50 protein-coding genes (1 of these 50 running past the window's edge) are annotated in these 57,671 nt (G+C 50.4%); 25 read left to right on the top strand and 25 right to left on the bottom strand.

The window, feature by feature from the left end:
* Window positions 1–438, bottom strand: partial view of a formyltetrahydrofolate deformylase gene (gene purU / locus CDA54_RS08355; protein ID WP_099034547.1) — the 5' portion only. It extends 417 nt beyond the left edge of the window; the window shows 438 of its 855 coding nt (coding positions 1–438); its start codon is at window positions 436–438; its stop codon lies beyond the left edge, outside the window.
* Between the two features lie 157 nt (window positions 439–595).
* Complete coding sequence (gene thpR / locus CDA54_RS08350) at window positions 596–1,156, bottom strand: RNA 2',3'-cyclic phosphodiesterase (protein ID WP_099034546.1); 561 nt, start codon at window positions 1,154–1,156, stop codon at window positions 596–598.
* 357 nt (window positions 1,157–1,513) lie between these two features.
* Here thpR and CDA54_RS08345 point away from each other — a divergent pair, with 357 nt between their 5' ends.
* The 4 genes from CDA54_RS08345 to mrcB all read left to right on the top strand — a co-directional run bounded on the left by CDA54_RS08345 (window position 1,514) and on the right by mrcB (window position 10,520).
* Entirely contained in the window at window positions 1,514–4,258 is a 2,745-nt protein-coding gene (locus CDA54_RS08345; RefSeq protein WP_180237163.1) for a protein kinase domain-containing protein, read from the top strand.
* Between the two features lie 55 nt (window positions 4,259–4,313).
* Complete coding sequence (locus CDA54_RS08340; RefSeq protein WP_099034544.1) at window positions 4,314–5,567, top strand: DUF418 domain-containing protein; 1,254 nt, start codon at window positions 4,314–4,316, stop codon at window positions 5,565–5,567.
* An 82-nt stretch (window positions 5,568–5,649) separates the two neighbouring features.
* Window positions 5,650–8,118: an ATP-dependent helicase HrpB gene (gene hrpB, locus CDA54_RS08335; RefSeq protein WP_099034543.1), complete on the top strand. Its 2,469-nt coding sequence runs from the start codon at window positions 5,650–5,652 to the stop codon at window positions 8,116–8,118.
* Window positions 8,118–10,520: a penicillin-binding protein 1B gene (gene mrcB, locus CDA54_RS08330; protein WP_099034542.1), complete on the top strand. Its 2,403-nt coding sequence runs from the start codon at window positions 8,118–8,120 to the stop codon at window positions 10,518–10,520. Before hrpB ends, mrcB begins: the two co-directional genes overlap by 1 nt.
* Window positions 10,521–10,551: 31 nt before the next feature.
* On the opposite strand, the gene CDA54_RS08325 is transcribed toward mrcB, so the two are convergent.
* The 3 genes from CDA54_RS08325 to CDA54_RS08315 are packed head-to-tail and all read right to left on the bottom strand — an operon-like array spanning window position 10,552 to window position 14,031.
* The gene (locus CDA54_RS08325; protein ID WP_099034541.1) at window positions 10,552–11,640 is read right to left on the bottom strand and encodes an adenylate/guanylate cyclase domain-containing protein; all 1,089 of its coding nucleotides are present in this window, start codon (window positions 11,638–11,640) and stop codon (window positions 10,552–10,554) included.
* A 56-nt stretch (window positions 11,641–11,696) separates the two neighbouring features.
* Window positions 11,697–12,977, bottom strand: coding sequence for a glutamate-1-semialdehyde 2,1-aminomutase (gene hemL / locus CDA54_RS08320; RefSeq protein WP_099034664.1), 1,281 nt, complete (start codon window positions 12,975–12,977; stop codon window positions 11,697–11,699).
* 37 nt (window positions 12,978–13,014) lie between these two features.
* Window positions 13,015–14,031 carry an aspartate carbamoyltransferase gene (locus CDA54_RS08315; RefSeq protein WP_099034540.1) on the bottom strand — a complete coding sequence of 339 codons (1,017 nt, stop codon included), beginning with the start codon at window positions 14,029–14,031 and terminating at the stop codon, window positions 13,015–13,017.
* 231 nt (window positions 14,032–14,262) lie between these two features.
* Here CDA54_RS08315 and CDA54_RS08310 point away from each other — a divergent pair, with 231 nt between their 5' ends.
* The 6 genes from CDA54_RS08310 to CDA54_RS08280 all read left to right on the top strand — a co-directional run bounded on the left by CDA54_RS08310 (window position 14,263) and on the right by CDA54_RS08280 (window position 21,124).
* Window positions 14,263–14,967, top strand: coding sequence for an AAA family ATPase (locus CDA54_RS08310; protein WP_099034539.1), 705 nt, complete (start codon window positions 14,263–14,265; stop codon window positions 14,965–14,967).
* Entirely contained in the window at window positions 14,921–15,244 is a 324-nt protein-coding gene (locus CDA54_RS08305) for a hypothetical protein (protein WP_099034538.1), read from the top strand. The genes CDA54_RS08310 and CDA54_RS08305 overlap by 47 nt, the downstream gene beginning before the upstream one ends.
* A 118-nt stretch (window positions 15,245–15,362) precedes the next feature.
* Window positions 15,363–15,980 carry a sulfotransferase family protein gene (locus CDA54_RS08300; protein ID WP_099034537.1) on the top strand — a complete coding sequence of 206 codons (618 nt, stop codon included), beginning with the start codon at window positions 15,363–15,365 and terminating at the stop codon, window positions 15,978–15,980.
* Between the two features lie 336 nt (window positions 15,981–16,316).
* Window positions 16,317–18,701 carry a TonB-dependent receptor gene (locus CDA54_RS08295; protein ID WP_099034536.1) on the top strand — a complete coding sequence of 795 codons (2,385 nt, stop codon included), beginning with the start codon at window positions 16,317–16,319 and terminating at the stop codon, window positions 18,699–18,701.
* 24 nt (window positions 18,702–18,725) lie between these two features.
* Window positions 18,726–19,427 carry a response regulator transcription factor gene (locus tag CDA54_RS08290; protein ID WP_099034535.1) on the top strand — a complete coding sequence of 234 codons (702 nt, stop codon included), beginning with the start codon at window positions 18,726–18,728 and terminating at the stop codon, window positions 19,425–19,427.
* Between the two features lie 404 nt (window positions 19,428–19,831).
* Complete coding sequence (locus CDA54_RS08280) at window positions 19,832–21,124, top strand: sensor histidine kinase (RefSeq protein ID WP_099034533.1); 1,293 nt, start codon at window positions 19,832–19,834, stop codon at window positions 21,122–21,124.
* A gap of 38 nt (window positions 21,125–21,162) precedes the next feature.
* On the opposite strand, the gene hemJ is transcribed toward CDA54_RS08280, so the two are convergent.
* A complete protein-coding gene (hemJ, locus tag CDA54_RS08275; RefSeq protein ID WP_099034532.1) occupies window positions 21,163–21,594 on the bottom strand; it encodes a protoporphyrinogen oxidase HemJ in 432 nt (143 codons plus the stop codon).
* A complete protein-coding gene (locus tag CDA54_RS08270; RefSeq protein WP_099034531.1) occupies window positions 21,591–23,273 on the bottom strand; it encodes a chloride channel protein in 1,683 nt (560 codons plus the stop codon). Before CDA54_RS08270 ends, hemJ begins: the two co-directional genes overlap by 4 nt.
* Window positions 23,274–23,359: 86 nt before the next feature.
* Between CDA54_RS08270 and CDA54_RS08265 the strand changes: the two genes are divergently transcribed.
* From CDA54_RS08265 to CDA54_RS08240, 6 genes are all read left to right on the top strand, one after another.
* On the top strand, window positions 23,360–24,085 hold the full coding sequence (locus CDA54_RS08265) for a DUF6776 family protein (RefSeq protein WP_099034530.1): 726 nt from the start codon (window positions 23,360–23,362) through the stop codon (window positions 24,083–24,085).
* 69 nt (window positions 24,086–24,154) lie between these two features.
* Window positions 24,155–24,499 carry an iron-sulfur cluster insertion protein ErpA gene (gene erpA / locus CDA54_RS08260; RefSeq protein WP_099034529.1) on the top strand — a complete coding sequence of 115 codons (345 nt, stop codon included), beginning with the start codon at window positions 24,155–24,157 and terminating at the stop codon, window positions 24,497–24,499.
* Window positions 24,500–24,532: 33 nt separating this feature from the next.
* Window positions 24,533–25,114, top strand: a complete 582-nt coding sequence (locus CDA54_RS08255) for a glutathione S-transferase family protein (protein WP_099034528.1) — start codon at window positions 24,533–24,535, stop codon at window positions 25,112–25,114.
* An 11-nt stretch (window positions 25,115–25,125) separates the two neighbouring features.
* Window positions 25,126–26,298: an aspartyl/asparaginyl beta-hydroxylase domain-containing protein gene (locus tag CDA54_RS08250; protein WP_099034527.1), complete on the top strand. Its 1,173-nt coding sequence runs from the start codon at window positions 25,126–25,128 to the stop codon at window positions 26,296–26,298.
* A 252-nt stretch (window positions 26,299–26,550) separates the two neighbouring features.
* Window positions 26,551–28,344, top strand: a complete 1,794-nt coding sequence (locus CDA54_RS08245; protein ID WP_099034526.1) for a trans-sulfuration enzyme family protein — start codon at window positions 26,551–26,553, stop codon at window positions 28,342–28,344.
* A gap of 65 nt (window positions 28,345–28,409) precedes the next feature.
* Window positions 28,410–28,829 carry an SRPBCC family protein gene (locus CDA54_RS08240; protein ID WP_099034525.1) on the top strand — a complete coding sequence of 140 codons (420 nt, stop codon included), beginning with the start codon at window positions 28,410–28,412 and terminating at the stop codon, window positions 28,827–28,829.
* A gap of 8 nt (window positions 28,830–28,837) precedes the next feature.
* Here the strand turns inward: CDA54_RS08240 and CDA54_RS08235 are convergent, their stop codons facing one another.
* Both CDA54_RS08235 and CDA54_RS08230 read right to left on the bottom strand, forming a co-directional pair.
* Entirely contained in the window at window positions 28,838–29,323 is a 486-nt protein-coding gene (locus tag CDA54_RS08235) for an Lrp/AsnC family transcriptional regulator (RefSeq protein WP_099034524.1), read from the bottom strand.
* A gap of 18 nt (window positions 29,324–29,341) precedes the next feature.
* The gene (locus CDA54_RS08230) at window positions 29,342–30,625 is read right to left on the bottom strand and encodes a peptidoglycan DD-metalloendopeptidase family protein (protein WP_099034523.1); all 1,284 of its coding nucleotides are present in this window, start codon (window positions 30,623–30,625) and stop codon (window positions 29,342–29,344) included.
* Between the two features lie 260 nt (window positions 30,626–30,885).
* Here CDA54_RS08230 and tyrS point away from each other — a divergent pair, with 260 nt between their 5' ends.
* The 3 genes from tyrS to CDA54_RS08215 all read left to right on the top strand — a co-directional run bounded on the left by tyrS (window position 30,886) and on the right by CDA54_RS08215 (window position 33,576).
* Window positions 30,886–32,085, top strand: coding sequence for a tyrosine--tRNA ligase (tyrS, locus tag CDA54_RS08225; RefSeq protein WP_099034522.1), 1,200 nt, complete (start codon window positions 30,886–30,888; stop codon window positions 32,083–32,085).
* Between the two features lie 365 nt (window positions 32,086–32,450).
* Window positions 32,451–32,786, top strand: coding sequence for a hypothetical protein (locus CDA54_RS08220; protein WP_229748028.1), 336 nt, complete (start codon window positions 32,451–32,453; stop codon window positions 32,784–32,786).
* 43 nt (window positions 32,787–32,829) lie between these two features.
* Window positions 32,830–33,576 carry a complement resistance protein TraT gene (locus CDA54_RS08215; RefSeq protein WP_099034521.1) on the top strand — a complete coding sequence of 249 codons (747 nt, stop codon included), beginning with the start codon at window positions 32,830–32,832 and terminating at the stop codon, window positions 33,574–33,576.
* 137 nt (window positions 33,577–33,713) lie between these two features.
* Here the strand turns inward: CDA54_RS08215 and CDA54_RS08210 are convergent, their stop codons facing one another.
* From CDA54_RS08210 to CDA54_RS08165, 10 genes are all read right to left on the bottom strand, one after another.
* Window positions 33,714–35,054, bottom strand: coding sequence for an NAD(P)/FAD-dependent oxidoreductase (locus CDA54_RS08210; protein ID WP_099034520.1), 1,341 nt, complete (start codon window positions 35,052–35,054; stop codon window positions 33,714–33,716).
* 8 nt (window positions 35,055–35,062) lie between these two features.
* Complete coding sequence (locus CDA54_RS08205; RefSeq protein ID WP_099034519.1) at window positions 35,063–35,629, bottom strand: GNAT family N-acetyltransferase; 567 nt, start codon at window positions 35,627–35,629, stop codon at window positions 35,063–35,065.
* A gap of 10 nt (window positions 35,630–35,639) precedes the next feature.
* Window positions 35,640–36,032 (bottom strand): DUF2721 domain-containing protein, encoded by a 393-nt coding sequence (locus CDA54_RS08200; RefSeq protein WP_099034518.1) that lies wholly within the window; start codon window positions 36,030–36,032, stop codon window positions 35,640–35,642.
* Between the two features lie 4 nt (window positions 36,033–36,036).
* Window positions 36,037–36,480, bottom strand: a complete 444-nt coding sequence (locus tag CDA54_RS08195) for a hypothetical protein (protein WP_099034517.1) — start codon at window positions 36,478–36,480, stop codon at window positions 36,037–36,039.
* Window positions 36,473–36,844 (bottom strand): rhodanese-like domain-containing protein, encoded by a 372-nt coding sequence (locus CDA54_RS08190; RefSeq protein ID WP_180237161.1) that lies wholly within the window; start codon window positions 36,842–36,844, stop codon window positions 36,473–36,475. The genes CDA54_RS08195 and CDA54_RS08190 overlap by 8 nt, the downstream gene beginning before the upstream one ends.
* A 124-nt stretch (window positions 36,845–36,968) precedes the next feature.
* Window positions 36,969–38,360 (bottom strand): adenosylhomocysteinase, encoded by a 1,392-nt coding sequence (gene ahcY / locus CDA54_RS08185; protein ID WP_244903104.1) that lies wholly within the window; start codon window positions 38,358–38,360, stop codon window positions 36,969–36,971.
* A gap of 9 nt (window positions 38,361–38,369) precedes the next feature.
* On the bottom strand, window positions 38,370–39,374 hold the full coding sequence (locus CDA54_RS08180; protein ID WP_099034661.1) for an adenosine kinase: 1,005 nt from the start codon (window positions 39,372–39,374) through the stop codon (window positions 38,370–38,372).
* A 116-nt stretch (window positions 39,375–39,490) separates the two neighbouring features.
* Complete coding sequence (locus CDA54_RS08175) at window positions 39,491–40,306, bottom strand: cobalamin-binding protein (protein WP_180237159.1); 816 nt, start codon at window positions 40,304–40,306, stop codon at window positions 39,491–39,493.
* Window positions 40,303–41,265, bottom strand: coding sequence for a cobalamin biosynthesis protein CobD/CbiB (locus tag CDA54_RS08170; protein ID WP_099034514.1), 963 nt, complete (start codon window positions 41,263–41,265; stop codon window positions 40,303–40,305). The genes CDA54_RS08175 and CDA54_RS08170 overlap by 4 nt, the downstream gene beginning before the upstream one ends.
* Entirely contained in the window at window positions 41,262–41,960 is a 699-nt protein-coding gene (locus CDA54_RS08165; protein ID WP_099034513.1) for a 5'-methylthioadenosine/adenosylhomocysteine nucleosidase, read from the bottom strand. Before CDA54_RS08165 ends, CDA54_RS08170 begins: the two co-directional genes overlap by 4 nt.
* 293 nt (window positions 41,961–42,253) lie before the next feature.
* Between CDA54_RS08165 and CDA54_RS08160 the strand changes: the two genes are divergently transcribed.
* Window positions 42,254–42,856 carry a PEP-CTERM sorting domain-containing protein gene (locus CDA54_RS08160; protein WP_099034512.1) on the top strand — a complete coding sequence of 201 codons (603 nt, stop codon included), beginning with the start codon at window positions 42,254–42,256 and terminating at the stop codon, window positions 42,854–42,856.
* A gap of 90 nt (window positions 42,857–42,946) precedes the next feature.
* Here CDA54_RS08160 and CDA54_RS08155 read toward each other — a convergent pair whose 3' ends face one another.
* The gene (locus tag CDA54_RS08155) at window positions 42,947–43,519 is read right to left on the bottom strand and encodes a DUF2726 domain-containing protein (protein WP_099034511.1); all 573 of its coding nucleotides are present in this window, start codon (window positions 43,517–43,519) and stop codon (window positions 42,947–42,949) included.
* Window positions 43,520–43,626: 107 nt separating this feature from the next.
* Entirely contained in the window at window positions 43,627–43,998 is a 372-nt protein-coding gene (locus tag CDA54_RS08150) for a hypothetical protein (RefSeq protein ID WP_099034510.1), read from the bottom strand.
* A gap of 167 nt (window positions 43,999–44,165) precedes the next feature.
* Here CDA54_RS08150 and CDA54_RS08145 point away from each other — a divergent pair, with 167 nt between their 5' ends.
* Both CDA54_RS08145 and CDA54_RS08140 read left to right on the top strand, forming a co-directional pair.
* A complete protein-coding gene (locus CDA54_RS08145) occupies window positions 44,166–44,591 on the top strand; it encodes a CBS domain-containing protein (protein WP_062476296.1) in 426 nt (141 codons plus the stop codon).
* 24 nt (window positions 44,592–44,615) lie between these two features.
* Window positions 44,616–45,941, top strand: coding sequence for an MFS transporter (locus tag CDA54_RS08140; RefSeq protein WP_099034509.1), 1,326 nt, complete (start codon window positions 44,616–44,618; stop codon window positions 45,939–45,941).
* A gap of 128 nt (window positions 45,942–46,069) precedes the next feature.
* Here CDA54_RS08140 and CDA54_RS08135 read toward each other — a convergent pair whose 3' ends face one another.
* The gene (locus CDA54_RS08135; protein ID WP_099034508.1) at window positions 46,070–46,867 is read right to left on the bottom strand and encodes a glycerophosphodiester phosphodiesterase; all 798 of its coding nucleotides are present in this window, start codon (window positions 46,865–46,867) and stop codon (window positions 46,070–46,072) included.
* A gap of 127 nt (window positions 46,868–46,994) precedes the next feature.
* Here CDA54_RS08135 and CDA54_RS08130 point away from each other — a divergent pair, with 127 nt between their 5' ends.
* Complete coding sequence (locus tag CDA54_RS08130; protein WP_099034507.1) at window positions 46,995–47,240, top strand: type II toxin-antitoxin system CcdA family antitoxin; 246 nt, start codon at window positions 46,995–46,997, stop codon at window positions 47,238–47,240.
* Window positions 47,240–47,539, top strand: coding sequence for a CcdB family protein (locus CDA54_RS08125; protein ID WP_099034506.1), 300 nt, complete (start codon window positions 47,240–47,242; stop codon window positions 47,537–47,539). The genes CDA54_RS08130 and CDA54_RS08125 overlap by 1 nt, the downstream gene beginning before the upstream one ends.
* A gap of 354 nt (window positions 47,540–47,893) precedes the next feature.
* On the opposite strand, the gene CDA54_RS08120 is transcribed toward CDA54_RS08125, so the two are convergent.
* The 3 genes from CDA54_RS08120 to gltB all read right to left on the bottom strand — a co-directional run bounded on the left by CDA54_RS08120 (window position 47,894) and on the right by gltB (window position 55,148).
* On the bottom strand, window positions 47,894–48,535 hold the full coding sequence (locus CDA54_RS08120; RefSeq protein ID WP_099034505.1) for a hypothetical protein: 642 nt from the start codon (window positions 48,533–48,535) through the stop codon (window positions 47,894–47,896).
* A gap of 715 nt (window positions 48,536–49,250) precedes the next feature.
* Entirely contained in the window at window positions 49,251–50,666 is a 1,416-nt protein-coding gene (locus CDA54_RS08110; RefSeq protein WP_099034503.1) for an FAD-dependent oxidoreductase, read from the bottom strand.
* Between the two features lie 15 nt (window positions 50,667–50,681).
* Window positions 50,682–55,148 (bottom strand): glutamate synthase large subunit, encoded by a 4,467-nt coding sequence (gltB, locus tag CDA54_RS08105; RefSeq protein ID WP_099034502.1) that lies wholly within the window; start codon window positions 55,146–55,148, stop codon window positions 50,682–50,684.
* 705 nt (window positions 55,149–55,853) lie between these two features.
* Here gltB and arcB point away from each other — a divergent pair.
* Window positions 55,854–57,671 (top strand): aerobic respiration two-component sensor histidine kinase ArcB (gene arcB / locus CDA54_RS08100; RefSeq protein WP_099034501.1); only part of this gene is annotated, 1,818 nt, incomplete at its 3' end.

Raw genomic sequence — 57,671 nt, 5'->3', positions numbered from 1 at the left:
CAGCGTTTCAAAATCCACCCAATGGAAAGGAATATCATACCAGTCAGCAAATTGCTGCAGATGTGGATGATTGGCGATAATACAGGGAATATCACAATGCAGCTCATGGGTATGCCAGCGATGAAGCAAATCATTAAGACAGTGAGATTCTTTGCTGGCCAGCAGTGCAACTTTCTGCTTGTGGTGAGAATCACTCAGCCGCCAGTGCATATCATACTGGCTGGCGATGGGCTCAAACAATCCCCTGAACGCTTCCAGACTAAGGGGAAGAGAGTCTGCCCTGATTTCATGGCGCATAAAAAAGCGGCCGGTTTGCTGGTCTGTGTGATGGCTGGCTTCAATAATCGTAGCGTTATGGTTGGCCAGAAACTGACTCACTGCGGCCACCAGACCGACCTGATCAGGGCAGTCAATGACCAGACGAAAGGTTTGTTGCATGCTGTACCTGTCTCATACTGGTGAATAGAGTTTTTCGGACACAGAATATATGACCGGCCAGGGGATCGCCAGTGACTTTGCCGTCAGGCCGGTATATGAACATTCTGTAAATAGCTGACGTAGCAGCTACCAGTGACTGTGAAGCTGACTGTAGCCTCTAGTGGTCGAGCCTTCCTCGAGCCAGTTTTTCTCTGACACTTAACCCGGTATTTAATGGCCAGCGCTCCAGTACTTGATACTGAACACCCGAGCGACCGGAGCGGGATTCGAATAAACAAAAGTGCTCAAAGTCGATGGAAATATCCGGTTGCATAAGACAAACAGGAGGATTACTGGCCTGTTTACGATAGAGGCTGATGTGGGGAACATAGGGTCTGCTATCTTTGGGCAACCCTAATCGACTGGCTTTTGCAGAAAGACTGCTGGCCAGGTCTCTCAGCGCGGGCGGAATATGGGAAGGCCCAATCCAGAGCGTTTTTGGTTTGGGCCAGTAGCCCATCTGATCAAGAGTGATGGAGAATGCCGGATGGCTGACCTGTTGAGCCAGTTCAAGCAGCGTTTCGTGCTGCTGCACGGGTACGGCACCCAGAAATGCCAGGGTTATATGAAAGTTCGCCACCGGCACCGTGCCTTCCAGCGGAGGGAGGTTTATTTCACGCCATTTGTCTATGGTTAACTTTACTGATGGTTCCAGCTCAAGGCCAAAGAATAATCGCATACCAGACCTTCTCCATTGTATTTGGGCCAATGATAGGTGTGCATACTATTGCAGGCAACGGATAGTTGTCACAAAGTACTATGCAGATATAAACACAGTGGTAATTAACGTTAAACCCTGTACCTCTTACTTGCAGGTGCGCAGCTGTCTGTTGGATATTATGAGTTACAACGGCCCCTTAGAGTGGCAGAGTATTGAACGGGGCCACTTACGATGGTCAGTGTGGATAACACTCTGAGTACCTGGCGTAATAAAGAGCGGGTACCTTGCATATTAATACAAGCTGAAGTACAAACATCAATCCGTGGCTTGGGTCGTTACGCCTTGTTGTCGGCTGCAAAAAAATGGAGTGAGGTTATGGATAAAAATGACTGGCAACGAGCGGAGGAACTATTCCATCAGGCGCTTGAGCTGAAACAAAATGAAATAGAGTCTTTTCTGCAGCAGGCCTGTGCCGATGCGCCCGAATTGAAGCAGGCTGTGTTGTCTTTGCTGGAACATGCCGATCACACTGTTGATCTGGTCAGGCCCATTGAAGGCGCCGCTGAGCACTTTTTTGAGACCGCAGACGCCTTATGTGGGAAGCGGCTCGGCCCCTATCGTATTATCAGATTACTGGCTAGCGGCGGCATGGGCGCAGTGTATCTGGCAGAGCGGGCAGATGACCAGTACGAGAAGCAGGTGGCCATCAAACTGATTCGAGCCAGTGCTATTGCCAGCGAAATGCTATTGCAACGTTTTAAAACAGAACGTCAGATTCTGGCAGAACTGGAGCACCCTAATATTGCTCATCTGCTTGATGGGGGCGCTACTGATGAGGGTATTCCTTATCTGGTAATGGAATATGTTGATGGTGTTGAAATCAATCAGTACTGCACGGATAAGCAGCTTTCGATTGTTCAGCGTTTAAGGTTATTTGTGAAGGTTTGCGCAGCGATTCAGTATGCGCACCAGAAACTGATCGTACATCGTGATTTTAAGCCCTCCAATTTGCTGGTCACCGCTGACGGAGAACCCAAACTATTGGACTTTGGTATTGCCAAACTACTTGCTGAATCCGGTAATGATGAGTGGGCAGTACAGACCAGTACTGAGGAACGCGCCCTGACCCCTCGATACTCTGCCCCTGAACAGATTCGGGGCGAGGCGATTACCGTAGCCACCGATGTTCATGCACTGGGGTTGTTGCTATACGAATTGCTTACCGGGCAGCCTGTTTATGGTGAAGCGCTGAGTAACCGATATCAGCTTGAACAGGCCATTCTCAATGATACCGTGATACCTCCCAGTGTGGCTCTGACAACGCAGACTAAGCACAGTGCGCAGGAGATTCCCGCGGCAACGGCCCAGGGCCTGCAGCGACAGCTGCGTGGTGATCTCGATAATATCGTGATGAAGGCGCTTAGTAAGGAGCCACAGCGGCGCTATCAATCTGCTTCTGCACTGGCAGAGGATGTCACCAACTTTCTTGAGCATCGGCCAGTGCAGGCTCGGGCGACTTCTTTTGCCTATCGTTGCGGTAAATTTCTGCGGCGTAATCGCCTGAGCAGCGCACTGGCGGCAAGTGTTCTGATCCTGGTCACAGTGTTCAGCACGGCGATCTGGCTACAGTCCCGACAGCTGGAAGTGGAGCGGGACCTGGCCGAGCAACAGCGTGATGTAGCAGAGGTAGAACAGGGTAAAGCGCAGGCCATGAGCCGTTTTTTACTCGGTATGTTTACGGATTTGCGCCCCAATGAAGCACAGGGCCGCGAAGTCAGCCTGCGAGAAGTACTGGATAAAGCCAGCGCACAGTTAGATCAGCAAGCAGACCATGAGCTCAGTGAGCAACCCTTGATTGAAGCCAGAATACGACGCGAAATTGGTGATATCTATTATCGTATTGGCCAGTTAAAGACAGCCATTGCTCATCTGGAAAAGAGTCTGTCGATATTACGCCAACATCCTGACAATGACCCCAGAGATCTGTTCAGAGTATTGTTATCTCTGAGTAACACCTACAGCAGGGCAGATCGTCATGATGAAAGGCTGCCGTTGCTGGAAGAGTCTGTAGAAATCTCTAAACGGATCAATGGCCCTGAAAGTGAGCAGACACTGGGGATGATGACTAACCTGGGCGGGTTTTATAACGATATTGGTCGGGCGCAGGAGGCTATCGAACTGCATACTGAAATTCTTGCCACCAGCCACAGAGCACTGGGTGAAGACAGCTTTATTACGCTGCTGGCGATCACCAGCCTGGGTGCCGACTATATCTCTCTGTGGCGTTATCAGGATGCCGAAGAATATTTCCGTCTCGGTTTACAGCGCAGTACAGAGGTATTTCACGAAAATCATGCTCTTGCCCTGTACAACCTGGGCAGTCTGGCCACCTTGCTTGAAGAAACCGGCCGCTACAGTGAAGCCGAAGACATGGCCCGGGAATATTTGCGTCGCACCACGCAGGTTCTGGGTGAAGCGCATCAGGATACCTATGAGTCTAAATACCGGCTGGCACGGGTTCTGTTAAGACAAAAGAACTTCGAAGAGGCCGAAGCCCTGCTCAGAAATGGCCTGCAAGGCTTACCTGCACTGGTGGGAGAGCAGCATGGGGTGGTGTTGCAGATACAAAGCACACTGGCTGATTTGCTGCTGCAGACCGGGCGTACTGACCAGGCAGCCCAGATGAGTGAGGTCGCGCTTAACGGGGCACTCGAGCTTTGGGGTATTGCCCATCCGAAAACCTTGCCGATGGCGTTGGTCATGGCGCGGATCCATCAGCAGCAACAGGCCACAGATAAAGCCTTTGCACTGTATGAGAAGGCACTTGCCGGCTGGCAGAGTCTGGATGCTTCGCACCCGGCGCAGTATGCAACATTGGTGGCCATGGCCAGGGCATATCTGGATAAGGGGGAAGTGGCAGACGGCGTCAGTTATCTGCGCCGGGCGGTCACACTGGCTGACAGTAATCCTGATATCTTCCATGATGACCTGCCCTGGGTGCTGAAAACGCTGGTGGAGCTGTTGCACAAGGAAGGCGATTCACAGCAGGCACAACACTATGCACAGCGGCTGGCAAAACTTAATCAGCAACAAAGCGCCGGTTATTCGGGGGCGCACTGAATCCGGCGACAAAGGTTACGGAATTGAATCCGCATAACTCAAAAGGAATGATCTGATGAACAATACAACAAACACTGACATTGTGGCGGCGCCCTCAGCAGAGCGGATAGTGCTGCTGGATGCCCTTCGTGGTTTTGCGCTGTTGGGTATCCTGCTGATGAATATTGAATACTTCCAGCGGCCGCTGCAGGCAATTATGCTGGGTTTTGATGTAAGGCAGCAGGGCGCTGATTATGCCGTAGCCTGGTTTTCTTTCACTTTTGTACAGGGCAAATTCTACACCCTGTTCTCTTTTCTGTTTGGTCTTGGCTTTGTTGTGTTTATGGACCGGGCCATAAGTAAAACCAGTGGTGTGCGGATGTTATTTATACGCAGGCTGGTCATCCTGATGCTGATAGGTGTCGCGCACCTGTTACTAATCTGGGGCGGCGATATTCTGCATTTGTATGGCTTTTTGGGGGTGTTTTTGCTGTTTTTTATTAACAGCACAGTGAAAAAATTATGCAAGTGGGGGCTGGCATTTAATTTGGTGATCCCCTTACTGATGCTGTGGCTTGGAGCGCTGGCGTTACAGGGGGCTATGAGTATTCCCGGGACAGCAGCCGAAATGCAGTCAGAGTTTGAACAGGACAGAGTCACTTTGCTCGGGGATATTGCCCGGGCCGACAGCATTTACGCTTCTGGTAGTTACTGGCAGGCAGTGCAATGGCGGCTCCATGAATGGTATGCCATGTACCTCGATGGTGGATTGTTATTCTTCGGGCCGGTGGTATTTGGCGCTTTTCTTATCGGTGCTGCTTTCGGTCGTGCCGGGGTGTTTGCCAGTCTGTCAGCTAACCGGGTTTTATTTAAACGTCTGGTGCTCTGGGGCTATGGACTCGGCTTGCCCGCTACACTGGTTTGGGGGGTAAAGGGACAGACTCTGGAGCCCCTTTATCCTACCGTGGAATATGCGACGATGATGTCCGTCAGTCAGATCGCTAATCTGGCGCTGTGTCTGGCCTATATAGGTACCTTCTCATTGCTGTATTTGCGCGGAGCTAAATGGGTAACCTATCTTGCACCGGCAGGGCGGATGGCGCTGACCAACTATTTACTCCAGTCTGTTGTTTTTACGATGCTGTTTTATGGTTATGGTGCCGGCCTGTACGGTGAGTTTGGCCGAGCAGCAACGACCCTGATGGCATTGGCATTTTACGCCCTGCAGTTATGGCTGAGCCATGTATGGTTACAACGGTTCCGGATGGGACCGACGGAATGGTGTTGGAGGGTGTTGACCTATGGCAGGATCCAACCTTTGAGAATCTGAAATTGCGTGACTAATTGCCCTTAACCTCAGAGGATTTGGTAAACTCCCCCTCTGTTTTTTTGCCTGAGTTACTGTTGTATTAATGAGTGCGCCTTTCTCCTTACCTGTTATGGATGTTTACACCGAGCTGACTGGGGCGCTGGAGCAGAAAAACGTTATTCTGTCTGCCCCGCCGGGAGCCGGTAAATCTACCTGGTTGCCGTTGCAGTTATTAAAACTACCCTGGTTGTCCGGCAAGAAAATTCTGATGCTGCAACCTCGCAGAGTGGCAGTCAGGGCCATCGCCGGCTACCTGGCGCAGCAGTTGGGTGAACCTGTAGGCCAGACAATAGGTTATCGCATTCGTGGCGAGACAAAAGTAAGCCAGGCAACCAGACTGGAGATCCTTACAGAGGGCTTGTTGACCCGGGTGCTGCAACAGGATCCCGAACTCAAAGGTGTCGGGCTGGTGATTTTCGATGAATTCCATGAACGCAGTCTGCATGCTGATTTTTCACTGGCACTGTGTCTGGAAGTGCAGCAGGCGTTGCGTGAGGATGTAAGGCTTCTGGTAATGTCAGCCACGCTGGAGCAACAGGCGTTGCAGACGCTGCTACCCAAGGCGCAGAATATTCAGAGCATGGGGCGAAGCCACCCGTTGCAAATCCACTATAAGCCAGCCCCTGCCCGGAGCGACGTATTGCAGCATATGGCGGGTGTGATAATACAGGCGCTGGAGGATAACGACGGCAGCGCACTGGCCTTTTTGCCCGGCGCCGGCGAGATCCGCCGCCTGGCACAGGTGCTGGCGGACAGATTACCTTCAAACTGCCGTCTCTATTGTCTATTTGGCGAGCTGGGCAAAGAGGCGCAAATGGCTGCGGTGGCGCCACTGCAACAGGATCAGAGGAAACTGGTACTGGCCACCAATATTGCCGAAACCAGCCTGACCATTGAAGGGATCAATATGGTCATCGACAGCGGGCTGGAGAAGGTGGCTCGTTTTGATCTGAATCAGGGTATCAGCCATCTGCGTACTCAGCGTATTTCTCAGGCTTCCGCTACACAACGAGCCGGGCGTGCCGGCAGGCTGGGGCCGGGTATCTGTTACCGTTTGTGGCCGCAGGCGGAGCAATCAAGGCTGGCGGAGCAAAGTACCCCCCAGATATTGCTCAGCGATATGTCACCGATGATATTGGAGGCCGCGGCATGGGGCACAGAAATCACCAATCTGGCGTTATTGGATCAGCCCATCGACGCGCAAATTGAGCAGGGTAGCTCGTTGCTTCAGTCCCTGCAGGCATTGGACAGCCAGGGCCGCATCACCCCTCATGGCCGTAAGTTGTGCACTCTTGGTTGCCATCCCAGGCTGGCTCATATGTTGATAAGGGCTAAAGACTTTGGTAAAGAGGAACTCAAGCTGGCTTGTGTTCTTGCCGCACTTACTGAAAGTAAAGACCCACTTCGCACATCTTCTACGGCATCGGTAGAAGAGCGTCTGAGTTATTTATGCCAATACCCCAACGATCCTGTTTATCGCCTGGCTGCAACGTGGTTTAAACGACTCAGCAATGAGCGCAGAGCTGATTTTTCCGGGGTGGATCCGCAGCCTGCCGGCGGGTTGCTGGCTCTGGCTTTTCCTGATCGTGTAGCCAAATCACGAGGCCAGGGCCGTTACCTTATGGCCCGGGGAACCGGGGCTATGTTGTCTGAACACGACCGCCTGGCCCGCAATGAGTATCTTGTGATTGCCAATCTGCTGCAAACAGGCACCGGAGGGGATGCGCGAATTTCCCTTGCTGCCCCCCTCAGGGAAGAAGAGTTAATGTCACAGTTCAGCGAACAAATGGTCACAGAAACGGTCTGTCAGTGGCAGCCTGCACAAAAAGCGATGCAGGCAAGGGCGCAGCGGCGGTTGGGTAAGCTGGTATTATCCAGTGAGCCGGTGCCGGTAGAACCGGGAGAGGCTTTGCAGCAGCGCTGGCTGGAGCTGATTCGCCAGCAGCGGCTGAACTGGCTGCCGATGAGCGATAATGCCTGGCAGTTTATTAATCGGGCCAGGCTGGCGGCCACTTGCTTGAGAGGCCTTGGGTGCTGGAGTGAGTCTGCCTTGCTGGAGGATATGGAAAACTGGCTGCTGCCTTATCTGGATAACTGCACGAGTTTCAGGGCACTGCAACAGCTGGATTTTGTGGCTTTGCTGAAAAACCGGCTCGACTGGGCACAGCAACAGACTCTGAATGAGCTGTTTCCCGCTCAGATTCAGGTGCCCAGTGGCAGTCGTTGCAAACTGGATTACCGCCGCGATGGCTCGGTGGTGCTGGCGGTGAGAATGCAGGAACTCTATGGCTGGACACAGACCCCTACGCTGGGCCGCGGACAGATAACAATACAGCTGGAGTTACTGTCACCGGCGCAGCGACCATTGCAAAAAACCGCCGATCTGCAAGGCTTCTGGGCCGGCAGCTATAAAGAGATCCAAAAAGAGATGAAAGGCCGTTACCCTAAGCATTTCTGGCCGGATGATCCGGCCAGTGCCCAGGCTACAACCAAAACCAAGAAGAAGATGTAATGGTAAAGAAAAATACTTCAAACACGTCCCGCAAGGCTCCAACCCGTCGCGCTAATGCTACTAAGAGCAATGCAGGTAAAAGCCGTGCCAGTAATAGCAAAGCCCGACCTTCCCTGGCAGCCAGAATCTGGTCCTGGAGCTGGCGTAATAGCTGGAAGTTTATGCTGGTCGGCTTGTTGTGTCTGAGCGCCTATGGATTGTATCTGGATGCCAGCATTAAGGCTCGCTTTGGGGGCAACAAATGGCAGGTGCCTGCACAGATATATGCCCGCCCTTATACCCTGAACCGGGGACAACAACTAACCATATCTGAGGTAGTAGAAGAACTTAAATGGTTGTCATACCGTCCGGTTGCACAGGTACAAAGCAGTGGACAGTATGCCGTAAAGGGTAACCAGTTATTCTTTTATCGAAGGGATGCGTTGTTTGCCGAAGGGCCACAGACGGGGGCTCCTGTCAGGCTGACTTTTACCAGAGGCGAACTCAGTGATATTCGTTTTAACGGCCGCGCCACTGAACAGGTGCGTCTCGAACCCTACCTGGTTACCCGTTTTACCAACAGCAGCGGTGAGGACCGCATGCTGGTGCAACTGGAAGATGTGCCTCAGGAACTGATCACCATGCTGTTGCAGGTAGAAGACCGGGACTTTTATCAACATCACGGTGTTGCACCTTTAGCGATACTCAGAGCCCTGGTCGCCAACATCAGCGCAGGGCGTGCCGTACAAGGGGGCAGTACGCTGACCCAACAGTTGATTAAAAACCTGTTTTTAAGTAACGAGAAGACCCTGATCAGAAAAGCAAATGAAGCGCTGATGTCGCTGGTAATTGAACTTCGCTACAGCAAGGACGAAATTCTGGAGGCGTATCTGAATGAAGTTTTTCTTGGCCAGAATGGCATAAATGGTGTTCATGGCTTTGGATTAGCCAGCTATTTTTACTTCGACCGCCCTTTGAACGAGCTGACGGTGCCCGAAATGGCATTATTGGTGGGGATGATCAAGGGCCCTTCTTACTACAATCCGAGACGCAATGAAGAACGGGCGCTGGAAAGACGGAATCTGGTATTAAGATTATTATTCGAGGCGCAGGCAATTGCGCCACAACAGTATCAGGCCTGGTTACAGACTCCGTTAACGCTGCGTCGGTATAGTCGGCATAACCGCAGTACCCATCCGGCTTTTATGGATAAAGTGCGCGAAGAATTACAGCGCGTATTGCCCGATGTTTCTCTGCAACAGGCAGGCATTAAGATTTTTACGACCTTAGATCCATTAGCCCAGCGCAAGGCTGAGTCGGTAATAAGTGAGGGCATAGAGCGCATCAGTAAACAGCGTGAACTACCGGAACTACAGGGCGCCATGGTCGTCACAGATATCGCCAGCGGTGGAATTCGTGCCATGGTGGGGGATAAAAATACCCATTATCAGGGCTTTAACCGGGCAATGGATGCAAGGCGGCCAATAGGCTCGCTTATAAAGCCGGCGGTTTATCTGACCGCACTGGAGCAGCCTTTTTATTACAACCTGGGTACACCGATTGCCGATAAACCGATTCAGCTGAAAAGCAGTGAAGGTAAGTTATGGGCACCACAAAATGCGGATAAGACATTTCGGCAACAGGTGCCATTACTGCAGGGCCTGAGTGAGTCGTTGAATGTGCCTACTGTGACACTAGGCATGGAACTTGGGTTGGATGCCATCGCCGGCACCATTAAACGACTGGGGGTACATCAGCATGTTCCCCGTTATCCGGCGATGACATTGGGAGCGTTGTCACTCTCGCCATTGCAGGTAAATCAGCTGTATCAGACTATTGCCAATGAAGGTGGCTATATTCCGGTGCACAGCATCAGCGCAGTGGTGGATAATGATGGAAGAGTGCTATGGCAGCATCAGCAAGTTGCCAGGCAACGGGCCGATCGTAAGGCGGTGTATTTGCTCAATTATGCCCTTAACCGGGTCACCCGGGAGGGTACCGCGAAGGCACTCAAACAACGCTTTCCGCAATTGCACCTGGCCGGAAAAACCGGTACCACTAATGATTACCGTGATTCCTGGTATAGCGGTTTTGACCGCAACCATCTGGCAACCATCTGGCTGGGAACGGATGACAATAAGAGTACCGGTCTGGCAGGCGCCAGTGGCGCGCTGCCGTTGTACATGGATTACCTGCAGCAAAGTCATCCTAAGTCGTTGTCCCGGCCTTTCCCGCAGGGGCTCGGCATCGCGCATTTTGATCTTCAAAGCGGCACGCCCGTGCAACCGGGCTGTGCTGGCAGTATTAGTGTACCGGCGGTAACAGACGCTCTGCCGGCACCTGCTGATTGTCTCAGTACCGAAAGGAAAAAGCCGGAGAAAAAAGAAAAAAGCTGGTGGCAGAAGCTGTTTGGAGGGGAGTGAACTGCTGAATGAGCAGCGAAAAAACCTGTAATTAAAGATTCAGCGCCCCATCCCAGTCTTTGGGCAGCACCTGGCGGCGTAACAGCTGGCACTGCTCGATATGGTGATTCAGCAGGGTATCGCCGGGACTCAGGTGGCTGGCTTCCACAAAACAGGCGATGGCCTCGTCCCATTCGCGGGCACGTCGGTGGGTGATGCCTTTTTCCAGCAGGGGCGCACAGGCCAGCTTCTGTTTTTTAATATCATCGTTTTGGTGAGCGATGATTTCGTATATTTCCACCGGTTTCTTCTTGCCTTTGACACGAACCCAGTCCATCAGCCGGTACTCGTATTGTGATCTCGCTTCTGCTGTATCCAGCAACTGCGCACTGACCAGAATATCCGCTTCATATTGCGGGGCCAGAGACTCCAGCCGGTAAGCGATATTGACGCTGTCACCGATAACGGTGGTGTCCATTCTGTCTTCAGAGCCCACAGTGCCGAGAATTACCGGGCCAAAGTGAATGCCGATACCGATATTGATCGGCGGGTAGCCTGAGTTGCTGCGGTGTTGATTGTATTGCAGCACCGCTTTACGCAGCGCCAGCGCCGCCTTTATGCTGTCCCGGGCCTTGTCTTTATTGCTGCCACCGGGATGATCAAACAGTGCCATAATGGCGTCGCCGATAAATTTGTCGATAAAGCCACCATTGGTGTGAACCGGCTCATTCATACGCATAAAGTAGGAATTCAGAAAGTTCATCAGCTCCTGTGGTGACATGCGCTCCGACAGACCCGTAAAACCGCGGATATCACAAAACAGGATGGCCACTTCATCTTCATCGGCCCGGCCCAGCTCCAGCGTATCCAGGCCATGCTTGGCAAAATGCTCGGCAAACTGACGGGGTACAAATTTTTCGAAGGTTTTACTGATGCGTGCAGCCTGCTCCGATTGCGAATGATGGCCTGCAGCATAATCCTGCGGCGCCTGAAAGGTATGAGACTCCAGTCTTACCACCGGGCGATGATAGGCCACTCTGGCCTGGCGCAGCAGGTTCGCCAGGATCAGTACCAACACTGCGAGAAAGACGCAGGTGGCAATCAGCAGCAGTGTCACAGGGTGGGAAAACAGCTCCGTCATCATGATTCAGGTCATACTCAGTAAAGAAAAGCCCGACAATCCCTGTCGTTCAGGCATCAAAGGTTTGCCAGTACCTTATCGGCGGCATTCAGTGTTTGCTCAATAATCTGGTCATTATGGGCCGCAGATACAAAGCCCGCCTCATAGGATGCCGGTGCCAGATATACACCCTGTTTCAGCATGCCATGATAGAACTGATTAAACTGCTGCTGATTGCAGTTAATGGCCTGCTGATAATTGGTGACCCGCGGCACACCGGTAAAGAACAAGCCGAACATACTACCCGCATGGTTAATGCTCATAGGAATGCCATGTTTGTCGGCAAGGGCTTTAAAGCCTTTGGCCAGCTTTTCAGTGCGTTTAGTCAGTGTGGCATAAAGGCCGGGCTGTTGGATCGCAGTTAATGAGGCGAGCCCTGCGGCCATGGCTACCGGATTACCAGACAGGGTACCCGCCTGATACACAGGGCCGGATGGGGCAATGTGAGACATAATCTCCCGTTTACCGCCAAAGGCGCCTACCGGCATGCCTCCGCCAATAACTTTACCCAGGCAAGTCAGATCAGGCTTGACGTTGTAATGGCCCTGCGCACCGCCAAGGGCAACACGAAAACCTGTCATCACCTCATCCAGAATCAGAACGGTGCCGTACTCATCACAGATCTCGCGCAGCCCTTCCAGAAAACCCTCTACCGGAGGAATACAATTCATATTGCCGGCCACCGGCTCAACGATAATACAGGCGATTTGCTCACCTACTTCTGCAAACGCCTGGCGCACGGAATCCAGATTATTGTATTCCACGGTCAGGGTATGCTGCGCCACATCAGCTGGAATACCAGGGGAGCTGGGTACGCCTAAGGTCAATGCGCCGGAGCCGGCTTTAACCAGCAGGGAATCGGCATGACCGTGATAGCAGCCCTCGAATTTCAGGATCTTGTCCCGCCCGGTATAACCGCGGGCCAGACGAATCGCGCTCATGGTGGCTTCTGTGCCTGAGTTAACCATGCGAACCATCTCCATGGAGGGCACCAGTTTGCTCACCAGCTCGGCAATATGGATTTCAGCTTCAGTTGGGGCGCCGAAACTCAGACCTTTTTCTACCGCGGCTAATACCGCTTTTTTTATCTCCGGGTGATTATGGCCCAGCACCATGGGGCCCCAGGACTGCACATAGTCGATATAGCGCTTGCCGTCGGCATCAAACAGCCAGGGGCCATCGGCCTTATCAATAAACACCGGCGTACCACCGACAGCTTTAAAAGCCCGTACCGGCGAATTCACGCCGCCGGGAATATGTTGTTGTGCGCGCTCAAATAATTCTATGGATTTTTGCATAATACCTTCGTTTTTGGCTCTCACCGTGGTGGCGGTTCTAAAGATTCTGTTTACTGCTGTACCACTGCACTTCGCAATCGTAATTTGCGACGATATCTTCTACCCCAAGAGTTAGGGCAAACAGGGCCATTCGGATCAATACCCCATTATCTACCTGGCGGAATATGGCCAGGTTCGGGTTCAGATTTAAATCGTTATCCAGCTCATTTGCATCTGCTCTGGAATCCCGTGGCAGCGGATGCATGATCACCGTTTTAGATTGAAAATGCCGCGTGTAGATATCCTGATTCAGACGAAAACGGCCGCGGTATTTATTCGCTTCCAGTTGTGACTCAAAGCGCTCTTCCTGAATCCGGGTCTGATAGCAGATATCCGCATCCATACTGCCTTCCATCAGTTCTGTGACCTTAAAGGTATGGCCGCTATTTGTAATCAGTTCCAGTATGGCATCCGGCATAGCCAGTTCTTTGGGGGAAATAAGGGTGAAATGAATATTTTTATACAGACTCAGCAATTTGGACAATGAGTGCACCGTACGGCCATGCTTAAGATCGCCAACCATGGCGATATGCATGCCATCAATGCTATGACCATGAAACTGCAGTTCTTTACTGATGGTATAAAGATCCAGCAGCGCCTGAGTAGGGTGCTCGTTGGCACCGTCACCACCATTAATAACAGGAACCCGGCTACCTTCGGCAAACTCTGCTACTGAACCCGCATCGGGGTGGCGCATAGCCACGATATCTGAATAGCTCGACAGTACCCGCGCCGTATCATACAGCGATTCCCCTTTGGACAGTGCCGAGGTGGCCATACCGGCTGTTTCCCGTACCTCACCGCCGAGCAGATTAAAGGCGGTCCCGAAGCTCACCCGGGTACGGGTGCTGGGTTCGAAAAAAAGATTACCCAGAATCGCGCCATCCAGCACCTTGGTGCGTTTCAGACGATGGGCGTAAGGGCGCATCGTGTCTGCCACAGCAAAGATTTGCGCGATGCTGTCGGGGTCGAACTGGCTGACTGAGAGAATATGCTGACCTTTAAACTGATTCATGGCACTGACAACCTGTTGGACGGCAAAAGTGCGGCAATTTTAGCAAGGCTGAAGGGTTATACCAATCACTGATTGCGCACAGTAGCGGATATAAAAGGTATTAACTTACATTCCTGATAATCGAATGCAATGCCAGCATTTTCTGGCCTGTGCTTCATGTCTGGATTACATTCAATAAGACATGGGCAGGAATTCCTGCAGGTACATGTCAGAATCAAGAGGGTAAAGGTTATGATCATTCTGGTTGGTGGTGAAAAAGGCGGTAGCGGTAAAAGTTGCCTGGCACAGAATATCGCGGTTTACCTGCGCACCGAGCGCAATGCCTCAGTACTGATGGTGGACTGTGATCCTCAGCGAACGACATCCGACTGGATTCAGGAGCGGAATAACAACAAAACAGAGCTAGCCAATATCAACTGTGTTCAATTATACGGCAAAATACGTAATGAGCTGCTAAGCCTGCGCAATCATTATGATTATGTGGTTGTTGATTGCGGTGGGCAGGACAATCTGGCCCTGCGTTCTTCAATGGCCGTTGCCGATCATATTCTGATTCCGCTGAGACCCAAGCGCCGCGACCTCAAGACTGTGCCACATATGGAAGACATTATCTCTACCTGCAAGATGGTTAACCCGAAAATGAATGTGGCGTTTCTGATCACGCAATGTCCGTCTCTGCCTTCATTGGCACCGCGCATTATTGAAGCCAAAGAAGTCTGTCGTTCCTTTGAGATCCCCGTGCTGAACTCGGTTACCTTCAGTCGAAATATGTATGACGACAGCGAAGAGCTGGGATTGTCGGTGATGGAGAACGAACCACAGGGTAAAGCTGCCTGTGAAATCCGAGCCATTGTTGATGAACTGTTTGCCCGCGCCAAAGGAGAGAACTATGATCTTCGCCAGTTTGAAGAAAAGCTCGCCGTCGGCCAGTCCTGAGGCGGTCAGTGTTGATGAGTTTATCGAAGGAGCGGAAAATTACGCCCGTGGCTTAAAGAAGGTCGTCAGACTCCATCCCTCAACAGTAGTGACTAAAGAGGGCCATTATGAGCCTTTGAAAACAACCAGCGTTACTCTGACCGCAGAGGCCAGGAATACGCTGGATCTGTTGTCGGCACAAACCGGCATTTCCCGTTCCAGGCTGATGCGTATCTGGCTCGCCGGAGTAGAAGTGGAGCTGGAAAAGGATCACTATCTGGCCAGTCAGGTTCGTTAGAAAGTGGCCTGTTTGGTGTAGGGTCGACTTTAGTCGACTGCCCTTCATCACTCAGAGCATAGAGATTTCTGACAATAAACTGCTAAGCTCAATTACCCATTCAAAAAAGAGCAAAGCGATGCGTATCATCGGCGCAGGCGTAGGACGTACAGGAACTTATTCACTTAAACTGGCAATTAATGAGCTTGGCCTCGGCCCCTGCCATCATATGGAAGAGGTGCTGCATAATATGGATTTGCAGGTACCCCTTTGGAAGGATGCATTGCGTGGGGAGGCTGACTGGTCTGCCATTTACGCTAATTACAACAGTGCGGTTGACTGGCCAACGGCAGGGTATTTCCGCGAACTCTATGATGCATACCCGGATGCCAGATTCATCTTATCTCACCGCGAACCGGAGAGCTGGGCAAGCAGTTTTGGCTCCACCATTTATACGCTGTTGGGCACCAGAGGTGATGCGACGAAGGAAATGCGTGACTGGCTGGATATGTGCTCTGGCGTGATTGAAAAAACCGGCTTTCCCTCCGGCCTTGAACATCAACAACTAAAGGACGCCTTTATCGCTCACAATGAAGCGGTTAAAGCGACCATTCCGGCAAGGCAATTATTGGTCTTTGAGGTAAAAGAAGGCTGGCAACCGCTCTGCAATTTTCTTGAATTACCGGCGCCAGATAAACCTTTTCCAAGAACCAATCACCGACAGGAATTCTGGGACAGGGTATCGGGTAAGATCTGAAACCGTGTCATATAAGTCAGGGCCTGTCGCAATGTCTACCAATGGCGAACGGTCCGATGAAAGATCCCTGAACATCTTTGATTGTTGCGGATACATTGCTACCAGAACATATTCTCCCCGCGTTAGAAGGCGTTTTGCCGGTTTTTCCCATGCGTTGAAGTAACTACAGGCATCCAGACTATGATGTAGCTTCCACATTTCAGCGACTTTTTAGTCACATTTGCTTTGCTAGACTCCCTGCGATTCATCAAATCAATACGGTCGATTTTTGGAGGGGTGCAATATGAGCAGGCAATTGAAACAGGTCTCGTGGTTAACTCTTAGAGGGATAACATTATGAGCAGGCACTTTAGACACGCATCGTGGTTAACGCTGTGGGCGCTGCTGATTGGCGTTCCACTTTTTACCCACGCTGCAGAGGCGCCCGGTGCGCTGACTGTCATAGTCAAAGATCAGAATACTGAGCGGCCACTGTCAAGCGTGCAGATTACGCTCAAGGAACGGGAAACCTCTTCCACGCAAACCTTAGAAACCGACCAACAAGGTCGCATTGTCGTTGAACCGCTAGACCCGGGCCTCTACTCGGTGAATGTAGCCAAAAGCGGCTTCGCTTCGTTATATGAGCCAAGCGTACGCGTGGTGACACGCAAAAATATCAGGATAGAATTCGAACTCAGACAAGTGGAAATTGAGAAAGTCGTGGTGCTGGGAAACCAAACCGATGCGTTTGCATCAGCTTCCAGCACCTATCTCGACAGAGAAGCGTTGCGAAGCGCTGTAGGCGGTGGCGCAGATCCACTCCTCTCGCTGGACGGATTGCCTGGCCTGTCATCCGCCAGTGAATTTGCAAGCTTTAGTGTACGCGGCCGAGGCCCGAGAGATAACTTACTCTTCGTTGATGACTTTCCCTTTGATAAAGCGGTGCACTTTGATGCAACACTGGGTGAAGAGGAAGATGTCGGTGGTGGTGGCCGTTTCTCGATATTCGCACCGAATGTTATCAGCGGAGCAGAGTTCTCACCCGGTGGATGGGGGGCGGCTTATGGTGGCCGTGCTGCGTCGCTACTCAAACTGGAAGTTGCCGATGGCAATCCAAGCCCTTCAGCAAGTCTGCGCTACGACCTTGCAGGCTATGAAGTGGGTTACGACGGCCCTATCGGTATAACCGAAGACGCAACGATGCTCGTTTCTGCCAGGCGACTGGACTTTGGCGCTTTATTTGAAACGATTGAAGAACTGGACATCGGGGAACCTGTGTTAAGAGATATCATCGTCAAGTCGGTCATACCCATCAATCAGAATCACACATTTGAAATTCTGCTGATGGATACACACGAGGACTATTATCGCGACGTGACTCACGTTTTCGAGTCGCCCAATTTCGAAGATGCTGCGCTTCAGAATTCTGAACAAGATAGTGATTTGTATGGTCTGACATTGCGATCATTAATCGGTGAACAAGCTGTCTGGACCAATAAGGTTTACTATCGCAAAAGCGACAAGATCAGCTCAGAGGGTGAAGCTTTTCCTGATCTCGTACCTGCGGGATCGCCCGCGTCCAGTTTTCCAGTGCGGGAGGACATTATTACCATAGGTGAAGATGAAACAGAGATCGGCTGGCGCAGCGACTTTGAGACAGTGAATCAATGGGGTGTGTTCAGTGCCGGTGTTCGGGTAACGCAAATTGAACTGGATTATAACACTGTCCTGGATGGCGATTGGATCCGATTTGTCTACGACGACGATGATTTCAGACCCGATCCCGAACAGCGTTTTATTGTGCTTGAGCCCGGGAATATTAACTCTTCAATACGTCAGAAAGAAACCAGCTATGCTGGCTACGTCGATCAGGTGTATGAATTCGATCATTGGGACTTTGGCACGGGTTTACGGGTCGAGCGGGACGGTTTTGCCGACGAAAGCTTCGCCTCGCCCAGGTTCAGCGTCAACTGGCAGCCGGGCAAAACGGTCAGATATTTTGCCACCGCAGGGCTGTTTCATCAGTCGCCACGGTTTTTAGAGCTTGCTGCTAACGAGTCAAACGACCTTCAGACCGAAAAAATCACCCATGGTAGTGTGGGTATAAAATATTTCCCGAACAACAATTGGTCGGTATTAACCGAGGCCTATTATCAAAACCTCGACGACCTGGTGGTAGACCTTGATCGGGCAAACGGTACGTTTGCCAATATTGGTGACGGCACATCGTACGGCGTCGATATCGTGATCAATGGTACGATCCGCGAAGGCCTGTACGCTACCGCAACCTATTCTTACAACGATGCCGTAGTCGACCGCAAAGACGGTCGCGGTGAGGTAGCCGCTGAATTCAGTCGGGAGCATGTCGCAACCCTCGGTCTGACCTGGGAAATCAGCGACCGCTGGAAGGTCGCCGGGCGCTACAAATACCTTTCCGGCAGGCCAGACAACGAATTTATCATTCACTCAGACGTGTTGGGGCCAGGGCAACCTCTGCGCTACTCGAAAGAGATCACTGAGCGCAATATCGGTCGTAAAGGCGGTTCCAGCTTGTTGAACGTTCGTGTTGACTATCGGCGCGCAATTGGCCCCATAGATGTCACCGCCTTTCTCGATGTCATTAACGTAACGGCAGCGTCCTCAAGTGATGATACCGAGTTTGACTACCGCCGGGGCGTTGAAGTGGAAGACGAAAGCGAAGCCGAGCCACTGATTGGTCTGCGACTGGACTATGCATGGTAACGGCCTGGTAAGGAGGAACAGTAAATGGTACACGCGCTTGGTGCGGCGCCGGTTAGAGCCTTGATTGTCGAAGATAACCGCGACATATGTGAGAATATTGCCGCCTATCTCGAAAAGCATCGCTATATACTGGATTTTGCCTATGACGGTATCAGCGCGATGCACCTGGCGTTGACGCATCCGTTTGACGTTATTGTTCTGGACCTGATGCTTCCGGGGATGAATGGCCTGAGTTTTTGCCACAAGTTGCGAACTGATGCCAAAGTAGAAACGCCTGTGCTGATGCTAACGGCGAGAGACACCCTTGACGATAAACTTAAGGGGTTCGAAGCGGGAGCCGATGACTATCTGGTCAAGCCATTTGCATTACAGGAACTGCATGCCCGACTGCAGGCGCTTTACAAACGCAGCCACGGAAAAACCGACAACCTGTTAACTGTTGGTGATCTGACGCTGAACAGGTCCACGTTGCAAGTCCATCGTGCAGGCAGGCGCGTCGATCTCAATCCTGCTGGCATGAAATTACTGCAACGACTGATGGAACAGGCGCCGTCCGTTGTGGCTCGGGATGACCTCGAAACCTTGTTATGGGCTGATGAGCACCCTGATGGTGATGCACTTCGGTCGCACATGTACAAGCTGCGGCAGGCTATTGACAGGCCGTTTGATAGCCCGCTAATTCATACGGTACATCGTATCGGGTACCGAATTGCAGAGGATGCGTAGAGGCTATTTATCTTTCATATACGCGCTCTGCTGGCGGCCATTTTATTGTCCGGCAAGGCAACAGGAGTAAAGTTTAGTGGGCCTAAATAAGCGACTGACCAATGGGAATGAAACCCATTGGAACAGCAAAGCTGGCCGCGAAGCGGTGAAATATAGGGATATATTTCATATAACGCCGCTGGGCGGAAAAAAATGCCTGGAGCATTTTTTAACAGCTTGGCTGGCCGCTTGCCGGCGAGTATCAAGGATGATCCGAGTAAAAATGGCCCCAGCCCCCTTTTTTAAAAGGGAGGGGGTTGAGGCTAAAAATGGCTCACTCTGCGTTGCGCCCGGTTCGTTTAGATGGCTAAACCACACCACTCGCGCCTTGATTGAGCCATTTTTATCTCTCAACAGAGGGGTATATGAAAGATAAACAGCCTCTCATGTACCGGCACAGTTTGCGCAAGCGTGTCGCGATTGCATTTGCGATCTGTGTTGCTGTACTCAGCATGGTCTGGGGATTTGCTTTCCTCGCTGCGATCAGGTTGAGCGAAGACCGGGTACTGACGCAACAGCTACAGGTTGCCGCCGAAAGCTATCCCTCTCTGACAACAAATCTTCGCGGCTACGATGACGTTGCCAGCTTGCCGGAATCACTGCGGGAGTGGGCGCAAACAAACCCCGCTGAGGGATTGTATGAATTCGAATCCGAAGAGTTGCATGTCGCAGTGCTGTCTACCGACAATGAAAAGCTGCCTACCGACAATGAAGAGCCATCAGCCGAAAATGAATCGCCGCGCGCCTTTGTGGTTTTCGACGTTGCCGGGATTGAGGCGGCCTCATCAGAGGATTGGTGGTTGCTGCTGGTTATCATTGGTGTCGTGGGTACGCTTGGTACCCTTGGTTTCGGGTTGGGGGTTGTTGTGATGCGCAGGGCTGTCGCCCCGGTTGTGCAGCTCGCCAAAGTGGTCGCAGATATCGATCCGGAACACCTGTCAGACGAAGATCATAAACGCATAGAGTCCGGGCGGTTCGGCGATGATGAGGTTGGCCTGCTCGCTGGAACTATTGAGAAGACGCTTCAGCGTATCAGCGCATTTGTTGAGAGGGAGCGATACTTTACCGATTCAGCCAGTCATGAGTTACGCACGCCCATCACGGTGATAACAGGTGCACTTGAGCTGCTGGAACAAAGCGATCTGTCAGCGACCGATGTGAAGGCGCTGGATCGAGTCAGGCGGGCGACCCTCGACATGAGAACCACGATTGAAATGTTCTTGTGTCTCGCCCGCGAAACCGATGACGGGTTGTATGATAAGCAGTTTTTGGTAATGCCGCTGGTAAGCCATGCGATAGATCAGCAGCGCTACCTGTTGAGCGGCAAGTTCGTCGATGTTGAAATTGACGAACTCGCAAACCCCAGCGTCTGCGGGCACCCACAGGCTTTTTCAATTGCGGTTAATAATCTGGTGCGAAATGCGTTCGAGCACACCCTCGACGGGCAAGGACCGATCACGATTCGTCTTAAAGAGCACGAGCTCTTAGTCACCAATCAGGTGAGCCGTGATGCTGATGAGAGGCACACGCAGATCGAGCCGCCGTCTCACGGCTATGGCCTGGGGCTGGGGATTGTGCAACGGTTGTGTGAGCGCAATGGCTGGTCGTTTTCGCTGCTCGCTGATGAAAAACGTGTAGTCGCCCTTCTTTCGTGGTGACGTCGGGTTTTTCATTTGAATGATGGATATTACCAATATCAAAACCCCGGTTTAAGTACCGCCAGCAGCACCACTGCCAGCAATACCAGCACCGGGGCCTCGTTCAGGATGCGGTAGAATTTCGGTGAGTGGCGGTTGTTGTCGGCGGCAAAGTCTTTTAACAGCTTGTAAAGATAGAAGTGGTAGCCGTAGAGCAGGGCTACAAGAGTCAGTTTAATATGCATCCAGACAGAAGCTTTCAGCCACTGCATACCATAAAGGTGGATGAGGCCTAAACCGAATACCAGGGTGAGCAGGGCAAAAGGGGTCACAAACCACCACAGGCGCCGCTCCATTATCTTAAAAGTGTTGCGGGTTGTCTGGTCGTTGGTTTCGGCATGGTACACAAACAGCCTGGGCAGATAAAAAACACCGGCAAACCAGGCCACCATAAAAAACAGGTGCAGGGCCTTAAACCATAACAACATCAGTATTGCTCCTTGAGTAATTCGGCGTGTAGCCTGTTCCAGGTAATAATGCCAACGATCTCTTCCGGGGTATCTTCATAGATATACACCGCGCCATCCCGGCTGGCCTGCAGCTCTTCATACACCTCTGCGAGGGTGGCCTGGGAGGGCAGCCCTTCCATGGTAAAAAACTTCAGTGGCTTGGTGTCTTCATAGCCGAGACTGGTGTCATATTGAACCAGCGCAAACTGCTTACCAATTTCAAAGTCCTGCGCCTGTACTACCAGCTCTGTGGGATTTTCCTGCAGATGTGCCAGCAACTGGCTTTCCATGGGGTCGTTAAAGAGACGGAAGTCAGGGCTCATTTCTGCCAATACGCCGGTTTTCTGCAGATGCTCGCGAACCGAAGAGCTGGTGTATGACAGCTTCTGAAAATCAAGCTGGCGGATAAAGATGGAGCGGTTACCCAACAGCTGGGTAGAAGTAACATAGGCCGGCACAATCACCAGCATGGCAGGCAAAATCACCTGGGGTGAAAAAGACAGTTCCATTACTGCAGACAGTGCCGCCAGTGGTGCGTGTAATACTGCGGTAAGCAGCCCGGCCATGCCCAACAGGGCGAAGCTGCCGGTCAGCTCAGAGGTGTCTTCAATAAAGATGCCCAGCGGCAGTAATAATATGGCCCCGGCTAACACGCCCATACCGATAACGGGGCCGATGATTCCACCGGGAATGCCCAGGCCCAGTGCAATCAGGGTCAGGGCCAGTTTGGCGGCGAGAATGGCAAACAGCAGTACCAGATTATCCGGAGAGTTAACCAGAAACTGAATTGAGCTCATACCAGAGCCCATGGCCTGAGGCAGCAGGTAACCGATCACACCGGTTAATAACCCCGCCAGTAACAGGCGGCTGACCATGTTTAATGGCCGGAACCAGCGAATAAGGTTCATCAGTTGATTGTTAAACAGGGTCGCCAGTGCGCCCAATACCATTCCAACAGGGATCAGATACAGATAGAACCAGTAGCTGAAATTGACAAAATGCAATAAATCCAGCTCGCTGCCTTCACCGAATACGAGCCTGGTTAACACGGAACCACAAGCAGCAGCCAGCATCACCGGAATAAATATATGGATTTTGTATTCCCTGAGCACCACTTCCATGACAAAGATCACGGCAGCAAAGGGGGTGTTAAACGAAGCAGAAATACCGGCGGCGATGCCGCAGCCAGCCAGAATACGGATACTGTTATAGGGCAATTTCAGCCACAGGCCGAAAAAGCTGCTGCCCGCTGCGCCCAAATGCACTGAAGGCCCTTCCCGGCCTACTGAAAATCCTGCAGCCAGCGAAATTACCCCGCCAAAAAACTGGTTAATCGTGGTGCGCAGGGGTATAAGACCGTAGCGATGCTTGACCCGATGAATGACATAGGGAATGCCCATGCGATAATGTTTAAAACCTGTGATATAAGCAAAAAACAGAATCAGCACTGCACCAATAATCGGCAGAATAAATCTGTCTATAGCAGCTAAGGTGGTAAAATTGTCAATCTGTTGAATATACAGGTGCTGTATTGTTTCAATACTCAGACGAAACAGTATGATAAGCAGCGCGGCACAACCGCCGCCCACGATTCCGAGCAGGCAAAGTTGAACCGAAGTTCGGGGGTGAGCAAGTTCCCGGCGCAGTCCCTGTAGTGACATCGTTATGCTGACTTTGAGGCTTATGTCCAGAAGTCTAACACAAGCACCTGTAACTAAAGAAGAAATCACAACATCTGGAGTATGGCTTGTTAAGAGGAAGTGAGATTAAACAGCGGCTGGGTGCCATGCGTTTTTACCTGTTGTTGGCAGCGTTATTGTTAGCCGCGCTTTATGCTGGTGTGCGGATGGGAAATGTTCAGTATCAATACCAGAAAGAAAAGATCGCCGGACTGGAGCAGACGATTGACTCCATTACCGACGAAAACCACAAGCTGACCAAGGGTCTGAATATTGTTGGGGTTGAGCTGGAAGTGGAACGTCTTGCCAACCAGAAACTGCAGACCAGCCTTAAGCAGGCCATGGAAGGTGAAGCCTCTTTGCGTCAGGAGCTGGCATTTTTTCAGAAAATTATGGCTCCTGAGCTGGAAGAGCAGGGGGTAGTGATTGAATCTCTGGACATTGAAGCCAGTAACAGCCGGGGATATTACCGGTTTGCGCTGGTGCTGATGCAAAAAAATCAGAAAAAAGGCATGGTGCAGGGGAATGCTTCACTGACGTTGCAGGGTACAGTAAACGGCGAGAGCCAGGAGCTGGATTTATTGTCATTGATGGAAGAGCCGCCTGCTAAACTGGGCTTTAATTTTCAGTATTTTGAAGTACTGTCAGGCACGTTTAAGTTGCCAGAGGGCTTTGTTCCCCAGCGCCTCAAGGTAGATTGCAATGTTACCAAACCGAAACGGGGCAGGCTCGAGCGCAGTTTCCGTTGGGTGTTGAAAAACACTGTTCAGAACAGTACACAAGGCAATACTTGATTGAATTAGTCAGGTATTAGATAATGCCTGCCGTTTCATTCTGTATATCCCGCTTTCACTGAGGTAATCATGTCCGTTCAAACAGCCTGTCCGATAGAGTTTTCTGATGCCGCGGCCCATAAGGTCAAAGAACTGGTGGCAGAAGAGGAAAATCCGAACCTTAAGCTCAGGGTATTTGTGACCGGTGGCGGATGCTCCGGTTTTCAGTATGGATTTACCTTCGATGAGAAAGTCAATGAGGGCGACATGACCATAGACAAAGATGATGTGACGTTGGTGGTAGATCCAATGAGCCTTCAATATCTGGTTGGTGGCATTGTGGATTATGTAGACGGATTGCAGGGCAGCCGGTTTTTGATTGATAATCCTAATGCGACCACGACCTGCGGCTGTGGTGCCAGTTTTAGTGTTTAACCTTAAACACTAAACTCTCAGAGGAGAAAGGTAATGCTTAAATTGTACGGATCAACCACCTCGCCCTTTGTCAGGCGCCTGCGTCTTTGGCTGGCGAATGTGCAGCATGAATTTATCAACATGCAAATCTTTTCCGGTCCGGATCGCGAACTGTTGGCAAGTATGAATCCGACCCTCAAAGTCCCAATGATTGAGGATGATGGTAAGGTTATCTATGATTCCAGAATCATCTTTCGTTACCTGACTGACAAGTTCTCTGAAAATCCACTGAACTGGGAGCATGAGAATCTGCTGACCCTTATCGATTCGGCTAATGACTCTTTGGTGCAGTCTTTGATCCTCAGACGTTCTGAAATAGAAGAAGACAATAACAAGCTGATTTTCAGACTTCAGAATGAGCGTATTCAGACTATTCTGGAGCACCTTAACCGTTTGGTTGAAGAAGGGGAGTTTTCCCAATGGCATTATCCTGAGATCTGCCTCTACTGCCTGGTGGACTGGATTGAGTTTAGGGAATTGCACGATCTCTCGGCAATGCCTGCCCTGCTGGAGTTTCAGGCCAGGCATAAGGACCGTATTGAAGTCACCACCACCGATCCCCGAAACCCTGACTGACAGGAAAAAGTATGAATCAGGCGCAAGCATCAGAACAATTACAACAAGCTATCACCGCGCTGCAACAAGGCCGGGCTCATGAAGCCAGGTCACTGTTTAATACAGTGGTACAGCAAGTGCCTCAGGCTGCACAAGCCTGGCTGGGTCTGGCATTCAGTTGTTCCAACCTGGGCGACACTGAAGCCGCTATGGCGGCCATTGAGCGTTGCCTTAAGCTCGAGCCGAGAAATATCAGAGCGCTTTTGTTTAAAGGGGAGCACCTGGAGAATGCGGGGCAGAGCCGCACGGCGTTGCCGTTTTTTGAAGCGGCTTTGAGTCTGGCAGCCAATATTCAGGAGCCTTTGCCAGGTGACATACAAAAAGGTTTACAAAGAGCACAGCAGATGACGGATAAGTTTTCTGCTGAATACACTGACTTTCTTCTCAACAAGCTTAAACAGAAGGGGTATCAGCCGGCGCAGGCCAGCGACCGCTTCAACCTGTCTCTGGATATCTGTCTGGGGCGCAAACAAATTTATCACCAGCAACCGAATCGCTTTTATTTCCCCGGGCTGCCGCAGCGACAGTTTTATGAGCGCAATGAATTTGACTGGATAGAACAACTGGAAGCGCACACAGGTGATATCAGAACTGAGCTTCAGGCCCTGTTGAAAACCCCTGAACGCTTCTCGCCCTATCTGCAATCAGATACAGACATTCCGGAGATCAATGAATCCGGGAAAGACATTATCAATAATCCTGACTGGGGCGCTTTGTATCTATGGGAATATGGCCAGCAGGTAGAAGAAAACGCCCGTGCCTGCCCAAACACCATGGTGGCAATGGATAAGGTACCTTTGCCTCATGTTACCAGTCAGACACCTATCGTGCTGTTTTCGCGTCTGGCTGCTAATACACATATTCCGCCTCATCATGGCATGCTTAATACCCGTCTTATTTGCCATTTGCCGCTGATAGTCCCGGATAAATGTGGAACACTGCGCTGTGGCAGTGATCAGCGGGAATGGGTTGAAGGTCAAACCCTGATCTTTGACGACAGCATCGAACACGAAGCCTGGAACAACAGCGATGAGGACAGAGTTGTACTGCTGTTTGATATCTGGCGTCCCGAATTGACAGAAGATGAAAGGGCCCTTGTCACAATGATGCTGGAGTCTGTCAAAGAGTATCAGGGAGCCGGATAAACGAAGTTTTATCCACATCCTGATCCGGGGTGTGGATATGTTCCCATCAAACGTTTCTGTACCGCACACCTGCCCCCGACCTTTCAGGTTTCTTACCGATTTATTCACTGTCTGAAACATGATCGATGGTGCTTGGTGGCGCTATAGTAAAGAAAACTTTGCTGTTCTGTTAAAAATACCAGCAACATCCTTTGTCATAGAATTATATTCGGTATAACCTCTGCATATACTTTTTATGTGCGGAGTTTATCAATGTACACCAAGGAACAAGTTGACCAGGCTAAAATCCTCTCTCCACGCCGGAATACGACAGAGTCTGCCTCTATGGAGGCGCTGGCTGCAGAGCAGCTACAGCACTTTGGCATCGATATGCAAACGGATTATGGTAAGGCTTTGTACGACACGGCTTTGCACCTGTATCAGGCGCAGGTGGATGTCAGCCAGCTTTGGGCAGTAACCACACAAACTCTGAATAGTCTTAGCCATGAAGACAAGATCGCGCGTTTTAATGCGAAGAAATTTCTGTCGTTCCAGTTAGCTAAAATCCTCGATACCCTGCAAAACCCTTTCAGAGCAGTGCATCAAAGTCTGCATAAACAGCAGGGCTCACATATGGTCAAGGGGCACTACCCGCTATTTGATAATGTAACGGCATTGTTCTCCGCAACACCGGTAATTGTGCGTACCGCTACTTATGTTTATGCCTGCACAGAATGGATAGACGACGCCTTCCAGGGGAAAGAGTTTACTCACCAGATTTACTCACGTTTGCTTAATCCTACAGCCATCTCACTGGCAAACGCTATTGTCGATCTGGAAGCGGGCAGGTATTCGGCCGATTATCTGGCCTGGAATTTCAATTCGGGCATGGCAGCTATAGATGGCGTGCTCAGCAATGTACTCAACCATGGTGATGTGTTGGTGGTATCCCGTAATGTTTATGGCGGGGTCTTCCAGTTACTGCAGGATTATTTCGCTCGCAGTAACCGCATGGATATACAGCTGGAATGGTTTGACGGCTATGATGAACAAAGTTTCAGGGAATTCTTAGCCGGGGTGAAGCAACGTCATACCAAGCGGTTGGATCAGGGCAATGCGTTGCACGTTTATCTTGAATCACCCTGTAATCCTCATGGCTATGTACTGGATGTGCCGGGGATCTGTCGAACAGCACATGCACAAGGTCATCTGGTGATGCTGGATGCAACACTCGCTACGCCGATTTTATCTACGCCACTACAACGTGAAGACAAGGCAGAGCGCCCGGATTATGTTATTCACAGCTATACCAAGGACATTTGTGGCAGTGGTGCCACTACGGCAGGGGTTGTCATCGGTGAAACCTATCGCATGTTCCAGCCTAAGGGCGACAATGCCAACGGAGTAGACTGGTCACAGACCATGTTCTGGGATGTGTTCTATATCAAAGGGGCGTTTCTCGATTCTGAGAAAGCTTTCGATGTACTCAACGGCATGAAAACCCTCGAGCAACGGGTGATGAACAAGGTAATCAATACCCAGGTATTGAGCCGGGTGTTAGCTGCCCACCCTGATTTCAGAGTAAATTGCCATGCTCTGCCAGACCATCCCAATGCCGGATTGCGGGAGAAACAGCATCGCCACGGCTGGCCGTGTGCGCTGTTTACTGTAGATATGGAAAATGCGGCTCTGGACAGGGATTCCTTTGTCCGGTTCTTCGATGCACTGGAACCGGGGTTCAGCCATCAGGTGTCTATTGGTCAGAACAACACCATTATTCTGTGTCCGGCACTGACATCTCACTCGGAGCTTGCAGAGGAAGATCAACACGCTGCGGGTATCTTTCTTACTACTATGCGTATTGCCGTGGGCACCGAGAGTATCAAGGAGTTGATTGCACACTTTATTCACTCGGCCAGAATGCACATAGATCCTGTTCGTCCGGGTTTCAGTGATAAGTTTATGGCTGGCGAAGAGATTGACGCGCTGTATTTACAAATCAGTACTGAGGTATGTCGCCAGCATTATGGCTCCAGTGCCAGTATGGTTGAATTACTGGCAGAGTGATTCAACAGGTATTATGTAACGGATATTTTTGCCGATACAGGGGCAGCACATTCAGGAGTACATAAATGCATGAAGTAAAACTGGAAGTTAAGTTCGATGCCCCTGTTGAAGCCCTGTTCGAAGCCTGGTTTAAGCCTGAGCTTCTGCTGCAATGGTTTGCGCCGGGGGAAATGATCCTGACTCAGGCCATGTCCAGCTTCAGCGTGGGGGGAAAATACCGCATGGTGATGCAGGATCCCGAGTATCAGCAGTACTATGTCACCGGCGAGTATACGGAAATTGAAGAAAACCAGCGCCTGGCATTTACCTGGCAGATTGGGGATCAGGAACCGGTTAGTCAGGTAGCACTGACCTTTGAGCGGCTGAATGATTCGACATCTTCTATGACTCTGGTTCACAGTGAACTGGCGGACGTGGAAATGCAGGAGCATTATCAGGCACACTGGATTGCCAGCCTTGAGAAGCTTTCCTTATTGACGCTCTAGCTGAAAAATTATACCGCCTGGCTGCTATTAAGCACGAATTTCGGCATTGTGTCGCTTTGCCTGTAATCGTAGACCAGTGCGGTTTCCACATGGCTGACTTCATTACGGCAGGTGATGGTATTGAAGACAAAATCCCTCAAATGCTGGGTATCCACCACGGCAACGTGAATCAGCAGGTCATTATCACCGCCGAGGTGATACAGGCTTAACACTTCAGGTGCAGGTTGTACGGCCTGCATAAAACTCTCAAAGGTTTCCCGGTTATGGTTTGACAGGCGCACGGCTATCATAGCCTGAATATGGGCTCCCAGAGCATTCATATTCAGCTTCAGACTGCAGCCCTGGATCACGCCATCATTCTGCAGACGTTTTACGCGCTCAAGGCAGGAAGAGGGAGCCAGTCCTACTTCTCTGGCCAGATCCTTATTCGACAGTCTGGCGTCCCTGAACAGGTTTGCCAGTATTTGCAGATCGGTATTATCCAGCGCACGCATGGGGTATATCCTTTCCCGTTAGTTCATTGCCAACATGATGCGTCTGTTGGTATCCAGATAGCCTGTATATTCTTCGGCAATGGTGGCGAACTTTTCTCTTTCACTGCTGGCGATAGGCTCTGCTTTTGGCAGCTTCACAGTACGGGGATTACGATGCGTACCGTTGACCAGAAATTCGTAATGCAGATGAGGACCTGAAGCTAATCCGGTCGCACCCACGTAGCCAATCACCTGCCCTTGCTTTACGCTCTGGCCTTTTTTAACTGCACGCCTGGAAAAGTGCAGGTACTTGGTGGTGTATTTTTCACCATGCTGAATAAATACGTAATTGCCGTTGTAACGATTATAAGACGCTGCAACGACTTTACCGTCACCTGCGGCAATAACCGGTGTGCCGGTACTGGCCGCATAATCAATACCATTATGCGGACGTACACTCTTTAACACAGGGTGCAAGCGACGGGGATTGAAACTCGAACTGATATACTTGAAGCTTACAGGCGCGCGCAAAAAGCTTTTCCGCATGCTTCTGCCCTCAGGGGTGTAATAGTTACCATCATCATAACGTATGGCTTTGAAGGTTTCTCCGCGATTGCTGAATTCTGCAGCCAGGATTCTTCCTTTGCCAACAAATTCGCCGTCAACGTACTCTTCTTCGTAAACCAGGTTGAAACTGTCTCCGGCGCGAAGTTCAAGGGCGAAATCGATATCCCAGCCGAAAATGCCCGCAAGATTCATTATCTGTGCTTCACTGAGTCCTGCCGCAACACCAGAATGCCAGAAGCTACTGCTAATAATGCCGCTGGCATAACCCAGGCGGGTATCCACCTGACGTGCCTCGATACTGCTGGTGATTTCACTATCGTTTTTCTCTATATGCAGTGATTCGAAGGGTGAATAAGCATAATTCAGCGCCAGAAAATGACCATTTTCATCTTTGGCCAGTTGTAATTCGTCACCGGGCATCATTTTCAGCAGTCTTTTTGCTGCATCGCCGGCACGGCTGACCTGATATGTGTCTTGTGGAGTAAGGCCTGCACGATCAAAGATACGGGCCAGATTGTCACCACGTTTTACCCGGTACTTTTGCCAGTCAGGGCCTTCGTCATTAACGATGTCAGAACTGGTCTGCTCCAGTTCCAGTTCCAGAGGATAACGTTTGCCCGGCTCCAGCTCGGCGGTATGACGGGATGCGCTGGCTGGCTCGGAAGGAACAATGAACAGCACGACCGCGACAAGTGCTAATGATACTATCAACAGCTTATGGGGTTTTGGCAGTTGTTTTACAGTTTGTTTTACCACCTACAGCAACCTCTTCAGATAACGACGCACACAATAAATCTATCAGACAGAATAACAGAACAATAGTTCTGAATAATCATCTGATAGCAGAATATCTGCTTCTGTGCAGAATTTCTACTCATCAGCCGGTACTTAGGTATAACTATAAGGTTAATCTGCCCAGAAAACGGCAGAGGATATAAGGATCATAAATTGTGTGTCGGGGTGCGAGAGGTTAGAATGGTCGGCTTATTTAAAACGGGCAGTAAAGAGAAATACAGATGAATGACTGGCAAAGTGCACTGGCAGAAATCAAGCGGGGCGCGGAAGAAATCCTGATTGAAGAGGAACTGGCAGAAAAGCTCAAATCCGCCAGGCCATTGCGTATTAAAGCCGGGTTTGACCCGACTGCTCCGGACTTGCATTTAGGCCATACCGTACTGATCAATAAGCTGAGAGCTTTCCAGCAGCTTGGCCATGAAGTGATTTTCCTGATCGGTGACTTCACCGGGATGATTGGCGACCCAACCGGCAAAAACGTTACCCGCAAACCCCTTACCAATGAGGAAGTGTTGGCAAATGCGGAAACCTATAAGCAACAGGTTTTCAGGATCCTCGATCCGCAAAAGACTCAGATTCGCTTTAACTCTGAATGGATGAATGATGTGGGGGCGGCCGGCATGATAAAGCTGGCGGCCCGACAGACGGTAGCCAGAATGCTGGAACGGGATGATTTTAAAAAGCGCTATAGCAGTGGTCAGCCTATCGCCATCCATGAGTTCCTCTATCCACTGGTACAGGGCTGGGATTCTGTTGCCCTTAAGGCCGATGTGGAGCTGGGTGGCACAGACCAACGCTTTAACCTGTTAATGGGGCGTGAGCTGCAAAAAGATGAAGGGCAAACACCGCAGACCGTATTGATGATGCCACTGCTTGAAGGTCTGGATGGCGTGCAGAAAATGTCTAAGTCGCTGGGCAATTACATTGGCATCACCGATAGCCCTTCTGAGATGTTCGGCAAGATCATGTCGATATCCGATGAGCTGATGTGGCGTTACTATGATTTGCTCAGCTTCAGGCCGCTGGAAGACATTGCTGACCTCAGGCAACAGGTGGCGCAAGGGGCGAATCCAAGAGATATTAAAATCCAGCTCGCCAAGGAAATTATTGCCCGTTTTCATGATAATGACGCGGCCGAGGCGGCTCATGCGGACTTTACCCGGCGTTTTTCCAGGAACGCGATGCCCGATGAGATGCCAGAGTTTGATATTGCCATGCCTGAAGAGGGTATCGCTGTGGGTAACTTGCTCAAACAGGCTAGCCTGGTGGGTTCCACTTCAGAAGCGGTACGAATGATCAGACAAAATGCGGTAAAAATAGACGGCGAGAAAGTTACCGATACCAGGTTGGTGCTGACTGAGAAGGGGCAGGCCGTTTACCAGGTGGGCAAGCGTAAGTTCGCCCGCATCACACTGGGTTAATATCGTACAGCTCTAGCCTCCGCCCCGGCGGAGGTCATCTCCCTGAGGGATTGCGCGGCTGGGAACTGTTGCTGTGGAATCGTCTCGCGTATAAAGATAAATCAGTAACACTGAGTGGTAGTTACCATCGCCCGTTTCCTTTCAAAGGTTCCTCAATAGCCTGCATCATTACTGAGTACTGGCGTTTTTTTAAACGATCCGCGAATCATCGCAGTGAGTCGTGAGCGACGTTCAACAAATTCCGGGCTGCAAAAAGTACCTGAGATAACCAAAAACTCCTTGTGAAATTTATCTTCAGGGTGTATTTTTTTCCTGCTGTTCCCGTTTTGCAGTAGGGATAAACATACTAAACAAGGAGTTGGGAAATGTTTCGCTCGTCTCTGGTTAACTTCAAACCACTTTTTGTTTTATCTGGGATTTTATTGTCTGCTGGTGCTCTGGCTGACGATGAAGACGATGCGCTTGCTAAAGCGCAGGCTCAGATGAACGCCGAAGTCATGTCAAAACCTTTTCTCGCTGAGAGGCCCGAAGAGGTGGATAAATATATCGAAAGCATGCTTAAGCAGAATGTAAAACCCAAGGAGTATCAGGGCCAGTACTGGCGTCCTGGTTATACCTGCAGGGACTTACTTCGTTATAACTGGACCCAGTACAGGAACTGCCGGTACTACTATCGCTACCATGGGCACTATTACAGGTAGTGGACAACTTCTCTGTTAAAACAATAGTCATTAAGGTATTAAAATGAATAAATGGATGCACACCTTCAGAATTTTTATGGTTGGGGTTTTTATTTTGGGGGTGACGGGTTGTGCGGCAGTGCACACCTCAATCTCTAAGAAAGATCTGGATGTTCAGACTAAGCTGAGCACCTCTATCTTTGTTGACCCTGTACCTAAAGAAAAACGTAAGATTTATCTTGAGGTCAGAAGCGCGGTGATGGAGTTTGATCGCAATGCGTTTCGTACCGCGTTAAACAACCAGATTAGCCAGAGCGGCAACGGTTATACCTTTACTGAAGATCCTGATGAAGCCCAATACACCATGAGTGTATTCGTTCGTCAATTGGAAAAGGCTTCACCTTCTGCTGCGGAAAATGCGCTGCATAGTGGCTATCAGGGTGTGGCAATGGGAGCTGCAGCGTCTTATGCTACGGGCGGAAGTTATCGTGGTGCGGCGGCTGCCGGACTGGTTGGAGGTCTGGTATCGACCGCAGCCAACGCTTTTGTCAAAGATGTCACCTACCTGCTGGTAGCGGATATCCAGATTCAGGAGCGAGCCAAGAAAGGTGTTATTGTCAGAAAAGATTCCAAAGTAAATGCGAAAATCTCTGATGATGGTGCTACCACTACTACTTATTCCGAGGCGACAAATCTCAAGGAATATCGTACCCGCGTGGTGACAACAGCTAACAAGGCTAATCTTGAGCTGGAAGAAGCTCAGCCATTGATGTTCGATAAGACGGCTTACGCGATGGCGTCGTTCTTCTGATTTAATTCAGATTTAAAAAAACCGGTGCTCAACACACCGGTTTTTTTATGCACGATATTGCTGTCGACCCCCATCACGCTGGTCGGTTAACATTGTCTGCAAGACGCTCCCGGCATGTTGGTACACCTTCTTCGGGGCTATCCAAACCTGTCTTTTAACCTTCCGAAATGATAAAAGGCCCACAGTCCAACGCGACGAGCACGGGCTAGAGGAAACCGTGGCAGTGGCGATTGGAAGAACGGCAGGTCGGGTAACGTATTATCGCCGGCTACGCGCTGAGCAAGGCGTTTACCTGCCTGAGTAGAAAAAGAGACGCCTGAACCACAATAACCCATACTGTAAAACAAATTGCCGGCCTCGTCTGCCTGGCAAATACGCGGGTAATCATCCAGCGATACACTGACCCAGCCACTCCAGAAATGGGCTACCTGCAATTCTCTTAATTGAGGAAAGCTTTGTATTAGTGCGCCCAGCAGCCTCTGACGATAGCATGGGTGATTGGCATCTTTGCCGCGAATTGCACCGCGCCCACCAAACAGAATTCGATTATCAGGCAGTAAGCGGTAATAGTATTTCAGTGATCTGGTATCCATTACCATCAGACCAGCTTTAAGGCCACAGGCCTTAAGTTGTTGATCTGTGAGTGGCTCAGTGACGATCACGCTGGATAATACCGGAAAGTGGCGATTATCGACCCCTGGATGAAACTGACGCGGTGTGTAGCCGTTGGTAGCGATCACAACTTTATCGGCAGAAACTGTGCCTTCGGACGTGGTTAAAACCGTCTTGTCTTTATCTTTGTGCCATTGCGTTACCGGTGAATGTGAGTAAAGTTGGGCGCCCTGCTCACAGGCTAATTGTGCATAGCCCCGGGCCAGTTTCAGCGGTTGTATGCCAAAACAATAGGGGAATAACAGCGCACCATGGGCCTCTTCACTATTCAGGTATTGCTGCTGTAGCGTTTTCGCATCAATAAAGCGTACCGGATCCTGAAATTGCTGTTGCAATAGCCCGGCCTGTTGTTGCAGACCACTTACCAGCGAGGCTTTGTGGGCAACCTTCAGGTAACCACCGGTTTGCTTGTCACAAGCAATTTTTCCTTGTTCAATGAGGTCTGTGACGGTATCAATACCCTGGCGGTACTCGGCATAGAGTCTGTTTGCGGTATGTGCTCCCCACTGGCTCTGAATCTGCGTCCAGGAGAGTCGTCCGGTGCCATTAAGAACAAAACCAGCATTGCGGCCACTGCAGCCCCAGCCAATTTGATTTGCTTCTAGAACCACGGCGGGTATCTGGTAGTTTTTCGCCAGATGCCAGGCACAGGATAAGCCGGTATAACCCGCACCTATTATCGCTACCGGGGTGTCAATATGCCCGATAAGAGGGTTGGGCGTTGGCGTTTGTACATTTTTGGCCCAGTAGCTCTCGGGATAAGGCTCACCTATACCCGGCGAGGACGTGGTCAGGGGATCGTACATCGCGGCTGTCAGTCAAAACGCAGTAACATTTCTGCGGCGACACAGTCACATCCGCTATCACAAACCGGGCAGTTGTAACCGTCGTTGATCACATTCTCAAGCCATTTGCCCGGATGTTCTTTGACGAGTTCGCCACCGCATTTGCTGAAGTATTTATATGCACTGTTACCGGGACTGGACATCCATATATGCGCCAGTCCGCCGCGGGCGCTTTGCCTGGCGGCGCTTTGAACAGACTGACTAAGCATTTTTGAACCGATGCCGTAGGCACGGTATTCAGCATCCACTGTATTACATTTAAAGTAACATACGTCATTCTCCGGGAGCCGCCACAACGTGGGTGAACACCATTTGTCCGGCTGCCAGTTGCCTGCGGCCAGGGTCAGGCGAAATCCCACCAGTTTTTCACCGTCCAGTGCCACCCAACTGGCGTTGATCTGGTTGTCAAAGCCAGCCTCCCAGTACGCTTCAAGAGAAGATTGGTCCATATAATTGTCGCCGTGCACAGTATTGGCGAGAAGAAGAAGGCGCTCAAAATGCTCGGGTTGCAATTCCCGATAATCAATAGGTTTCATATGCTGTCTTTTATTTCGTTTTTCTGACCTGAATATTGACGCTGTCCAGATGCACATCCAGTGCTTCCACTGATATGCGGATTTCCAGTACAGACAGCCACAACGACCATAACAATAACACCAGACTGGCAGCGAATATCCAACTGCCAACACTCTGGTACTGGAGGTAGATAGCCAGCATAGACAATACACAAAGGAAAAAGCTTGCCGCTCCGCCTTCCTGCATGCGTTTAATCAATTGAATACGTTTACGCAGGTTAGTGACCTGTTTATGAGTGCTGTCGCTGTCATCTTCAAAATTTCGGATAATCGAGGCCAGAGTGACAAATCTGTTGGTATAAGCCAGTAACAGCAAGGAAATGGCCGGGAATAACATGGCGGGCGTAGTAAGCGTTATATCCATTGGCTTAAGAGGTACGTGACGGGGTAGATTCGAGCAGTTCCAGTACGGCCGCTCTGGCGTCCGGCATTGACGCGTAAATACGCGCTTCAATAGGGCTCTCAATACCGCATTGATGACGGATTTTGGCCAGTTGGGCTATACCCATGGCCGTGTTAATACAATAAGCATCACCCACGCAGCCAGACTTTAAAGCGCCCTCATAAGCCTGCTTTAAGTACTCAGCGGCTTGTGGAATTGAAGCCTGATAGTTCGTGCAATCGGCTACATAGGCCCAGGGCTGCGGCGCAATCTGGTCGGCAATGCTGAGTAAATCTTTCTTATAATGCAGGGCCAGGCCTGAGCCCAAAGCACCAACGAACCTGGCCTCTACCACTTTGCAGTCCTGATGATCATGGCACTGTAACTGATAGCTGCCGTATTTATCTTTTCTGCTGACGGAATCAGTCATGGGCGATGTCGAATCCTTTTTCCCGCCAGGCTGGCATATCACCTTGCATAAGAAACAGATTGTTATAGCCCATCTTTTTCAATTCTGAGGCAGCTAATCCTGCTCTACGGCCACTGCGACAATACAGTACTACTGGTTGTTCAGTATCTGCCGGCAATAGTCCTGCGTGATTGGCGATATCATGGTGAGGAATATTCAATGCACCGGGAACATGGCCATTGTTGTATTCCTCAAGGCTGCGTACATCAATAATGCGAAAGTCCTGGTTGCTCTGCTTCACCTGCTCGGGGCTCACTAACTCCGTAGATTGTGCCATACACAAGGGTGTTGCCAGAATTAGCAGAGAAAACAGGATGACTTTCATAGGAAATAGCCAGATATTGAGCTTCATGCTTTGATGTTACGTCTACTGTGCTGTTGAGTAAATAGATAGCATAAAAAGACCGCCTCAAAGGGCGGTCTTAAAACGCTTTGGCATGAAAAACAGATCAATACCTGTAGCTGTCGTCCTTAAATGGACCCTCGACGGGCACGTGAATATAATCCGCTTGCCGGGCTGTCATTTTTGTCACTACGCCACCGAATCCCTGCACCATATAACGGGCGACTTCTTCATCCAGTTGTTTAGGCAACACTTCAACCCGCATTGCATCGGCCTGATCAGCAACACTCATACTGGCAAATCCCTGTTGAAACAGATGAAGCTGTGCCATGACCTGATTGGCAAAAGAGCCATCCATAATTCGCGATGGATGACCTGTGGCATTGCCCAGGTTGACCAGACGGCCCTCCGACAATAACAGTAAGTTGTCATGGGGATCGTCGCTGCGCAGGATCTTGTGTACCTGAGGCTTTATTTCGTCCCATTGCCAGTTCTTGCGCATAAACGCGGTGTCTATTTCGTTGTCGAAATGGCCGATATTACAAACCACTGCCCCAGCCTTAAGGCTTTGTAGCATGGCTGCATCACAGACATCCACGTTTCCTGTGGTAGTGACCAGCAGGTCGGTGCTTTGTAAAAGAGGTTTATTAATATCTTCGATTTTTCCTGTATTGACGCCATCATTGTACGGAGATGCCACCTCGAAGCCGTCCATGCAGGCCTGCATAGCACAGATGGGGTCGATTTCGCTGATCCTGACAATCATACCTTCCTGGCGCAATGACAGGGCAGAGCCTTTGCCTACATCCCCATAACCTATGACAAGCGCCTTTTTACCGGCCAGGAGGTGGTCGGTGGCGCGCTTGATGGCGTCATTGAGGCTGTGACGACAACCGTATTTGTTGTCATTTTTAGACTTGGTTACGGCATCATTAACGTTGATAGCCGGTACTTTAAGCGTTCCGGCCTTAAGCATTTCCTGCAGGCGATGCACGCCTGTGGTTGTTTCTTCGGTAATGCCGTGAACATTTTCCAGCACTTGCGGATACTTTTGATGCAGCATGGCCGTCAGATCGCCGCCATCATCCAACACCATGTTGGCGTTCCAGGGCTGGCCGTCTTTGACAATGGTTTGTTCCAGGCACCAGTCGTACTCTTCTTCGGTTTCGCCTTTCCAGGCAAACACCGGCACACCAGCGGCAACCATGGCGGCGGCAGCATGATCCTGAGTAGAGAAAATATTGCAGGAAGACCAGCGTACTTCTGCACCTAATGCCAGCAGCGTTTCAATAAGCACACCTGTCTGGATAGTCATATGAATACAACCAAGAATCCGGGCTCCTGCGAGTGGTTTATTGGCACTGTACTTTTCACGAATGGCCATCAGTGCGGGCATCTCGCTCTCGGCAATGGTGAGCTCTTTACGCCCCCATTCTGCCAGTGATAAATCCGCTACTTTATAGTCACCACTTTTTACTGTCATATTGTCGTATTGCATAGTGATCCTCTATTGATTGAATTCGTCCAGAATATCCTGTTGTAATTCGAAAGGCAGTCTGGGCCCAAAACTGGCAACACATTCAGATGCAGCCCGGCTGGCGAGATCACCGGCCTGCTGCAGGCTCAGTCCCTGCGTAATGCCGTGCAAAAATGCGCCGGCAAAGGTATCCCCCGCTCCTGTAGCATCAACCGCTTTGACCTTGCAGGGTTCAACCGGCAGGTAGTTTTCCGCACCGTTATAAATACGTGCTCCATGTTTACCATGGGTGACCACAATCAGATCAGCCACTTGTTTAAGTTTTTCGATACCGGTATCAAGATCCTGATTGTCTGAATAATCGATCACCTCGTCTTTATTGCAAAACAGCAGGTCGATTCCATCATCGCCAATCACTTTCTCCAGATTCTCCCGTGCATATTTCACTACCGCCGGATCTGAAAACGTCAGGGCCACTTTGACGCCGGCTTTACGCGCAGCGCGTTTGGCTTCGAGTATGGCTTCTACCGCGGTGTCTGAGTAAACCAGGTGGCCTTCAATATACAGATATTTCGCTTTTTTCAGTGGTTGCTGATGGAGTTCGGCGACAGAAAAGTCAGTGGTTACCCCAAGGAAGGTACACATCGTGCGCTCAGTATCCGGAGTGATCATCACCACACAGCGGCCTGTATCGCCTTTAGTGGCTTGTTCCTTAAGGCGGCTATCCACGCCAGCCGCTGCCAGATCCTGACGATAAAACTGACCAAGCTCATCGTCACCCACTTTACAACAACAAAATACCTTGCTGCCAAACTGAGCCGCAGTCACCATTGAATTGACCGCAGATCCGCCTCCGGCACGTTTTCTCAGATCGCAGTGCTGATAGAGGTTTTCCAGTAATTTTAACTGCTCGTCTCTGTCTACCAGGGTCATCACACCCTTCTCAATGCCCTGCTCGGCGAGAAACGCTTCGCTAACGAGAAACTCTTTATCAACCAGGGCATTGCCCAGCGCTACTACATCATATTCCGACATTAATTTTGCTATCTGTGTTAAAAATTCAAAGGGCAGATTGTACACGACAAAGCCTTGCTCTGGCTATGTGTGCGGTTTTCCCCAATTGATAGACACCGATAAACCTGTTTAGTGGGTCATCTTAATCCGTGGAGTTTTTGGCAAAGGGTCTTCACACCGTTACTCAGGCGCAGGGAGAATCGATGAAGTTTATCCGGATTGATCCTGACAATATGCTCGCCATCCATCTTAAGTAAACTATGCCATGGCTGCCAGAATTGCTGAATTGACCCCTCATCCTGATGTTGCGCCGCGACAATGGCCTGAGGCTGGCGTCTGATGACTTCTTCCATGGTCACTTCAGGGTAATCATTAATAGCATCAGAGAAAACATTGTTGCTGTTGCACAGGCTGAGCAGTTTATTGGCCCAGGCCCCGGATCCGATACTCATCAATGGCTTGGGATGCATATAGTAAAAGACCCGGATAGGTGGTGTGTGAGCATAGCGCGCAGCAATCTGCTTCAGTGACTGACGATAGGTCTGGGCCAGATCTTTTGCCAGAGCACCTTTTCCAAGCAAGTCGCCGAGCGTTTCTACTTCATCGGCGATATCTTCAGGTCGCCCCGGACTGGACACAAATACGTTGTATCCCAGAGTGCGTATTTTGCGGATGTCCTGAGGTTTGTTGCCACCTTCCCATACCAGCACCAGATCTGGCTCAAGTCTCACCAGTGCTTCGAAATTGACGCCCTGATAGCTTGCGATACGCGGTAAAGCTTGCGCGGCTTCAGGGTAATCACTGTAATCACTGACCGCCAGCAGACGCTCGCCGGCCTCAAGTGAGTAAACAAGCTCGGTGGTATGGGGAGCAAGGCTGACAATACGTTGGGGGGTTGCTGCACACAGAGGGTGCATAAGCAGGCTTAGCAGACATATCACCAGGCGTTTCATCGACCTGCCCCGAGCGCAAATAGTCCGGCATATAACAGTGAAACCAGGCATAGCAGAATAGCAGTGCACTTATGCGTAGCGAGTATTGCCCGACGAATATCCTTAATCTGTGGCAACCGGCTCCCGCCACACTTCTGAGTGCGCCGTTTCTGTCCGTCATAATAGGCCGGTCCGCCCAGCTGCAAGTTTAACGCGCCACCAGCCAGGGCCAGAATGCGGGTGTGAAAACAGCTTCCTTTGTTCAGCTGTTTTCGCCCGGTTATTGCGCCGGAGATATTTTCAGCCAGCATGAATGCGAACAATGCCAGGTATACCGGTAGGGCTTGCAGTGCCACCACAACCATCCCGACGGGCTGACCGAAATAGCGAAACCGGGGTTGACGGGTGTTCCAGGCCTGACTGAATTCATAGAGGATTCTGTAGGTGAGTGCCGCTAATCCGCCACCGACAAAAAACCAGAATAGTGGTGTGCAGAACTGATAGAAAAACCTCAATACTGTGGTTTCGGTCAGCGCTTTGCTTAGCCCCATTGGTGAAAGGCTGTCGGTCTGGCGGAGTAACAACCGCGCACTGAGATCGCGGGCCAGGGCTTTTTTATTATTCTTTAACGCCATTTCTGCACGGTGCAGATTTTGCAGCACCGGCTTGTAATAGATAGCCATTAACAGCAAGACGGCATCAAAAAACAGCGGAAATTCGGCCAGGTTAATAAACAGACCGATACTGATGAGAATGGGGGCCAGCAGCACCAGTGGCGCAAGGGTGCCGGAAATTCTCTGCTGATCGATTGCGTCTGTATCACGGCGATTTACCTTGTCGGCCATACGACTGGCCAGCAGGCGGAAAAAGCTAAGTGGGTGATAGGCAACCGGCCAAAGCCACAAACGCTCAATAAGAATAACCAGCAGTACTAACCATACAGGCTGTAACAAGGGCTCAAGAAACAGATTGCTTATCATCTGGCCAGCGTTTTAATCATGTCCATTACCAGGCTGGCCGAGTTTTTGGCCGCCTTGTCGAGATATTGTCCGAAGGACACCGAAGAGGTTTTACCGGCAATATCCGATAATGAGCGGATCACCAGAAAAGGCGTTGCCAGCATATAGGCAGTCTGGCCGATGGCTGCCCCTTCCATTTCCACAGCACACATATCGGGGATCAGGTTGCGCAGTCTGCCAGCGGCTTCATCACAGCCGATAAAGGAATCGCCGGTACAAATCAGCCCTTTTTTACAATTCAGGTGCAGCACATCTTTGGCGGCATGCTCAGCTGCCGCAATCAACGTCGGGTCACAGGCATAGCGGGCGGGCATGCCATACACCTGACCCAGTTCATAACCAAAGTGAGTGACATCCACATCATGATGTTGCACGTGAGAGGCAATCACCACATCACCAATATCCAGACTGGTGTCGAAGCCACCGGCCGAGCCCGTATTCACCACATAATTGGGCGCGAAGCGGTCGATCATAATAGTAGTGGCGATGGAGGCGGCTACTTTGCCAATGCCGCATTTGACGACAATGACTTCCACCCCGTGCAAGGTGCCATCATAGAAATCAAGATGACCATAACGGGAGTGGGTGACGTTTTTCAGGGTTTGTTTAAGCAGTGCCACTTCCTGATCCATGGCACCCAGAATTGCGATTTTCATTACTGCGCAGCTCTAACAGGGCGAATAGGAGTAGTTTACTGATAGCTGCAGGACAGGCCAACTACTAATATCAGTGCAGCTTATTCCTGCTTTTGTTTAGCTTGTCATTATCAATGGTGAAAAAATAGCCGACACCACTGTCAATATAGTTTACATACTCAGTGGCTTATTTCAAAAAATGTTAATAAATTACATAAAAAACAAATGGTTACGAGTTGGCATGAATATGGCTTATCGTTGAAGTCTATTAAAGTCTATTAAAGTCTATTTTATTAACTCACGGGAAGTTTCAAATGCATAAAGCTGTAGTATTTAAGTCTCTTATCGCCGCTTTGTTGTTGACCATTGTTTCAACGGCTGACGCCGCACTTATATTTGATAATGCCGATCCGTCACAACAGACAAGCAACCGTTCAGCCGGGTCTTCTCCTGGTGCGCTTATCAACGTATCTGTTGATACCACTATTAACCAGATTGCTGTTAAAAACGATCTGAACGAAAATGGTGATTTGCGCTTTTTGATTTTTGACCATGACTCTCATGCACTCCTTTTTGACTCTGGTGCTCAATCTTTTGTGGATGACGGCATGACATGGAAAACCTCCGGGTTATTCTCATTTACCTTGTTAGCCGGTAATTCCTACGACATTGGTGCAATAGCAAATGTTGGCGGACTCTGGGCCTTTGACACAACGGGGAATACACAGAATGGTCTGACATCCATTGTTCAGAACCCTAATTTCACAAACTTTGGCGCACCGGTATCTGGTGGTCACGGAGCCGCTGATGCGCATGTTCGTTTGTTTGTTGCTGATGCGCAGGCGATTCCTGAGCCATCCACACTGGCGCTTTTGGGTCTGGTTCTGGTTGGGCTGGGTTTACGCCGCCGGGTTTAGTTCTCTTAGTAATCGTATAATAAAAAAGCGACTCGATGAGTCGCTTTTTTGTGCTTTTTCAACAGTGGCATCTTATCTTTGGGTATATAATCAGGCAGTAACAGGGCGACGCATACCGGGTTTATCCTGATTTTTATTGGTACCCTGAATCAGCGGCTTGGCCGGCTCTTTATACCTGACCGGCGCCAGTTTGGCTTCGATACAGTTGCGGATTTCTTCTTTGCTGTAGCCGGATTTGATCTTAATGCGCAGATGAGGAATTCGTGCCGCATCCAGTGTGCTGCTGACAAACCAGTCACGCTGACCCTTGTACCCTTCTTTGCCTTTGGGGCTGACCAGATCGATAGCCACTACCGGGCTTAAGTCTTCGCGGTCACAAAGCACAAAATCCAGGTGTCGGCTGCCAGCTCTGACCATGGCACTGCGGGCCGTTTTCTTATCTGTTCCCTGTCGCAGGGCAACAATATCACTGAGTTTTACCCTACACACAATGCGATATTGATCTCCTACCGCCTGCTCAAGCATATCCAGAAAAGAGCGCTCTACAGGGGTAAACAGGTTGGTACGTTTTTTAAAAGGAAAGGCCAGTGATTCACCATTGAGCTTAACAGCAGCAACGCCAATCACTATCAAGATCATCAGTAAAATTAATGTCAGTTCCATTTATCACTCCGGTATGTTGCACAACAAGCTTTTGACGCCTGATTAAGTTACCGGAAGAACTGCAAAAACAGTGCCAGTGCGACTCTATGTTACTCTTTTCTTTACCCTCACTCTTCACCACTCTTCTTGACCAGTATATCTATCTGGCTGCCTTCGCCATCGGCTGATATCACTAACACCCAATCACCGCCGGGTGCTTGCAATACCTGGCGTCCTTTACTGGCGGTTTGCTGTACATTGCTGAATTGCTCAAGATAAAAGTTAAGCGCCGCATCGGGTGTCACAACGGAGTGAAAGCTAAGGGTAGCGGGCAGTTTATCGTCAAATTGCTGACAGAATCTGGCGTCCCCGGTCAGTGGGATAGTGCGAAAGTGCTCGGGGCATTCAGACTGTGCCATGGCAGATGGACTCAGCAACATCAGGGCCGCTGCCAGGCCCGAGAGAATGATCGTTGATAATTGTTTTTGCATTGCTTTCATGCCATAACCTTTTGATAAAATGGAGCTTGCCGGACAACAGAGCCATTACTGAGCAGCTTGCTGTCACAGAGGATTGATACAATATAGGTGTTGGTGGTGCGTCGGGCAATAATGCCCTGATAGTATTAGGTATGGCATCACACCTGCCGGTATAAAGGAGTGCTTGAATGAGTCTGAAAAAATTTCTTACCAACAGGCTGGCAACAGTGGGGCCGGATACCAGCCTGGCTGAGGTACAGCGTATTTTCCAGGCGGCGGCCTTCCATCATCTGCTGGTGGTGGAAAACAAGGTGCTGGTGGGTATAGTCTCGGACCGCGATCTGTTTAAGGCGCTCAGCCCTAATCTGGGAACGGCGTCTGAGACCATCAGGGATACAGCCACTCTGAATAAGAAAGTACATCAGATTATGAGCCGGCAGCTATGGACATTGCAGCCGGATAAGAGCGTGTACGATGCCATCGATCTATTCCTGCAGCAGAAAATTTCCTGTATCCCTGTGGTGAATGAGCATAAACAGCCCGTCGGCATTATCAGCTGGCGGGATATTCTGCGACTGTTGGCACAAGGTAAGAATCGCCGTGAACAGGGATAAGGTTATGTATTTAAAGGCAATGCTATGAGCGTGACCCGGCTAGCTCCGAAGCGGGAGATCTTTGGCTGGTCGATGTTTGATTTTGCCAACCAGGCTTACACTCTGCTGATTATCACGGTGATTTACGGGGATCTGTTCACCCGGGTGATTGTAGCTGACGGGCCAGATTATCGTATGGGTAATCTGTTGTGGAGCATTGCTCTGGCGATCAGTTACATGATGGTAGTGGTGGCGAATCCCTTATGCGGTGCGGTGATGGACTACTCTGCCAGTCGCAAAGGCTTTTTGTTTGCCAGCTACCTGCTGACGATTGTCAGTACCGCCATGCTCTACTGGGTTGAACCTGGCTGGATTTGGCCAGCCATGTTGCTCGTCATTATCTCTAACTTTGCCTATTCCATTGGTGAGGGATTTATCGCCAGCTTCCTCACTGATTTAGGTCCTCGCAAGGCGCTGGGCTGGATTTCCGGTCTGGGCTGGAGTTTGGGTTATATCGGCGGGTTGGTGGCTACGGCCTTTGCGCTGTTTTTTTTAGGCGAAGTGTCGGCAGAAAACTACCAGACCATACGCTGGGTCGGGCCTTTTGCGGCAGTGTTTTTCCTGCTGGCGGCAATTCCCACCTTTGTCTGGTTGCAGGAGCGCGGGCAAAAACGTACGCCACCGCCAGGCAGTACCCTGGTAAAAATGGGCTGGCAGCGACTTAAGGGTACCTGGGCGGCAATCCACCACTTCGGCGATCTGCGTTTGTTGTTGATCTCCGTGTTCTTTGCCATGGCCGGGGTCTATATCATTATTGCCTTTTCCTTTATCTACGGTGCGCAGGTGATCCGCTGGGACGAAAACGTGCGGGTACTGATGTTTGTGATTGTGCAGATCACTGCCGCCATGGGTGCAGTGGGCTTTGGCTTTTTGCAAAGTAAAATCGGCGCCAGGGTCACGTATATCCTTACCTTGATACTGTGGCTGGTGGCCATACTGGCGATCTGGCAGACGCCGCTGCTTACCGAGTTATGCCAGAAGTGGTTTGAGGTTAACTGGCAGGCCCAGTATGTGTTTTTATTCGCCGGTTTGCTGGCCGGGCTCAGTCTGGGCTCATCTCAGTCGGCTGGCCGTGCTCTGGTTGGGGTACTGACACCCCAGGGCAAAGCCGCCGAATTTTTCGGTTTCTGGAGTATGGCCAGCAAGCTGGCCGCCGTATTCGGCATGCTTGGCCTTGGGCTGATGCAGTGGGCCTTTGGTCTGGCCGATGCGATTGTGTTTTGTTTGTTATTATTTGTGCTGGCCATTATCAGCGTATTACCTATTAATGAGCAGCGCGGCAGTGACGCCGCGGATAACTGGCGGGAGTGACAGCCCTGAATACAACAATTGAGAGGTGGTGTTGTTGCGATTTGGAACCCTCCACAGCATGGAAGCTGTGGCGGAGCGTCCAGAGATGGATTCACAGCGTGTTCCTAATCGCGGCAACGCTACCCGGACTATTTATTTTGTCGGGCGATGGCTTTTTGCAGGCTCAGAATATTATCGGTAAAGATCCAGTCAATATCGCGATGAGCCTCGCGGTTAGCGATTAACGGGTGTTCCACCTGACCCGTGCCCACCCGTCTGCCTGCGGCTTTTAACTCTTGCACCAATGCCGGCGTCAGCAGGGCAAAAGAGCCGGCCACGGCGCCATGACCCAACTGCAGATTCTGCTTAATAATGGATTTGGTGTTGGTCAGTGCCACATCAATAAAGGCTGCAGGGGGAAGTGCAGTAAAGCCGCTAAGGTGATCCGGTTCAAGGCTGAGCAGGTGGTAATCCCTGATCGGCTCAAGTGAATTCAGGGACTGTTGCACACGGGAAACCAGTAAAGGTTTTTCCCGCCATGATTCTTTAATCTCCAGCATCAGATGCATTTTGTTTCCGTAGCGGCTGATGATCTCATCCAGATGCGGGATTTCCGGCACTGCTTTGCGCAGTTGTTCGAAACGGGTTTCGCCGATCACTAAGTCTGGTCGTCCATACAAGCGCCCGCAATCGGCGTCATGAGCAATCACCGGTTCTCCATCCAGGGTTAACTGAATATCCAGCTCAATCCCCCAGATCTGATTTTGCAGACAGAGATCAAAAGCCGGCAGGGTATTTTCCACAATCACACCAGCTTCAGTCCTGCCATGGGCACCGCGATGGGCCACCAGCCTGGTACCTTCAATATTGGCAGGCTTGTAGCATCCGGGGCTCATCAGCCACAGATAATTGGCCAGTTTATTTAAGTAGTGAGTGGTATCCGCCATTAATGCTCAGTTAAACCTAAAGGATCAAACCCATCATAGCGCAGCAAACAGCAACTACAGAGCCTAAATTGGAATGTGTAAATATATTGTGTATGCTGAATGTGTATAAGCGTTTCAGGAGAAGAAAATGAATTCCGTGAAATCTCTCACTAAAGTAAAAAAACGCACTAACCTGTCACTGGATGGTTCGCTGTTGCAGGAAGCAAAACGCCTTGGCATTAACATCTCTGATTCTGCCGAAAAGGGCATCGCACAAGCTGTCAGGGATCGCCAAACAGCGTTGTGGCTGGAAGATAATGCTCAGGCCATTGAAAGCTCTAATGAATTTGTGAATAAGCAGGGTTTGCCTCTGGCTAAGTACAGAAACTTCTGATGGCACGATACGACGTTTACCGGAACCCCGATGGCGCAGGCTATATGCTGGATGTGCAAACCGATCTGCTTTATGGGTTAAATACTCGTGTGGTTGTTCCTCTGTTGCCGGAAGCAGAATCTCCTCAACCAGCCCGTGGACTCAATCCCATTTTTGAGATTCAAGGGCAACAGACGGTGATGGTGACGCAATTTATGGCCGCCGTACCTGTTACTGAGTTAAAAAAGATTGCAGGCAATCTCGGCGCCTGTCATGACCAGATTTCCGAAGCCCTGGATATATTGTTTAAGGGTTTTTAGGTTTCAACAACTATGACCCCTTGATCGATATTAATCAGATGATGCGTAATTAATACCGGGTGTGCAGCTTGTTCCAGGGGACGTAGTTGTTGGGGGTAAAGTACATTCGATTCTGAATGAGCTATTGGTGAGAGATCCTGATTTGCATCAGGATGACGGAGTATACAGATCAGCCTTTAGTGTTTGGTTGAAGGCTTTTTACCACGAACCTGTAGTTACCTCTCGCAGAGTCGCCAGGAACGCAGAGGCTATGCGGCTTTTCTACGTCTCTGTGGTGAATTTCAATTTATTGGAGGGTGCTGGAAGCCCGATTACTGCATTCGGGCATGACCTTTTTCTGACGTGTTCGCAAAATCAGGGGGAAACACGCTGTCTTCTTACCAAGAATGCGCAAGATAGAACGAAAAAAGCAACCAAACCAGGCTCATGGACTACAGCAGCATTAACGCTTGTTACAGTGCCATATATATATCCGGCATCTATGCTTTGCGAAGAAGAAAAACCCATTGAAAATGCAGTCTGACCAAAATCATTCAAATCGGGTACGTAACCAGTTAATAGATCATTTTCAAAAAGTTGGCCAGTGTTTTCGTAAAATCCTAAACCAATATTTGTCAGTATTAAATCACCTAGCTGTGATGAGCCTATTACTCCACCCAGACGCCCTGCCCACACAACATATTGATCCACAGTGGCTTGATTGCCTATGGTTAAGTCTACTGAATCCGAAAAGCCAGTGAAGCCATTTAGTGATACCATAATTTCCTCAGCTCCATAAAAGCCGATTTCCGGATTTGAATCTCTATCTTGGGCATCAGTGTTAAAGATGACATGTCCGCTAAATACACCACCAACTTCAGTGAGGTTGCTTAATTCAGGGTGTGTACTAACCTGAGTTACAACGCCTTCGAAAGTAAACTTAACTATACTTGCATGCGCCACAGGTTGGAGTACTAACAGGCCAACAACCAGAAGAATGTTTATTATTATTTTCATTGTTACCACCTAAGTTTCTTATCAAATTGTTATATACAATGTCTTTTAAGCAGCATTCATGCCTAGGAATAAATGCTTATTATAAACAATGGGTTATGGGCGTTACTGTGATGCAGCACATCTTTAGTGTAAAAATTTATGACAGAAAAAGCGTATAAAGAACACTGTTCGAGCAAGGGAAACGGGTAACAGAGCATAGCTTTTGAAATCAATCCTGACTGAGCAGTTGGGACGGCTTATCGCAAGCTTGTAGCATCAGGGTGAAGGTTAAGAAATTGATATATTTAAACCTCTGTGTTCTCTGTGTTCTCTGTGCCTCTGTGGTTATTTTTGTTTTTCTCAAAGGGCGCTGGATGCCCAGCACCTTTAAACTTGCATTTTGCTGAAAAATAACACCCTGCAATAAAAGATGCTGGACAGGCCCGATTACTGCATTCGGGCATGACCAGATTTCGGATATAGATTTAATCTGTACATAGGCGAGGGTATCCCCGGATTCCGCTTCGCTGCATCACGGGCTACAGGATCTGCGTTGTTCGAGATTTTAGTGTTTTTCGTGGTTAAGGGCTTTTTTATCTCAACCTGTAATTACCTCTCGCAGAGTCGCGGAGAACGCAGAGGTTGTGCGTTTTGCATTCTCCGCGCCCTCTGCGTCTTTGCGGTGAAAAGCTTTTTACACCTCAGTGCCCTCCGTGGCTCTGTGGTGAATTTCCCTTTATACCTTCAGATAATCCAGTATGCCTTCAGCGGCTTTGCGGCCTTCGAAGATGGCGGTGACTACCAGATCGGAGCCGCGTACCATATCGCCACCGGAGAAAATCTTCGGGTTCGAGGTCTGGAAGGCGAATTTACCCGCTTCCGGTGCTCTGATCCGGCCTTTTTCATCCAGCACGATGCCATAGTCGGCAAACCAGTTTGCCGGGCTTGGCTGAAACCCAAAGGCAATAATCACCGCATCGGCTTCCAGCACATGCTCAGAACCCGCCACTGGTTCTGGTCTGCGACGTCCTGCAGCGTCTGCGGCGCCGAGTTCGGTTTTGACCAGCTTAACGCCACAGGCATTACCCTCAGCGCCCACTTCCACATCCAGTGGTTGCAGGTTAAAGCGGAACTCCACCCCTTCCTCGCGGGCGTTTTGCACTTCCCGTCTGGAGCCGGGCATGTTCTCTTCATCACGGCGGTAGGCGCAGATCACCGATTCGGCACCCTGGCGCACGGCAGTACGCACACAGTCCATGGCGGTATCGCCGCCGCCCAGCACCACCACTTTTTTACCGCGCATATCGATAAAATCGGCGTCGTTTTGTTCCAGCTTCATCTGCCGGTTTGTGTTGGCAATCAGATAAGGCAGCGCCTCATACACGCCAGGAGCATTTTCATTCTCAAAACCGCCGCGCATATACTTGTAGGTACCCATGCCCAGAAACACCGAATCGTATTCATCGATCAGCTGCTGGAACGGAATGTCCTTGCCGATTTCGGTATTCAGTACAAACTCCACACCCATATCCGTAAAAATTTCCCGGCGCAGTTTTACTACGTCTTTTTCCAGCTTAAAGGCCGGAATGCCAAAGGTCAGCAGGCCGCCGATTTCCGGGTACTTATCAAATACTACCGGTTTAACACCGTTACGCACCAGAATATCCGCGCAACCGAGCCCGGCTGGTCCGGCGCCAATAATAGCGACCTTTTTATCGGTTTTGATTACATCAGACATATCCGGGCGCCAGCCCATTTTAAAGGCAGTGTCGGTGATATATTTTTCGATGGAACCGATGGTAACCGCGCCAAAATCATCGTTGAGGGTACAGGCCCCTTCACAGAGTCTGTCCTGCGGGCAGACCCGGCCACAGACTTCCGGCAGGCTGTTGGTTTTGTGGCACAACTCGGCGGCTTCGAGAATGCGCCCCTCATTGGCCAGATCCAGCCACTGTGGAATGTAATTGTGCACCGGGCACTGCCACTCACAATAGGGATTGCCACAATCCAGGCAGCGATCGGCCTGACCGGCCACCTGGGTTTCACTCATGGGCTGATAGATCTCGGCGAACTCCTGACGGCGCAAATGGGCCGGCTTCTTGGGAGGATCGATACGCTCGACATCGACAAATTGATAAACATTCTTTGCCATACTGCTAATTCCTCCTTACTGGGCCTGAATGCGTAATTCGGCGGTTGAACGACTGATATGACCTAACAGGTTCTTCACATCACTGGTTTTGGGTTTCACCAGGCGGAACATTTTCAGGTAACGGGCAAACTCTCCCAATATTACCAGTGAGTGCTCACTACCTGTTTCTTCGTAGTGCTGGTTAACCAGGCCACGTAGATGCTCTGCCAGAATCGGCTTATCTTCGATCTCCATGGCTTCTACCAAATCACCATTAACCCGGCGTTCGAAATCATTGGCCACATCCAGCACATAGGCAAACCCCCCTGTCATGCCGGCTCCAAAGTTCACCCCGGTCTTACCGAGAATGGCGACAATACCACCGGTCATATACTCACAGGCGTTATCACCGGTGCCCTCAACCACAGCAATGGCGCCGGAGTTACGCACGGCAAAGCGTTCGCCGGCGCGCCCCGCGGCAAACAGTTTGCCGCCCGTTGCGCCGTACAGACAGGTATTGCCCATAATTGCGCTGTCCTGAGAAGCGAATGACACGCCAAGAGGCGGGTGAATGACCAGTTTTCCGCCGGTCATGCCTTTGCCCACATAATCATTGGCGTCACCAATCAGACGCATCTCCAGGCCACCGGCATTCCAGACACCGAAACTCTGGCCACATGTGCCAGTAAAATTCAGTTTAAGCGGATGATCGGCCATGCCCTGATTGCCGTGTTGACGGGCAATATAGCCAGAGGCCAGCGCACCTACGGAACGATCCGTATTGCGGATAAGGTAGTGCCAGTCGCCGCCGGTTTTGTCTTCAATAGCGCGTTTGCTATTGGCCAGAATCCGCTGATTTAACTCGCCTTTATCCATTGGTTCATTGGTCACTTCAGAGCAGAACAACCGGGTGTGCTCGGCAGCCATAGGCTTTGCCAAAAGCGGTGACAGATCCAGGCGGCTCTGACGGGCCGTTAAGCCGTCGATCACCTCTAACAGCTCGGTGCGACCAATCAGTTCATCAAGCCTGGCCACACCCAGCGCAGCCATCCATTCACGCACTTCCTGAGCGATAAATTTAAAGTAGTTCATGACCATGTCAGGCAGGCCAATAAAGTAATTGTCCCGCAGATTTTCATCCTGAGTAGCCACACCAGTAGCACAGTTATTGAGGTGACAGATACGTAAGTACTTACATCCCAGTGCCACCATGGGGCCCGTTCCAAAGCCAAAGCTCTCTGCGCCCAGAATCGCGGCTTTAATCACATCTAAGCCTGTTTTCAGGCCACCGTCTGTTTGCACCCGCACTTTATGCCGCAGGCCATTTTCTACCAGCGCCTGCTGTGTTTCGGCCAGGCCAAGCTCCCAGGGGCAGCCGGCATATTTTACCGATGTGAGCGGGCTGGCACCGGTCCCGCCGTCATAGCCGGATACAGTAATCAGATCCGCGTAGGCCTTGGCCACACCCGTGGCTACGGTTCCTACACCGGGTTCAGACACCAGCTTGACCGAGATCAATGCATCGGGGTTAACCTGCTTAAGGTCAAAAATCAGCTGTGCGAGATCTTCAATAGAATAAATATCGTGATGGGGGGGCGGTGAAATCAGGGTCACACCGGGCACAGAAAAGCGCAACTCGGCAATATACTGATTGACCTTGTCACCAGGCAACTGGCCACCCTCGCCGGGCTTAGCGCCCTGGGCTACTTTTATCTGAATCACATCGGCGTTGACCAGATAGTGTGGGGTCACGCCGAAGCGCCCTGAAGCCACCTGTTTGATCTTCGAATTCCGCTCTGTACCGAAGCGTTTAGGGTCTTCGCCGCCCTCACCAGAGTTTGACTGCCCGCCCAGACGGTTCATGGCAATAGCTAATGCTTCATGGGCCTCCGGACTCAGTGCGCCGATACTCATGGCTGCGGTATCGAAACGGGGGTAGAGGTTTTCCGCCGGTTCTACATCATCTATCGATATCGGATTATCGCTGAGTTTCAGTGACAGCAAGTCCCGAAGTTGAGCAACCGGGCGTTCATTGACCAACTGGAAGAACACTTTGTAATCATCGTAGTTGCCGCTGACCACGGCCTTTTGCAGGCTGGTGACCACATCCGGATTATAGGCGTGGTATTCACCGTCATGCACATATTTAAGCAGCCCGCCATGAGCAAGCTTTTTGCGTTTCAGCCAGGCGATGTGATTGAGGTGGATCACATCCTGTTCAAAGTCGTCAAAATTCGCTCCCTGAATGCGGCTTGGTACCCCCTGAAAGCACAATTCCATGACTTCTTTGTTGATACCAATGGCTTCAAACAGCTTGGAACAGCGATAGCTGGCCACGGTGCTGATGCCCATTTTCGACATGATCTTGTACAGGCCTTTATTGATACCCTTACGGTAGTTGAGCATGGCCTGCATAGCGGTCATTTGCAGCTCACCATTATCCACCATCTGTTCAATCGTTTCATAGGCAAGGAACGGGTAAACCGCTGTGGCACCCAGACCGATGAGCACCGCAAAATGGTGCGGATCGCGGGCTGAGGCTGTCTCGATCACAATATTGGCATCACAACGCAGCGCTTTTTCTACCAGTCGGCGCTGTACTGCACCTACTGCCATCGGCGCGGGGATGGGCAAACGATCGGTCTTGATTTTGCGATCCGATAATACCACAAAGGCGGCGTTTTTCTGTTTCACCAGATATTCGGCTTCGTCACAGATACGCTTGATGGCTGCTTTGAGACCCTCTTCAGGACGATAGTTAATATCAATTATTTCAGAGTAGTAGTATTCAGGATCAAACTCTCTGAGCTGCTTGAGATCCGTGTACACCATGATTGGGGACTCAAACAGCACCCGGTTCGCATAACCGGAGGTTTCACTAAAGGGGTTCTGTTCGCGCCCAATACAGGTGGCCAGCGACATTACATGGTTTTCCCGTAGCGGATCGATAGGCGGATTGGTTACCTGAGCGAACTGCTGTCGGAAGTAATCGTAAATTACCCGGTGCTTGGTGGAGAGCACTGCCATTGGGGTATCATCACCCATGGAGCCAACGGCTTCCTGACCGTCTTTTGCCAGTACTCTGACGATCTGCTGAATCTCTTCATAGCTGTAATTAAACTGCTTGTGGTAAGTAGCCATCATGTCGTCGTCAAACATGCGCACGCCAATCTGACTGGCATCGCAGTCCTGAATCGGTTTGAGACGACGAATATGTTTATCCAGCCATTCTTTATAGGGATGACGTTCCTTGAGTTCCTGATCGATTTGATTGGAGCGCCAGACTTTGCCGTTGTAGATGTCCACCGCCAGCATTTCACCGGGGCCAACACGGCCCTTTTCAATCACGTCTTCCTGTTTGTAATCCCAGATACCTACTTCAGAGGCCAGGGTGATCAGGCCATCTTTGGTAATCACGTAGCGAGCCGGGCGCAGACCGTTTCTGTCCAGATTACAGGCCACATGACGGCCATTGGTCATAACAATGCCGGCGGGGCCATCCCAGGGCTCCATGTGCATGGAGTTAAATTCATAGAAGGCTTTGAGATCATCATCCATGGTCTGGTTATTCTGATAAGCTGGCGGCACCAGCAACCGCATGGCACGGAACAGGTCCATACCGCCAGCCAGGAACAACTCCAGCATGTTGTCCAGCGAAGACGAATCCGAGCCTTCAAAATTCACAAAAGGCGCGGCATCATGCAGATCCGGCAGCAGTGGGGTGCGGAACTTATAGGTGCGCGCCTCAGCCCATTCACGGTTACCCCGTATGGTATTGATTTCACCATTATGGGCCAGAAAACGGAAAGGCTGCGCCAGCGGCCATTTGGGCAGCGTATTGGTGGAAAACCGCTGATGAAATACAGCAATGGCAGATTGCATGCGCTCGTCGGCCAGATCCAGATAAAAATTGGGCAGATCTTTGGGCATTACCAGGCCTTTATAGATGCTGACCAGGTTCGAGAGGCAGGCGATATAGAACTCAGTGTCTTCTTCCAGGCGCTTCTCTGCACGGCGACGGGCCATATACAGGCGGCGTTCCATATCCTTTTTTCGCCAGCCAGGCGGTGCGTTGACGAATACCTGTTCGATTTTCGGCAGGCCACTTAATGCCAGTTCGCCGAGTACAGACGGATCGGTAGGCACGACTCGCCAACCGACCACGCCAAGGGTTTCTGCCTGTAGTTCTTCATTAAGGACCTTGCGGGCCTGTTCGGCAAGTACAGGATCCTGGTTCAGGAAAATCATACCCACTGCGTACTTCTTACCCAGCTTCCAGCCATTTTCTTCGGCAATGGCGCGGAAAAACGCATCGGGCTTTTGCAATAACAGGCCGCAACCATCACCGGTTTTGCCATCGGCGGCAATACCGCCTCTGTGCTGCATGCGATCCAGTGCATGGATAGCTGTTTTTACCAGGTTATGACTGACTTCCCCTTGTGTGTGGGCGATCAGACCAAAACCACAGTTGTCCCGTGAATCGTTCGGGCTATATAGTCTCATTGCTTATGACTCCTTCATTAAGGACGCTTTACCTCTCGTACCTGTCTCTGTTGAGAGATAACTACGCTCTAACGACTGGGCAGGGTAATGTTCTATCTATGACGGCACAGCAGGATTCTTGTCGATCCGGTTCGTTGCGCGTCCTTGTCGTAAGGCAGGCCTGTGACAGGCTTGTTGTATAAGGGGTTTACCAGTCTTTCATATCGCATCAAACCCGTTGACGCGGTTGTTAATTGTTTCCGGCGTATTATCGCGGGTTATTATTATTGGCTTTGCGCTGCTTTTTCCTGTACCGAACAGGCAATTTTTAAGAATTTTTATTCACTCATCGCAAGCGGCTATAGAACATACCCACAAAGTGATCAGAAATCAATTCCGACGTTCTTTTGAAGTGGGAATGTATTGCGCTCATTTCTGCCTAAATTAGGATGTATTTTTCGTTTAGATGAAAAATAAACCATTTAATAGGATTTTATTTTGGGTTATAACCAAAAAATTGATGCAGGCCCGCATCGGTATTTAACCCCCTAAAAAACAGCTGTATGGCCTTTGGATGAACGTATCGCAGGCATAAATATTGATCTGAATCTGGATATTTACCCACTTTCCGGCTGGCTAAAAGCAGGCTTGTTACAGAGATTTCTTTTAACCTGGATGTTTTTTTAATAGCATTGCCTGCTATTCAATCAGCTTAAGCCCTTCTGTATGCAGCCATCATCTTTGCAGAACGACCATTGGGCCATCCGGTTTGCTCAGTTTGTGGCCCGTTTTGGCACCGTACGAATCAGCATCTTCTTTGTTTTCCTGACGCTGGTTTTTACCATCGCCGGTTCCTACTTTATCCGCATGTATATGACCGGTGAAGTGCATATAGAAGACTTTGTCTCGGCGCTTATGCTGACCCTGCTCAGTGCCCCCTGGGTGTTGTATTTTTTCAGTGAATTAGTCAATCAGCTGCAGCAGAGTCGCAATAATCTTAAAGAGGTGGTCGCGCAGCTGGAACGACTCAGAGAAGAGGATGTGCTGCTCAACAGGGAACTGCAGAATCACGTCAGGCAGCTCAATGTAGAGGTGGAGGAGCGTCGTAAAGCACAGGAAGACCGGGAGAAAGTGTTTACTGAACTTGAGCTGGAGATCAATAAAAAATCTGAACAGGAGCAACAGGCTCAGCGCTTGTCCACTTTACTTCGCTCGATCATCGATGCATCACCGGATCTGATTTACTACCGTAATGAGGAAGGACGTTTTGCCGGGTGTAACCGGGTTGCAGAGCAGATGACAGGCAAAACGGAAGCAGAGCTCATCGGTCTCACACCTCACCAGGTTTATGATGAAGAGCTCGCCCGCCAGGTCGTTCAGAGTGACCACGAAGTGCTGGAGAGTAATGCCGGCATCACAGAAGAGCTCTGGTTGCGCTTTGCCGATGGTCGTAAGCGCTATTATGAAATGCGTAAGGTGCCGTTTTACGATAAAGAAGGTAATCGTCTCGGGCTGCTTGCCTTTGGCCGGGATATTACTGAGCGCAAACAGTCTCAGGTGGCGTTGGAAAAAGCCAGCCGCGACAAGACAGCCTTTATTGCTACCATCAGCCATGAGTTACGTACACCTTTGAACGGTATTGTTGGCTTAAGCCGGATGCTACGGGATACACAGCTGTCTGATGAGCAGTACAGCTGGGTCAGTACGATTTATGCCAGTGCGATTACGCTGGGCAATATATTTAATGACATTATCGATATCGACAAGTTGGGTCGTGACAAACTCGAATTGTCGCTGAAAACCGTCAACCTGAAGGACTTCTTTGCTGAACTGAGCAGCATCATTCAGCTGTTGGTGGCAGATAAAAATCTGAGTTTTCAAACTCACATGGATGAACCCTTGCCGGACTTTGTTGAAGCCGACGGCACCCGATTGCGCCAGGTGCTATGGAACCTTTTATTTAATGCCGTTAAGTTTACCCAGAAAGGCTCTATCAGTTTCAGTATGACGGCGGCAACACCAAAGCAGGGCATTTGTGAGGTGGTGTTCAAGGTAGCCGATAGCGGGGTAGGTATACCTGAATCAGAACTGGATAAGATTTTTGCCATGTATTATCAGGTGCAGCATCCTGATCATCAAAGTGCCACAGGCACTGGCATAGGGCTTGCCATCTGCAAGCAGATGGTGGATTTGATGGGCGGTGAAATTCGCGTCAGCAGTGAAGTGGGCAAAGGAACCTGTTTCAGTGTTGTGCTACCGCTGGCTGTCAGCACCCGCCCGGCACAACTGGCCGAGCTGAAAGTCAGTGGGCTGAAGATATTGCTGGTAGAGGATATTGAGCTTAACGTGATGGTGGCCAAAGCGCTGCTGGAAAAACTTGGCCAGTCAGTAGAAGTGGCTATGACCGGGCAGGAGGCCCTGGATATGGCCCGCAAGCAGCAATATGATCTTATTTTACTGGATATTCAGCTACCTGATATGAATGGCTTTGATGTGGCCTCCAGGTTGCACGAAGAGGATCTGGTTGCCGGTACGCCGATTGTG

Origin of the sequence: Lacimicrobium alkaliphilum (assembly GCF_002591895.1) — a bacterium.
Taxonomy (GTDB): domain Bacteria; phylum Pseudomonadota; class Gammaproteobacteria; order Enterobacterales; family Alteromonadaceae; genus Lacimicrobium; species Lacimicrobium alkaliphilum.
The sequence above is the reverse complement of the archived record's forward strand: the minus strand, read 5'-3'. Positions and strand labels throughout refer to the sequence as shown.

Coding starts and splice junctions, on each gene's coding strand:
- thpR (WP_099034546.1), bottom strand. CDS start 1,156: ATGCGATTATTCTTTGGCCTTGAGCTGGAACCATCAGTAAAGTTAACC.
- CDA54_RS08345 (WP_180237163.1), top strand. CDS start 1,514: ATGGATAAAAATGACTGGCAACGAGCGGAGGAACTATTCCATCAGGCG.
- CDA54_RS08340 (WP_099034544.1), top strand. CDS start 4,314: ATGAACAATACAACAAACACTGACATTGTGGCGGCGCCCTCAGCAGAG.
- hrpB (WP_099034543.1), top strand. CDS start 5,650: ATGAGTGCGCCTTTCTCCTTACCTGTTATGGATGTTTACACCGAGCTG.
- mrcB (WP_099034542.1), top strand. CDS start 8,118: ATGGTAAAGAAAAATACTTCAAACACGTCCCGCAAGGCTCCAACCCGT.
- CDA54_RS08325 (WP_099034541.1), bottom strand. CDS start 11,640: ATGACGGAGCTGTTTTCCCACCCTGTGACACTGCTGCTGATTGCCACC.
- hemL (WP_099034664.1), bottom strand. CDS start 12,977: ATGCAAAAATCCATAGAATTATTTGAGCGCGCACAACAACATATTCCC.
- CDA54_RS08315 (WP_099034540.1), bottom strand. CDS start 14,031: ATGAATCAGTTTAAAGGTCAGCATATTCTCTCAGTCAGCCAGTTCGAC.
- CDA54_RS08310 (WP_099034539.1), top strand. CDS start 14,263: ATGATCATTCTGGTTGGTGGTGAAAAAGGCGGTAGCGGTAAAAGTTGC.
- CDA54_RS08305 (WP_099034538.1), top strand. CDS start 14,921: ATGATCTTCGCCAGTTTGAAGAAAAGCTCGCCGTCGGCCAGTCCTGAG.
- CDA54_RS08300 (WP_099034537.1), top strand. CDS start 15,363: ATGCGTATCATCGGCGCAGGCGTAGGACGTACAGGAACTTATTCACTT.
- CDA54_RS08295 (WP_099034536.1), top strand. CDS start 16,317: ATGAGCAGGCACTTTAGACACGCATCGTGGTTAACGCTGTGGGCGCTG.
- CDA54_RS08290 (WP_099034535.1), top strand. CDS start 18,726: ATGGTACACGCGCTTGGTGCGGCGCCGGTTAGAGCCTTGATTGTCGAA.
- CDA54_RS08280 (WP_099034533.1), top strand. CDS start 19,832: ATGAAAGATAAACAGCCTCTCATGTACCGGCACAGTTTGCGCAAGCGT.
- CDA54_RS08270 (WP_099034531.1), bottom strand. CDS start 23,273: ATGTCACTACAGGGACTGCGCCGGGAACTTGCTCACCCCCGAACTTCG.
- erpA (WP_099034529.1), top strand. CDS start 24,155: ATGTCCGTTCAAACAGCCTGTCCGATAGAGTTTTCTGATGCCGCGGCC.
- CDA54_RS08255 (WP_099034528.1), top strand. CDS start 24,533: ATGCTTAAATTGTACGGATCAACCACCTCGCCCTTTGTCAGGCGCCTG.
- CDA54_RS08250 (WP_099034527.1), top strand. CDS start 25,126: ATGAATCAGGCGCAAGCATCAGAACAATTACAACAAGCTATCACCGCG.
- CDA54_RS08245 (WP_099034526.1), top strand. CDS start 26,551: ATGTACACCAAGGAACAAGTTGACCAGGCTAAAATCCTCTCTCCACGC.
- CDA54_RS08240 (WP_099034525.1), top strand. CDS start 28,410: ATGCATGAAGTAAAACTGGAAGTTAAGTTCGATGCCCCTGTTGAAGCC.
- CDA54_RS08235 (WP_099034524.1), bottom strand. CDS start 29,323: ATGCGTGCGCTGGATAATACCGATCTGCAAATACTGGCAAACCTGTTC.
- tyrS (WP_099034522.1), top strand. CDS start 30,886: ATGAATGACTGGCAAAGTGCACTGGCAGAAATCAAGCGGGGCGCGGAA.
- CDA54_RS08220 (WP_229748028.1), top strand. CDS start 32,451: ATGTTTCGCTCGTCTCTGGTTAACTTCAAACCACTTTTTGTTTTATCT.
- CDA54_RS08215 (WP_099034521.1), top strand. CDS start 32,830: ATGAATAAATGGATGCACACCTTCAGAATTTTTATGGTTGGGGTTTTT.
- CDA54_RS08210 (WP_099034520.1), bottom strand. CDS start 35,054: ATGTACGATCCCCTGACCACGTCCTCGCCGGGTATAGGTGAGCCTTAT.
- CDA54_RS08205 (WP_099034519.1), bottom strand. CDS start 35,629: ATGAAACCTATTGATTATCGGGAATTGCAACCCGAGCATTTTGAGCGC.
- CDA54_RS08200 (WP_099034518.1), bottom strand. CDS start 36,032: ATGGATATAACGCTTACTACGCCCGCCATGTTATTCCCGGCCATTTCC.
- CDA54_RS08195 (WP_099034517.1), bottom strand. CDS start 36,480: ATGACTGATTCCGTCAGCAGAAAAGATAAATACGGCAGCTATCAGTTA.
- CDA54_RS08190 (WP_180237161.1), bottom strand. CDS start 36,844: ATGAAAGTCATCCTGTTTTCTCTGCTAATTCTGGCAACACCCTTGTGT.
- ahcY (WP_244903104.1), bottom strand. CDS start 38,360: ATGCAATACGACAATATGACAGTAAAAAGTGGTGACTATAAAGTAGCG.
- CDA54_RS08180 (WP_099034661.1), bottom strand. CDS start 39,374: ATGTCGGAATATGATGTAGTAGCGCTGGGCAATGCCCTGGTTGATAAA.
- CDA54_RS08175 (WP_180237159.1), bottom strand. CDS start 40,306: ATGAAACGCCTGGTGATATGTCTGCTAAGCCTGCTTATGCACCCTCTG.
- CDA54_RS08170 (WP_099034514.1), bottom strand. CDS start 41,265: ATGATAAGCAATCTGTTTCTTGAGCCCTTGTTACAGCCTGTATGGTTA.
- CDA54_RS08165 (WP_099034513.1), bottom strand. CDS start 41,960: ATGAAAATCGCAATTCTGGGTGCCATGGATCAGGAAGTGGCACTGCTT.
- CDA54_RS08160 (WP_099034512.1), top strand. CDS start 42,254: ATGCATAAAGCTGTAGTATTTAAGTCTCTTATCGCCGCTTTGTTGTTG.
- CDA54_RS08155 (WP_099034511.1), bottom strand. CDS start 43,519: ATGGAACTGACATTAATTTTACTGATGATCTTGATAGTGATTGGCGTT.
- CDA54_RS08150 (WP_099034510.1), bottom strand. CDS start 43,998: ATGAAAGCAATGCAAAAACAATTATCAACGATCATTCTCTCGGGCCTG.
- CDA54_RS08145 (WP_062476296.1), top strand. CDS start 44,166: ATGAGTCTGAAAAAATTTCTTACCAACAGGCTGGCAACAGTGGGGCCG.
- CDA54_RS08140 (WP_099034509.1), top strand. CDS start 44,616: ATGAGCGTGACCCGGCTAGCTCCGAAGCGGGAGATCTTTGGCTGGTCG.
- CDA54_RS08135 (WP_099034508.1), bottom strand. CDS start 46,867: ATGGCGGATACCACTCACTACTTAAATAAACTGGCCAATTATCTGTGG.
- CDA54_RS08130 (WP_099034507.1), top strand. CDS start 46,995: ATGAATTCCGTGAAATCTCTCACTAAAGTAAAAAAACGCACTAACCTG.
- CDA54_RS08125 (WP_099034506.1), top strand. CDS start 47,240: ATGGCACGATACGACGTTTACCGGAACCCCGATGGCGCAGGCTATATG.
- CDA54_RS08120 (WP_099034505.1), bottom strand. CDS start 48,535: ATGAAAATAATAATAAACATTCTTCTGGTTGTTGGCCTGTTAGTACTC.
- CDA54_RS08110 (WP_099034503.1), bottom strand. CDS start 50,666: ATGGCAAAGAATGTTTATCAATTTGTCGATGTCGAGCGTATCGATCCT.
- gltB (WP_099034502.1), bottom strand. CDS start 55,148: ATGAGACTATATAGCCCGAACGATTCACGGGACAACTGTGGTTTTGGT.